The sequence below is a fragment of the Nonomuraea sp. NPDC049378 genome, assembly GCF_055586745.1.
Genome location: NZ_JBVJHP010000022.1, coordinates 112,603 through 165,081, shown reverse-complemented (window position 1 = coordinate 165,081; position 52,479 = coordinate 112,603). Strand labels below are relative to the sequence as shown.

Sequence of the window (52,479 nt, the reverse complement as noted above, 5' to 3'; positions counted from 1 at the left end):
GTGACTACCAACCCCAGGCAAACCCCAACACGACGAAACCCCCGAACCCGTAGGTTCGAGGGTTTCCGATGTCCTGAGACATCACACTGTCGGGGCGACAGGATTTGAACCTGCGACTTCTTGCTCCCAAAGCAAGCGCGCTGCCAAGCTGCGCCACGCCCCGTCTCGCCGAGTGCGCATGCGGTCCGCGACTCCGGTACGCTTACGCCCTGACGACCGGATGAAGTCTAGACCAGACTTCGACCGGTTCGCGCGGACGTAGCTCAATGGTAGAGCCCTAGTCTTCCAAACTAGCTACGCGGGTTCGATTCCCGTCGTCCGCTCACGTGAGGAGAAGGCCAGGTCATCCCGCCTCGGGGGCCTGGCCTTCGTCGTGCCGCGCACTGGTGCTCAACCGTTGCCGAGCAGGTCGTAGCCGACGAACGTGAACATGCGCTCTCCCGTGACCAGGGGTTGCGGGGTGCCGGTGAAGCGGTGCGCGCCGACGCCGTAGCCGGCGTCCGGTTCCGACAGCCATTCGAGGTGGAAGCCGCGCTCCTCGAACCAGCGGCAGATCTGCGGCACCAGGTCTGGCGGCCTGCGGTGGCGCGTCCAGACGACCGTGCCTCCTGCGCGGCACAGCTGGGCGAACGTGGCGATCGTACGCTCGACGTCCTCGCCCGCGATGTTGCCGAACACGCCGCAGGCGAGCACGATGTCGGCGGGGACCATGCCCTGGTAGTGGTCGGTGAGCGCGGCGTCGGCGGTGATCACCTCGACCTGGACCAGGCCTGCCTCGCCGGCCTTCTCCTCGGCCTTCGCGGTGTTGCCCGGGTCGAGCTCCACGAGACGGCCCAGCACGTCGTCGCGGCGGGGATGGCCGTCGAGCACCTCCAGCAAATCACGGCCCTGGCCGGCGCAGAGGCTCACGAGCCTCAGCGGACCTGGCGGGCAGGCGTCGAGTGCCAGCCGGATCCGCTGCTGCACGACCCGCAATCGTCGCGCCAGGCGCGAACCGGGGTCGTCGTACTCGTCGTGCCACGCCTGCCAGTCCATGGACGGATCTTATGATCGAGTGCACTTCCGCGACCGCGGTGCGGCGGGCAGGCCGGGTGGGGGGCGCTCGTAAGCTGGTTCCGATGCGTGCGCGACCGATCTCCCGTGACGTTCTCGTCGACGAGCTGGCCGAGCGGGTCTCCCAGTGGCCACGCGGGCGTCGGGTGCGGGTGGTCGTCGACGGGGCGCCTGCCGGACGGCCGGAAACGCTGGCCGACGACCTCGTCGCGCCGCTCCGGCTGCGCGGCCGGCCTGTGCTGCGGGTCTCCGCGGGTGACTTCCTGCGGTCCTCGTCTCTGCGGCTGGAGCACGGCAGGGCCGATCCTGACGCCTTCTACGAGGACTGGCTCGACGTCAAGGCGCTGCGCAGGGAGGTGCTGGATCCCCTGGACGATGGCGGCTCGGGGCGCGTGCTGCCGGCTCTGTGGGACAGCCGGATCGACCGGGCGTACCGGCTGCCCTATGAGGAGCTTCCGCCGGGCGGGGTGGTGATCGTGGACGGGACGCTGCTGCTGGGACGGGGGCTGGCGTTCGAGCTGAGCGTGCATGTGTGGTTGTCCGCGGCGGCGCTGGGGCGCCGCACGTCCGAGGAGGAGCGGTGGCGCCTGCCCGCCTATGAGCGGTACGAGCGCGAGGTGCGGCCCCAGGAGGCGGCCGACGTCGTGATCAGGGCCGATCATCCCGACCGGCCCGCGCTCCTCCTGTGACCCGGCGCCGGATCGGCCGTCCGCGACCGCCGTGCGAACGGCAGGAAACGGGCTGCCCTCTCGGGCGCCGAGCTGCCGGGATGAGGGTGGCCGCCGGCGGGCGGCCACCTGTCAGCGTGCTGTCGGGCGCTTGCCGTGGTTCGCCTTCTTCTTCTTCTTGCGTGCCTTGCCCTTGCGTGCTCGCCTGGCCATAAGCTCGCCTCCGGAGTCGGTGTCCTCCCAACGTCTCTCGCCCGTGCTGACCAGCGCAAGCCATCCGTAGCGAACTAACATTCCCCAACAGCGTCGTGTCATAATTTGGTGGAATCTGTTGGAAGGAGCGGGCGTGCTCGCACAGCAGCGTCAGCAGACGATCCTCGAACGCGTGCGCAGCAACGGCGGTGTCCGGGTCGCCGACCTCGTACGCGAACTCGGCGTCTCCGACATGACCATCCGCCGCGACCTCGAGGTGCTGGCCGAACGCGGTCTGCTGGAGAAGGTGCACGGTGGCGCGACCGCGCTCGGCCCCGGATCGACCGAGGAGCCGGGCTTCACCGCGAAGTCCGCCCGCCAGCAGCAGGAGAAGGAGGCCATCGCGCGGCACGCGGCCAGGCTGGTACGCCCCGGCACCGCCGTGGCGCTGTCGGCGGGCACCACCACGTGGGCGCTGGCCCACCACCTCATCGGCGTTCCCGAGCTGACCGTGATCACCAATTCGATCCCCGTCGCCGAGGTCTTCCATCGCAACCCGCGCGCCGACCGCACCGTCGTGCTGACCGGCGGCGTGCGCACGCCGTCCGACGCGCTGGTCGGCCCGGTGGCCGTGGCCGCGATCCGCCGCCTGCACGTGGACACGCTCTTCCTCGGCGTGCACGGGATGAGCGTGCGGGCCGGCTTCACCACGCCCAACCTGCTGGAGTCGGAGACCGACAGGGAGCTTGTGACGGCCGCGCACCGGCTGGTCGTCCCTGCCGACCACACCAAGTGGAACACGGTGGGCATCAGCACCATCGCCGAGCTGAGCGAGGCCGACGTGGTCATCAGCGACGCGGGGCTGCCCGAGGACGCACGCACCGAACTGGCCGAGCGGGCCGGAGAACTGATCATCGCGGAGGACACGCATTGAAGCGCACCGTCACCCATCTGGCCGACGGCCGAGAGCTGATCTACTTCGACCGGCGCGACGACGCCGACCGGAGCGCGATCGACCGGCGCCCGCTTGAGCCCCGGCCGGTGGCGTCCGAGCTGCGCTACGATCCGCTGACCGAGGAGTGGATCGCGATGGCCGGGCACCGGCAGACGCGGACGTTCCTGCCGACGGGCACGTCCGCCGAGTGCCCGTTGTGCCCGTCGTCGGACACCCGGGCGACGGAGATCCCTGCGTACGACTACGACGTGGCGGTGTTCGAGAACCGCTTCCCCTCCTTCTCCACGAATTTTGGGACTTATCAAGATGTGGGTGGGCTGAGTGAGGTTCGTCCGGGAGTGGGGCGGTGCGAGGTGGTGTGCTTTACCTCGGATCACTCGTCATCCTTCTCGAAGCTCTCCGACGCCCAGGTGCGGCTGGTCATGGAGGCGTGGGCCGACCGTACGGCCGAATTGTCCGGGATCGAGGGCGTGGAGCAGGTGTTCTGCTTCGAGAACCGGGGCGAGGAGATCGGCATCACGCTGGCGCATCCGCATGGCCAGATCTACGCCTACCCGTACGTCACGCCCAGAACGAAACTCCAGCTCGGCGCCGCGGCCCGCTACCAGGGCCCGGGCAACCTGTTCGCCGACGTGCTGGCCGCCGAACGTGCCGCCGGGACACGGGTGGTGGCCGGCAACGAGCTGTGGACGGCGTTCGTGCCCGCGGCCGCGCGCTGGCCGTACGAGGTGCACGTGTATCCGCACCGGCAGGTGCCGGACCTGGCGGCGCTCACGGAGGAGGAGCGTGCGGCGTTCGCCCCGCTCTACACCTCGGTGCTGCGGGCCTTCGACGGGCTGTTCGGGGTCGTGATGCCGTACATCTCGGCCTGGCACCAGGCCCCGGTGCGGCGGGACCGCGAGCTCGCGTACCTGCATCTGGAGCTCTTCAGCATCCGGCGGGCGCCCAACAAGCTCAAGTATCTGGCGGGCTCGGAGTCCGCGATGGGCGCGTTCGTCAACGACGTGCTGCCGGAAGAGGCCGCGCGCATGCTCCGATCACAAGTAGATCAAGAATAGATTTCTACTTAAGGTCGCATGTCTCGTGATCTACCACTAATATCCCCTTATGCATCGGCCGTAACAGCCGTTGCACCGCCTAATCCTGGGCGAGTTGCCCGGGAGCCGGGGACCCATCGCACCTGGGGTGAATCCACATCCGTGGTAGGGATACGCAGCTCCCATACCCGAACCCGTCAGCTAACCCGGCCGGCAGAGGGAGAGGAACACCTACGTGGCGGCTTCGTCCCCCGCGAGTCTTGCCATCGGTCTCATCGCCGCCGCCGCCGCCGTCGTCGTTTCGGCGGCCCCGGCGTCCGCGGCGTCCACGGCCCCCAAACCCAAGGAGTCGGAGCTGCGCGCGCAGCTCAAGCAGCTCAACAAGAAGGTCGACAAGCTGATCGAGGCCTACAACCTCAAGCGCGTCGAGCTGGCCAAGGCGCAGAAGTCCGCCAAGGCGGCCAAGGCCCGGCTGGCCACCGCCGAAGAGGCGCTGACGACGGCCGAGAAGCGGGTCGCCGAGATAGCCCGCCTGCGCTACCAGAACGGCAACCCCGGAGTGCCCGTATTCATGTTGCCGGAGAACAGCGGCGGCGCCGCGGTGCTCAATCAGGTCACCGCCGAGCAGCAGGCGTTCGTGCAGGGCGTGGCCAGGGCGCGCGACGAGAAGAAGAAGGCCTCCGCGCAGGCCGTCGAGCTCGCCGACAGGATCCGCAAGGACGCGGCCGAGGTGGCCGGTCAGCGCGACGAGGCCGAGGACGTCATCGACGACATCGAGAAGAAGCTCCAGGACCTGGTGCCGTTCGGCACCAACCGCAGGTCAGACGGCGGCTGGGCACCCGAACTCCCGTCCGGCTCCGACAACATCACGCCGCGCACGCGGCTGATGAAGGAGCAGATCGGCAAGAACTTCGCGCTGCCCTTCACCGTCGGCTGCTTCCGCTCGGGCTCCAGCGGCGAACACCCCCTGGGCCGGGCCTGCGACTTCATGATGAGCACGGGCGGCTCGATGCCCTCCGCCGCCAACGCCGCCCTGGGCGACCGCATCGCGGAGTGGGCCATCAAGAACAAGAGCAGGCTGGGCGTCAAGTACGTCATCTGGAAGCAGCGCATCAACCACGGCTCGGGTTGGAGCACGATGTCCAACCGGGGCAGCATCACCGAGAACCACTACGACCACGTGCACATCTCGATGAACTGAAAAAGGGACGAATAGCATCTGATGAGCTATTCGCCCATTTGAAGAATGCGTTTGAGCTGTTCATCGACCTACAGGAGCGACATTCGCCAAGATCATCGCACGTGTTGATGTGCGGCTATCTGCCTGCGACTTTCCGGGTTCGCCGGAAGGGATCTCGCATCAGATGCGAGCATGTCGCATCCGATGCGAGGTGGTGTTGGGGTGAAACGGGTCTCCGTGGAGGGCGCCGCACATCGCCATGGGAGTGGCTGCCTGGGGATGTAGAGGACTAGGCGACGGAGTTACTGTCGGCGCCGGGGTCGCGGGCGCGCTCGACCGTTCGGAACTACCTGAACCAGATTGCGATGTTCTGCGACTACCTCACCGACGCCCGCTACGGGTGGGCGGAGCAGTGTGTGGAACATTTCGGGACGCATCCGGCACAGACCTGCCACGAGGACAACATGCCGTCGCACTCCTCGCCCTATGAGGGACGGCCTGAAGTGCGGGCGCTGACCCGTCGGGAGTTGCAGGACTTCTTCGACTACGCCGACGAGCAGGTGCTTAGGACGCGGGCCTCAGGCCGGAAGAGGTGGTTGCCGGCGTTCCGGGACGCGACCTCGTAGCTTCTGGTCTTGGGCCATCAAGTCCAGAAGCCTGCCGCCCTTGGAAATCCCCGCCAGGATCAACACCGAGCCGTCCCAGTTCACCCCGGCCGACCACCGATGGGCGCAAGCACGACGCCTGCTGACCGAAGTCACGCTCCCGACCGGCGATCGGGTCGCCGGCCTCTTGGTCCTGCTGTTCGCTCAGCAGGTTAGCCGGATCGCCCTACTCACCCGCAGTCACATCCACCATCGCGACGACGGACGCACCGAACTCAGCCTCGGTGCCACGAACGTCGTACTCCCTGGCCCACTCGCCGACCTGATCATCCAACTCCCCACGCCGCGCAGCGATGGCACCGCTCGCCACCTCCACGACGGAACCTGGCTATTCCCCGGCCGTCGCCCCGGCCAGCCCCTCCACCCCACCAGCTTGTCCCGCCGCCTAACCCAGCTCGGCATCGATGCCCGTCCAATCCGTCTGATGACGCAGGTGCCCGTCTCGGCCGGGGGCGTGCAGTGCGAACGGCACCGCCTAGCCGCCGCCCAGCACGGTGCCATCGGCGTCGAGGGCGAGATCCACCGCAACGGCCTCGTGGCCGCTTACGAGCTCCGCGCCACTCATTCGCCGGAACCGCACCCCAGTGATTCCGGCGCACCGCTGTGAGTTTCATCGACATGCCTCATGATCGACGAGGCAGGACAATTCTGGCGCGACCCTACCGCGATCGAGTTCTTCGCCTTCCAGCGGCATTTCGTGTTCGGCTTGTGGCGGCACGTGCCCGGGCAAAGGACGCCCGAGACCTCATGCGTACGGCTGCGACCACACCGGCCGCGACCGTACGCGAAGATCTGCGCATCCAGGATTCCTCGGATGAAGGGTCTGCCGACCGGTTCTCAGCGGCTCACGGCGGTCTGCTGTTCGATCCGCGACAACTTCTCGGGATTGCGCACATGGTAGACGCCGGTGACGTAGCCGTTCTCCACTCGCACCGCCACCACGCCGTCGATCTCGCCGTTGACTCGGACGAGCAGCCCCGGGCCGCCATTGATCTGCACCAGCTCAACCGACCTTTCCGCATCGCGCTTCCACCAGCCGACGGCCAGCAGGCTAGCAACGTTGTCAGCTCCCACAATGGGCCGCAGCAGGGCATGCTTGACTCCGCCGCCGTCGCTCAGGGCGACGACGTCCGGCGCGAGGATGTCGAGCAGGCTCTGCAGCTCGCCGGTTTCGACCGCTCGCTTGAAAGCCCGGAGGGCAGCCCGGTGCTCGGCCGGGGAGCCGGTGCCGCGTGGCCGGCGCGCGGCGACGTGTGCCCGTGCCCGATAGGCGAGCTGACGGACCGCGGACGAGCTCTTGTCGACGGCCTCGGCGATCTCTTCGTAATCCAGATCGAACACCTCGCGCAGCACGAACACCGCCCGCTCGATCGGCTGGAGCGTCTCCAGCACCAGCAGCATCGCCATCGAGACGCTGTCGGCCAGCTCCACGTCCTCGGCCACATCGGGCACGGTCAGCAACGGCTCGGGCAGCCACGGTCCGACGTAGGACTCCTTACGCCGGCCGAGCGCACGCAGCCGGTCCAGCGCCTGCCGGGTGACGATCCGCACCAGGTAGGCACGCTCCTCCCGCACGCTGTCGAGGTCGACGCCCACCCAACGCAGCCATGCCTCCTGCAGGACGTCTTCGGCGTCGGCGGCCGAGCCGAGCATCTCGTAGGCGACGGTGAACAACAGGTTGCGATGGGCGACGAACGCCTCGGTGGCGGAGTCCACGCAGTCGGCATGATCGGACGGCCCCGGTGTGTCCGTCGTTCGCTCGCCGCGCTCACTCATGCCTGGCCCCTGCCTGTCCGCACTCAGCTTTATCACACGCACAAGACGCCGCTGCCGATTGCTTCGTAACACCTGCGATCCGTGGCCCACGTCACACACCAGCGCTGTTACGGGGGGCGGGTGACCGGCGTCTCGTGGTCGTCAGGACGCCGCGCGAACGATCCGTACGGCACGCGACACCACGAGCCCGCATTCGAGAAGGGAACCCTTCGCCATGTCCGCACCCACGACCGACCTCCGGTCGCGCATGCCCAGCCCTCTCCCGTTCGTCCCCGAGATGGCAGAAGCCGCCGGAGCCTTGCACAAGGTCATCAAGAACGGCGCGATTCCGCAGGTCACCGTCCACCTGCTGCAGCTGCGCGCCGGGCAACTGCTCGGCAGCACGTACTTCACCATCAGGGAAACCGGCAACCTCCGCCAGGCCGGGGAGTCAGAGAAGCGCATCACCGCCGTGGCGACCTGGCGGGACGCCACCTGCTTCACCGACGCCGAACGGATCGCGCTGGAACTGGTAGAGGCGGTCCTCACCCCGAACCCGTCCGGGGAACGCGTCCCCGACGAGCTGTACGCCAAGGCGTCCGCGCACTACGACGACAAAGCGCTCTGGACGCTCATCATGGCGATCGCCCACATCGGCTTCTTCACCCCCGCCGCTCTCATCGCCAAGCCGATCCCCGGCATGCCCCCCGGCCAGAACTACAGCGCGTAAGAAAGGCACCCAGCATGAGCATCACCACGTTCGCGGTGGCAGGAGCGACCGGGCGGCTGGGCCGCCACGTCGTCGACGTCCTCACCGAACGGGGGCACGAGGTCGTGCCGATGTCACGAGCCACCGGCGTGGACATCATCACCGGTGAGGGCCTGGCCGAGGCGCTCACCGAGGTGGATGTCATCATCGACGTCGCCTCGTGGCACGCCTCCGACCAGGAGGCGGCGACGGAGTTCTTCCGCACCTCGGCCCGCAATCTGCACGAGTACGGTCAGAAGGCGGGGGTCGCCCAGATCTCCGTGGCGTCCATCATCGGCGTTGACAAGGCCACCGCCGGTTTCCTCGCCGCCAAGAAGGTGCACGAGGAACTCCTCCTGTCCGGCCCGCTTCCTGTCCGCATCCTGCGGGCCGCCCAGTTCCACGAGTTCGTCGGTCAGCTTCTGGACTGGCAGGAGGGCGACGTCGCCTACATCCCGGCCCTGCCCACCCAGCTCGTGGCCTGCCGCACCGTGGCCGAGGAACTGGTCGGCCTGGCCCTCAACCCTGGCGAGCCCGCTCCAAGAACGCCGATCCCCGAGATCGCCGGACCCCGCAAGGAGACCTTGGCGGAGGCGGCCCGGCTCCTCGGCGCCCGCCGAAGCATCAAGGTCGTGGGCGTCGACGGCTCGGGCATGCCCGATGCCGAGATCGCCGCTGAGGGCGGGTTGCTGCCGAGCCCGCACGCCAAGCTCGCCGGCCCAACCTTCCAGGAGTGGCTCGACACCCAACCCTGAGCCGGCCGTATGACCGCGGCCTGGCCTTGTTCTCGGAGCTCCACGACCCGGAGCTCCGGGAACAAGGCTTCCTCCGAGCTCGCTCGCCGGCGGCGTTCGGGGGGTCAGTTTGACGCCTGGACTCATCACCGCATCCCGGAAAGGGGCTCACTCATGCCCGTCTCCGCTATCGACACCACAACCGCACTCGTCCTCATCGACCTGCAGAACGCCGTCGTCGGCCGCCCCGCAACGCCCTTTACCGGCGCCGAGGTGGTGGCCCGTGCGGTCGAACTGGCCGACGCCTTTCGCGACCACAGCGCTCCGGTTGTCCTGGTTCGGGTCACGGCCCGCGCGGACGGATCGGATGCTGCTCCAGGACGCACCAAGATCAAGATTCCGCGCCCGCCTGGCCCCCTTCCCGCGGGCTGGGACGCCATCGTCGATGACCTGGCCGGCCACCCCGGCGACATCACCGTGACCAAGCGCACCTGGGGCGCCTTCTACGGCACCGACCTCGATCTGCAACTGCGCCGCCGCGGCGTCACACAGGTCGTCCTGGCCGGGATCGCCACCAGCATCGGCGTGGAGTCCACCGCCCGCGCCGCCTACGAACACGGCTACAACGTCACGCTGGTGACCGACGCCATGACCGATCTGGACGCGCAGGCACATCGCCACAGCCTTGAACGGATCTTCCCGCTCCTTGGCGAGAGCGCTACCACCGCCGAGGTCATCGACCTGCTGGCCAAGACCCGCGCCTGACGAGCTCACACGATCACCAGATGAATGGACACATGATGACGCAAACGCCGGAATTGCCGCTGCAGATGCGGCGGAACGGGTTCGACCCGGTCGAGGAGCTGGCCCGGACCCGCGACGACGAGGGTGGTGCGGGTGGAGACGCCGTTCGGCCTGCCCGCGTACCTGGTCTGCCGCCATGAGGATGTTCGCCAGGTGCTGTCGGATCCGGCCCGGTTCAGCAGTGCCCTGACGCCGTTCCCGGGATCCGGGCAGATGGACGCCGAGGAGCTGGCCAGGATGCGGGCCGGGCAGCTGATCGGGTTCGACCCGCCTGAGCACACGCGATTGCGGCGGATGCTCACCCCGGAGTTCACGGTACGGCGGATGCGCAGGCTGGAGCCACAGATCACCGAGATCGTCCAGACGGCTCTGGACGACCTGGAGCGGGCCGGTAGGCCGGCCGACCTGGTCGCGCACTTCCCTGCTGCGCAGCGGTCCCCCGCCGAGCAGACGCGCCTTGATCTGGCTCGCCGTCCTTCTCGGCTGGCTCGCCCTGGGCGCGGCCTTCGGCCCTGTCGTGGCACCGTTCACGCAGGGCTGAGACAGCCCGGCCGTCAGCCCGTCAGCCGCAGCGGGTTGACCAGGTCGGCGTAGATGAGCAGGCCCGCCATGATCATCATGACGATGGCGATCGCGTAGGTCAGGGGCAGCACCTTCGCGATGTCCACGTAGCCGGGCTCGGGCCTGCGCAGGATCTTGGCGTAGGCCCGCTTGATGCCCTCCCACAGGCCACCGGCGATGTGCCCGCCGTCGAGCGGCAGCAGCGGGATGAGGTTGAACATGCCGATCGCCAGGTTGAACCCGGCCAGCAGGTTGACGAAGATGGCGATCTTCTTCTCGTTGGACAGGTCGGAGGCGAGGATCTCGCCGCCCATGCGGCCCGCGCCGACGACGCCGACCGGGCCTTCGGGGTCGCGCTCCTCGCCGGAGAAGGCGGCGTGCCAGACACCGACCATCTTCTCCGGCAGGTTGAGCAGCGAGCTCGCGACCCTGCCCGTCAGCTCGCCCATGTAGCCGATGACCTGGCCCATGCTCTGCTGCTGCATGACCTCGGTGGGCAGCACGCCGAGGAAGCCGACGTTTCTGTCGATCTTCTCGGGGTCTTCGAGGTTGGGCCGGTCCTGGGCGATGAGCGTGACGGTGAGCGTCATCGGCTTGCCGTCGCGGACGATGCCGAGCTGCACGGCGCCCGCCCCGTGGGAGCGGATCAGGTCGGTGGCGACGACCCAGTCGTCGATCTTCTTGCCGTCGAAGGAGACCAGGTGGTCGCCCGGCTTGAGGCCCGCCTGCACGGCCGGGGTGAGCCGGTCACCGGGCTTGCAGACGTTGCGCTGCTCGGAGATGGGGATCACGCAGGTGTTGGTCTCGGGCGAGACGATCGGGGCCCACGTCGGCAGGCCGATGCCGACCAGCAGGATGCTGAAGAAGACGAAGGCCAGCACGAAGTTCATCGCCGGGCCGCCGGACATGATGATGACCTTCTGCCACCACTTCTTGCGGTAGAAGACGCGGTCTTCGTCGCCCGGCCGCACCTCTTCCAGGGCGGCGTCGCGGGCGGACTCGATGAGCCCCTGGAACGGGCCCGTCGCGGTGCTCCTGGCCTTGGAGGGGTCGTCACCCGGGCGGGGCGGCAGCATGCCGATCATGCGGATGTAGCCGCCGAGCGGGATCCACTTGATGCCGTATTCGGTCTCGCCCTTCCGCCGCGACCAGGCCGTCGAGCCGAAACCCACCATGTACTGGGTCACCCGCACGCCGAAGATCTTGGCGGGCACCAGGTGACCGAGCTCATGCAGCGCGATGGAGAACATCAGCCCGAGGAGGAAAAGGATGATCCCCACGAGATAGAGCCAGTTCATCGAGTCGCGCTCCACGGCAGACGGCAGGACCGGCGAAGAAACCGCCAACCCAAGGGTAGTCGAATCTGCCGCCCGGTACGGCTTGCCCGCCTTTTGCAACGCATTGACAGTACGCGATCAAACGATCACCCTAAGAGACGATGGAGGGGGAGTCCTTGATCCGCATACTGATCGCAGAGCACCTGCCCTTGGTGCGTCGTGGCCTGCTGGCCATCCTTGGAGCCGAGCCCGATCTGCGGGTCGTGGCGCAGGCGGGATGCGCGGACGACGCGGTGCGGGCGGCCGTCGAGAGCTGCCCCGACGTGGCTGTGGTCGACGCGGGCCTGCCGGGGAGCTCCGTTCTGGCCGGGCTCTCCGAGCAGGCGCCGCGCTGCAGGGTGCTGATGTTGTCGGCCGATCCCCATCCAGGGCAGGTGCGCAGGGCGCTGGCCGAGCGCGCGCTGGGATTCATGAGCCTGTGCGTGCCGCCGGAGCGGCTGGCCGAGGGGGTGCGCCTGGTGGCGGCGGGCCGCCGGGCCATCGAATCCGAGCTGGCCGCGGCTGCGCTCCAGTGCGAGACGAATCCGCTCACCAGGAGGGAGCTCGACGTGCTGCGCGTCGCGGCGGGCGGGGCCCGCTCGACCGAGATCGCCGACCAGCTCTTCCTGTCGGTGGGCACCGTGCGCAACCATCTGTCGCGCATCATGTGCAAGACCGGGGCCCGCAACCGGCTCGACGCCGTGCGCATCGCCAGCGACCAGGGCTGGCTGTGACGGGACCCGGTGGAGCCGCGCCGCTCCGCCGGGGCCCGAACCTCTAGAGGATCTCAGCAGCGTCGAGCCCGCTGCCAGTGACTGCCAACACGACCTGAACCATGTGGTTCGTCATCAGGGGCGCCAGATCAGCACCAATGCGCAGTCGTCGTTGTGGCCGGAGGCCATGGCGTTGACCAGCGGGCGCGCACCGTCGCGGAATCCGGACGGCAGCAGCCGCTCCGCCTCGCCGAGCAGCCGGTCGAGCCCGGCGTCGATGTCGCGCCCCGGCTGCTCGATGAGGCCGTCGGTGAAGAGCAACAGCGCATCGCCCTTGCGCAGGGTGCCGCTGTCGGGCTCGCAGTGCAGGTCGGGCACCACGCCGAGCACCACACCCTTGGCCGAGGCCACCTGCCAGTTGCCGGTGCCCGCGTCGAACTTCACCACCGGCGGATGTCCGGCCGAGGTGATCGTGTAGTCGCCCGTGTCGAGGTCGAGCCGCACGTGCACCGCGGTCACGAACCCCTCGTCGCCTCGCTGGCGGTGCAGATAGGTGTTGCAGGCGGGCAGGAAGTCGTCGACCGATCCGAGCAGCCCGCCGAACGTGCCGGACAGCAGCAGCGCCCTGGTGCCCGCGTCGACGCCCTTGCCGGACACGTCGACCAGGGCGATCTCGACGGAGTTGCCGTCGCGCATGGACACCAGGAAGTCGCCGCCGAACGACGACCCGCCGGCCTGCTTGAGCACCACCTTGCCGCCCCAGTCCTTGGGCAGCGGGGGCAGCTCGCCCTGGCTCTTGAGGCGGTCGCGCAACTCCAGCAGCATGGCGTCGCCGCGCAGCCCCTGCACGCCGAGCTTCCCCCTGGTGCGGGCCATGAGCACGGCGAGCACCGTGGTGAACACGATCGTCACGGTCAGTCCGACGCCGATCCGTGCGGGGCCCAGCGCGATCGCGATGTAGCCGAGCGCGACGCCCACGCCCACGAGGAGCTTGACCAGGCTGCGCAGCCGGAGCTGGAGCCCGCCGATCAGGGTGACGAGGATGAGCAGGGAGGGTGAGAACCACTCGGTCGAGGCCTCGACCGCGAGGAACCCGATGACGAGCGCGAGAACGGTCAGCGTGAGGAGCAGGTTGCGGTCGCGGGCCAGCGGCCCTCGCCGGATGAACCGGACGGCCGCCACCAGCCCCGGCACCCGCACCAGGACGGCACGGACCCGTGGCGGGATCAGCGGCGCCGGTCGGGAACTCATGATGGGCCTGACTGTATCGGTCTGACCGGTGTTTGGGCAGCCCACTTGACCAAGGCCTTGATCATTAAGCACGTATATTCGGTGGCCCTCCCGCTTTGCCCGCTCCTACCGTGGACAGATGACGTATCCGATCCGCCCGATTGACGAGTCCGAGTGGCCGGCGTTCGCGCTGGTGCTCGAAGAGGCGTTCGGCTGGCGGCCGAATCCCGCGCAGAACGAGCGCTACAAGGCCGAGACGGAGTTCGACCGCACGCTCGCGGCCTTCGACGGAGACCTCATCGCGGGCGTCACCTCCATCTACAGCCTCACCATGACCGTCCCCGGCGGGCAACTCCCCGTCGCGGGCGTGACGGCCGTCAGCGTGCTGCCCTCCCATCGCCGCCGCGGCGTTCTGTCGTCGCTGATGCGCAGGCAGCTCTCCGACATCCGGGAGCGTGGGGAGAGCGTCGCCGCTCTCTACGCGTCCGAGGCTCCCATCTACGGCAGGTACGGCTACGGCAGGGCGTCGAGCGAGCTGTCGTTCCACCTCAGGAAGCAGGGTTCGGCGTTCGTCGGCAACGCTCCGTCGGACCCGTCGCTCAGGCTCAGGGTCGCCAGGCCCGCCGACGTACGCGCCGACCTGGAGAAGGTGTTCGCCTCCGTCGTGGCCCGGCGTCCCGGCCGCTACGAGCGCAACGCGCGGTTCTGGGACGCCGTGCTGGCCGACGAGGAGGCCGACCAGGGCGGGGCCGGCCCGTTGCGCTCGGTGCTGGCCGAGGACGACGGCGGCGTGCGCGGCTACGCCCTGTTCCGGATCAAGTCGTCGTGGGACGCCAGCGGCCTCCCCGACGGGGAGCTGAAGCTGCTGGAGCTGGAGGCGGCCGACCCGGCGGCGTACGCGCTGCTGTGGCGCAGCGTGCTCGACCGCGATCTGGTCTCACGGATCGACGCCCGCCCCAGGCCGGTGGACGACCCCCTGCTCACGCTGCTTGCCGACCCGCGGCAGGTGCGCGCGAGCTGGAACGACGAGTTGTGGGTACGCGTGGTCGAGGTGGAAAAAGCTCTCGTCTCCCGGTCGTACTCCGCGCCTGTGGACGTGGTGATCGAGGTCGAGGACGACGTGTGCCCGTGGAACGCCCGGCGCTGGCGGCTGGCCGCCGGCCCCGCGGGCGCGGCGTGCACGCCCGTCGAGGACCAGCCTGACGTGACGCTGCCGGTGGCCTCGCTCGGCTCGGCGTTCCTCGGTGACGGCCTGCTCATGCAGCAGCTGGCGGCGGGGCTGGTGCACGAGCACTCCACCGGCGCGCTGCGTTCGCTGGCCACCGCCATGTCGTGGAACCCGAAGCCATGGGCAGGGCTGACGTTCTGACGTAGGGTCGGGGACATGGCCCTGCAAAGCCTGCAGATCACCGCGACCGTCGCCATGCGTGCCCGCGACGTGTCGAGACCGTCGAAAGAGCAGCAGGAGGCCGCCGACCGGCGGCCTCTGCGTGACGAGATGCCCAGGCGCGAGCCCAAGCGCAAGGGTTAGGGCAGGGAGGGCAGCTGGCCGATCGTCTCGTAGGTGTCGAGCTGGGCGATCCGCCTGCTGTGGCGCTCGCTGCCGGAGAACGACGTGGTCAGGAAGACCTCCACGAACCTGGTCGCCTCGTCGAGGGCGTGCATGCGCGCGCCGACGCTGACGACGTTGGCGTTGTTGTGCTCGCGGGCCAGGGCGGCCGTCTCCTCGCTCCAGGCCAGTGCCGCGCGGATGCCGCGCACCTTGTTGGCGGCGATCTGCTCGCCGTTGCCCGAGCCTCCGATGACCACCCCCAGACTGCCGGGGTCGCCCGAGACGCCTTCGGCCGCGCGCAGGACGAACGCGGGATAGTCGTCCTCCGCGTCGTAGACGAAGGGACCGCAGTCGATCACGTCGTGACCGTGGTCCTTGAGCCAGGACACGAGGTGGTTCTTCAGCTCATAGCCGGCATGGTCGGCACCGATGTAGACACGCACATGACCAGTCTTCCACAGCCCTCGCCGATCAGGCCCTCTTGTAGAGTAAGGACCTATCCCGCTATCCAGTCCTTACGAAAGCAGAAATCGTATGCGCGAGATCCGCATCATCGGCGATCCGGTGCTGCGCACGACCGCCGATCCCGTCACCGACTTCGACCGCGACCTGCGCCGGCTGATCGACGAGATGTTCCAGGCGATGTACGCGGTCAACGGCGTCGGCCTGGCGGGCCCCCAGATCGGCGTGTCACGGAGGTTGTTCGTCTACGACATCAGCGGGCGCAAGGGTCACGTGGTCAATCCGCGGCTGACCGTCGACGACCCGGAGGAGGCGCTCGACGAGGAGGGCTGCCTGTCGGTGCCCGACCGCCGCACGGGCCAGCCGATCTACGCCCCTGTCGCGCGGGCCGCGGGCGTCACCGTCGAGGGCGTCGACCGGCTGCAGCGGCCCGTGCGCGTCAAGGCGCGCGGATCGCTGGCGCGCTGCTTCCAGCACGAGACCGAGCATCTGGACGGCAAGCTGTACGTCGACCGCCTCCCCAGAAACGAAGCCCGCGAGATCATGCTCAGGGCGTAGGTTGGCCGCATGAGCGTACTTTCAGGAAAAGGCGCACTGGTCACCGGCGGCTCCAGAGGCATCGGCCGGGCCGTCGTGGAGCGGTTGACGGGCGACGGGGCGCAGGTCGTCTTCTGCTACGAGCGCTCCGAAGAGGCGGCGCTGCAGGTGGCCAAGGAGACGGGGGCACACGCCGTACGCGCCGATCTGGGCGACGAGGACGATCTCGAGCGGTTGTTCGCCGAGGCGGAGGCGCGGCTGCCCGGGCTTGACATCCTCGTCAACAACGCCGCGCTGAGCCTGAGCAAGCCGCTGGCCGACATCACCGGCGACGACTACGAGCGGGTCTTCGCGGTGAACACCCGGGCGGTGTTCCTGGCCACGCAGTGGGCGGGCCGCGTCATGCGCGACGGCGGGCGGATCATCACCATCTCGACGCTCAACACCCAGGTGCCCGCGCCCGGTCTGATGCTCTATTGCGGCAGCAAGGGGGCGGTCGAGCAGTTCGCCAAGGTGGCGTCGCGCGAGCTGGGCGGGCGGGGCATCACCGTGAACGTCGTCTCGTCCGGCGCGACCGACACCGACATGCTGCACGGCGCCAACCCGCCGGAGGCGCTGGAGCAGACGGAGGCGTTGACCGCGCTGCGGCGTCTCGGCAGGCCAGACGACCTCGCCGCCGTGGTCGCCTTCCTGGCGGGGCCGGACGGGCGCTGGGTCACCGGCCACAACGTGCACGCCACCGGCGGGCTGCTCGTCTGACCCGCCGGCGCGGCACCTCAGGCGGCTACAGCTGCAGCGCCTTGATCTCCAGGAACTCCTCGAGCCCGTACTCGCCGAGTTCCCGGCCCACGCCCGACTGCTTGTAGCCGCCGAACGGCGCCATCGGGTTGAACCGGCCGCCGTTGACGGCCACCTGGCCCGTGCGGAGCCTGCGGGCGACCGACACGGCGTGTTCCTCGGTGCCCGCCCAGACGGCTCCGGCCAGGCCGTACTTCGTGCCGTTGGCGATCTCGACGGCCATGTCCTCGGTCGTGTACGGGATCAGCGTCAACACGGGGCCGAAGATCTCTTCCTGCTCGATCGTCATGCCCGGCTCCACACCCGCGAACACGGTCGGCTCGACGTAGTGGCCCCGTTCGTGAGGCTGCTCGGTGCCGCCGGCGACCAGTCTGGCGCCTTCCTCCTGGCCCCTGTTGATGTAGCGGACGACGCGCTGTCGCTGGGTCGCCGACACCAGCGGGCCGATTCTGGTCGACTCGTCGAAGGGGTCGCCGACGGTGTAGCCGCGCGCCGTCTCGACGGCCAGCCGCACGGCCTCGTCGTACTGGTCGCGGTGGACGATCATGCGGGTCAACGCCGAGCAGGTCTGGCCGGCGTTGACGAAGCAGTTGGCCACGCCCACCTTGACAGCCAGGGGCAGGTCGGCATCGGGAAGGATGATATTTGCTGACTTGCCGCCCAGCTCGAGGGCAACGCGCTTGACCGACTCGGCCGCGAGCGAGGCCACCCGCCGGCCCGCGCCGGTCGAGCCGGTGAACGACACCATGTCGACGTCAGGGTGGGCGGCCATGGCCTCCCCGACCACCGGTCCACGCCCGCTCACCAGGTTGAACACGCCCGCGGGCAGACCGACCTCGTCGAAGATCTCCGCCAGCGCGTACGCCGCGAGCGGCGCCACCTCGCTCGGCTTCAGCACCACGGTGCAACCGGCGGCCAGCGCGGGACCCGCCTTGCAGATGATCTGGTGCAGCGGATAGTTCCACGGCGTGATCGCCGCCACCACCCCGACCGGCTCCTTGAGCACCAGCGAGTTGCCGGCCCGCGACTCGCGCGGATGGCTCTCCGCCAGGCGCGCGTAGGAGGACAGCACGGTCGCGGGCATGAGCGTCTGCACCTTGAGCGCGAAGCCGAGCGGCGCGCCCATGTCGGTGGCGATCGTCTTGGCGATCTCGTCAGATCGCTGTCTCAGCAGGTCAGCGGCGTCGCCGAGCAACTTCCCGCGCTCGGCGGCGGGGGTCTCCGCCCATCGAGGGAAGGCTCTTCTGGCCGCCTGCACGGCCGCATCCACGTCGCCGGGCGTGCCCGCGGGGACGCGGTCGATGATCTCTTCCGTGGCCGGGTTCGCAACCTCGATGGACTCGTCCGAAGTCGAGGCGGTCCAGGAGCCGCCGATATAGAGCTGACGCATGGCACCATCTTGACAGCGCTTGACACGGCAATGAAAGGGCTCATCCCTGGTCGGGATGAGCCTTCTCCACCACCGCCGGCTTTATTCCACCGCCAGCGTAAGACGACGCAAAGGGCATAGACGGAAACGTCAGTCGAATTGCGGGCGTTGGGTGCGCGTGCGCTTCAGCTCGAAGAAGTCCTCGTACGCGGTGACCGCCAGCACGCCGTCCCAGAGCTTGCCCGCGTCCTCACCTCGGAGGATGCGGGTGATCACGGGCCCGAAGAAGGCGTTGGCGCCGAGGCGGATGATGGGCGTGCCGACCTCCTGGCCGACGAGCGTGATGCCCTCGTCGTGGGAGGCGCGGATGGTCGGGTCCCACTCTTCGGAGTGCATGGCCTCGACGAGGCTCGTGTCGAGGCCGGCCCGCTCGAGCGCGGCCTCGACGGTCTCGCGCAGCCGCTCGGGCTCCTGGCTCCTGCCCTCGTTGTGCAGCAGCGTGCCGAGAGCGGTGTAGAGCTCGCCGACGGCCTGCTCGCCGTGCTTGGCGGCGGCGGCCGCCACCACCCTGACCGACCCCATGGCCCGGGCGGCGCGCTCGCGGTAGTCGTCGGAGACGTCTTTGTCCTCGTTGAGGATGTGAAGCGACATCATGCGCCAGCGCGGCTCGATGGGGCGAACCTTCGCCACCTCGATCAGCCACCGTGACGTCACCCACGCGAAGGGGCAGGATGGGTCGAACCACAGGTCCACGGGAATCTTTTCAGTCACGTGGGGCCATAACCTGAGGTGGTTCGGGTCCTATTCCCGCCGTGGCAGGATACCGACAAACTTCTACGAAGCGGTGAAAAGGAGCGCAACTTGGCAGGCAACCTGACCCGAGACGAGGCCCGTGAGCGCGCCCGGCTGCTGAAGGTCGAGTCTTACGAGGTCGCACTCGACCTGACGGAGGGGGACGAGCGCTTCGAGAGCGTCACGACGGTCCGCTTCGCCAGCACCAGCCCGGGCGCGTCCACCTTCATCGACCTGCACGGCGCCCGCGTGCGCAAGGTCGTGCTCAACGGCGAGGAGCTCGACGTGGCGAGCTACGACGCCGCCGCCGGGCGCTTCCCGCTGCCCTCGCTCGCCGAGGCCAACGAACTGCGCGTGGACGCCGACTGCTCCTACATGCGCACCGGCGAGGGGCTCCACCGCTTCGTCGACCCGGTCGACAAGAACGTCTACCTGCACAGCCAGTTCGAGACGGCCGACGCGCACCGCATGTACGCCTGCTTCGACCAGCCCGACCTCAAGGCCACCTTCCAACTCACCGTGCTGGCCCCGGCCAGCTGGGAGGTCATCTCCAACGCCACCGCCACCGGCGTGGAGGAGCTGCCCGAGCAGGCGGGCAAGCACGGCGCCGTGCCCGCCGCCAGGCGCTGGCAGTTCGCGCCCACCCCGGTCATCTCCACCTACATCACCGCGCTGGTGGCCGGCCCGTACCACAAGGTGACCTCCGAGCACGACGGCATCCCGCTGGGCGTCTACTGCCGGGCCTCGCTGTCCGGCCACCTCGACGCGGACAACATCTTCGAGGTCACCAAGCAGGGCTTCGACTTCTTCCACCGGGTGTTCGGGGTGCGCTACCCCTTCGGGAAGTACGATCAGCTCTTCGTGCCCGAGTTCAACGCCGGCGCCATGGAGAACGCCGCCTGCGTGACGCTCCTGGAGGACTACGTCTTCCGCTCCCGCGTCACCGACGCGGTCGTCGAGCGGCGCGCCGAGACGATCCTGCACGAGATGGCGCACATGTGGTTCGGCGACCTCGTCACCATGCGCTGGTGGGACGACCTGTGGCTGAACGAGTCGTTCGCCACCTACATGTCCGTGCTCGCCCAGGCCGAGGCCACGCGGTGGGGCAAGGGCGCGTGGACGACCTTCGCCAACGTGGAGAAGGCCTGGGCCTACCGCCAGGACCAGCTCCCCTCGACCCACCCGATCGCCGCGGACATCCCCGACATGCAGGCGGTCGAGGTCAACTTCGACGGCATCACCTACGCCAAGGGCGCCTCGGTGCTCAAGCAGCTCGTCGCCTACGTGGGCCTGGACAACTTCCTCGCCGGCGTGCGCGACTACTTCGCCGAGCACGCCTGGGGCAACACCGAGCTGAAGGACCTGCTCACCGCGCTGGAGCGCACGTCGGGCCGTGACCTGTCGTCCTGGTCGAAGGAGTGGCTGGAGACCTCGTGGGTCAACACGCTGCGGCCCTCGTTCGAGGTGTCAGGAGGCCGGTTCACCCGGTTCGAGGTGCTGCAGGAGGCGCCGGCCGACCACCCGACGCTGCGCTCCCACCGGGTCGCCATCGGCCTGTACTCCATGGCCGGCGGGGAGCTGACCCGTACGAAGCGGGTGGAGCTCGACGTGGTGGGCGCCCGTACGAACGTGGCCCAGCTCGTCGGCGAGGAGCAGCCCGACCTCGTGCTGATCAACGACGACGACCTGACCTACGCCAAGATCCGCCTCGACGAGCGCTCCTTGAAGACGCTGGTCGACGGCGGCATCGCCGCGTTCACCGAGTCGCTGCCGAGGGCCCTGTGCTGGTCCGCGGCCTGGGACATGACCCGCGACGGCGAGATGTCCACGCGCGACTACGTCAGGCTGGTCGTCTCGGGCGTGGAAACGGTCTCCGACATCACCGTCCTCCAGGCGGTGCTGCGGCAGGCGCGCATGGCCGTGCAGCAGTACGCCGACCCGGCGTGGCGGCAGGAGGGCCTTGAGCTGCTGGCCGGCAAGCTGCGCGCGCTGCTCGCCTCCGCCGAGCCGGGCTCCGACCACCAGCTCGCCTTCCTCCAGGCGTTCGCACCCGTGGCCGGCTCCGACGAGGACCTCGACCTGCTGCAGAGCATCCTCGACGGCTCGGCCGTCCCCGATGGCCTGACCGTCGACGCCGACCTGCGCTGGTCGCTCGTGCACGCGCTCGTCTCCTGCGGCCGCCTGACCGAGCCGGACATCGACGCCGAGCTGGAGCTCGACCCTACGGCGACGGGTGAGCGCTCGGCCGCGCACTGCCGGGCCGCGATCCCGACCGCCGAGGCCAAGGCCGCCGCGTGGGACCGGATCGTGGGCGGCGAGCTGGCCAACCACATCGCCCGTACGACCATCGGCGGCTTCCAGGACCCCCGCCACCCCGAGCTGCTCGACCCCTACCGCGAGAAATACTTCGCCGAGGTGGGACGGATCTACAAGGAGTGGACGTTCGACCAGGCGTCCACGTTCGCCGTGGGATGCTTCCCCGCGCTGCTCATCGAGCCGGCGACCGTCGAGGCGGCGGAGCGCTACCTCGCCGACGAGGAGCCGCCGCAGGCGTTGCGCCGGCTGATCCTCGAGGGCGCCGACGGCGTGAGCAGGGCCCTGCGCAACCGGAAGACGGACGCCGCCACCTGACGCGCCCGCCGCGGGCCCCCGCCGTCCCGGCGAGGGCCTGCGAGCTGCGCCGACTTGGCCATGGCGGCGCACCGGCGATGTTAGCCTCAAGTACGTGCTAGGCGCCGGGACCACGCTCAATGATCGCTACGTGCTGACCGGCCGTCTCGGCGGCGGCGGCATGGGCGAGGTCTGGCGTGCCGACGACACGGTTCTCGGGCGCGCGGTGGCGGTCAAGGTGCTCATGCCCGCGCTCACCGAGAACCCCTCCTTCACCCAGCGTTTCCAGAACGAGGCCAGGGCCATGGCCACGCTCCGGCATCCCGGTGTGGTCGACGTCTACGACTACGGCGTCAGCGAGGTCGACGGCCGCCAGGTGAGCTTCCTGGTCATGGAATACGTGGAGGGCGAGTCGCTCGACCACGTGCTGCGGCGCGGAGTGCTCGGCCCGGAGGTCACCATGCGGCTGGTCGCCGAGGTGAGCGACGCGCTGGCCGCCGCCCACGCGCAGGGCATCGTCCACCGCGACGTCAAGCCGGCCAACCTCATGATCAGGCCCGACGGCAGCGTGGCGCTCACCGACTTCGGCATCGCCCACTCCGCCTCCGCGGGGCATCTGACGGCCACGGGCACGATGCTCTGCTCGGCCGGCTACTGCGCCCCCGAGATGGCCACCAGCAGCGACGTGACCCCCGCGGTCGACGTATACGCCCTGGGCGTGGTGGCGTACGAGTGCCTGACCGGGCAGTTGCCGTTCCGGGGCGACACGCCCGTACAGATCATCTTCAAGCACCTCAACTCCCCCGTCCCGCGCCTGCCCACCGACGTGCCGGCCGGGCCGCGGCAGGTGGTGGAGCGGGCGCTGGAGAAGACGCCCGAGGTGCGCTGGCCGTCGGCCGCGCTGATGGCCGAGGCCGCGCGCAGGGCGCTGACCTCTCCCACCACGCTGCCCGTGCCGCGCCGCCGCCGCCCGGTGCGGGCGGTGCTCACCATCACCGCCGCCGTGGCGGTGTCTGCGGCGGTGGCGGGATTCATCTGGCTGCGTCCGGTGACGCCCACGACGGTGGGCCGGATGGAGCCGCCGACCGTCACCGCCACGGCCATGGCGACCTCGCCGTCGCCTTCGGCCACCACGAAGCAGCCGGTGCCGCCGGCCAAGCGCACCTCCAACCCCAGGCCCTCCCGCTCCACCACGGCGTTGCCGACGCCCACCCCGACGGTCACCGCCACCGAGACCGAGACCGAGACCCCGACCGTCTCGCCGACCACTCCCCAGCCCGAGCCGACCGAGGAGCCCACGACCGAGGTCCCCGAGGAGCCGACGTCTGAGCCCACGATCTCCCGGCCGCCGCCTCCGGGCGAGATCCAGTGCGTCCGGGCCCCGTGCCCGTGACAGGCCTGCAGCGCCGGCGTCCTTAGCGGCTCGCCGAACGTGAGAAAGTCTTCGCGTGGACTCGACTCGTGACCTTTTTGTCGCCCTTGCCCGCCGTTATGCCTTCGCCGACCTCGGTGCGCTGGCACCCGCAGCCGACATCGCCGAGGTGTGCGAGTTCGGTCAACGGCTGCTCTCGCTCGACGCCGAGGACTTCGCGGCCGAGGCCCGGGTGGTGCCCGCCGACCTGCGGCGGCGCGCGCGAGCCTGTCACATGCCGCAGACCCCGCGCGAGCAGCCGCGCGGAGCGCTGGAGTCCCTGCGGCCCGCGTACGAGCTGCTGCTCGAGGTGATCTCCGTACGGTGGCACAGGCGCGAGCTGAGCCCGATGATCGCCGCGGTGCACATCGCCAGCGAATACCTGCCGCTGCTGGCCTTCGAGCCGCAGCTCGGCCACGCGGGCGATCCCGCGCGCTGGCCCGAGGCGCTGAGCGTGGCGGGCAGCAGGTTCGGCGTGATCGGCGACCGGGAGTGCGACCACACGAAGTCCGAGCAGTCGGCCACCAACCGGACCCTGCGGGTGTCGGCCGAGCCGGGCGAGGGCTGGCGAGCCTACTTCGACCGCCAGCACAGCCAGGTCGCCGGCGCGCTCGCCGTGTGCGTCGCCACCTGCCGCAACCCGTGCACGGCCATGGACTGGATCGAGCCGGAGCCGCGGGCCGAGCTCCAGCTGCGCGCCCGCACGGCCCTGGCCTTCGCCGAGACCCCGCTCGTCCGGCTGCGCCACGCGGCGCCGGTGGGGCACGGATTCGGGGTGCCGTCGCCGGAGGAGGTGCTCGACGCGTGGGAGCGCAGCCGGGCCGGGCTCGACAAGAACGCCATCGGGTCGGCGGCGCTGAAGGACGACGGGTTCCCGCTGCCGGGGCTGCCCGCGCTGTTCTCGGCCGTCGCCGACGCCCCGATCGAGCCGGCGACCCTGCTCGACGGGGTCAGCCGGCACATCGTCAGCCTCCTCGAACGCGGCTGAAGCCCCGGGCGGGGATCAGCGGCGGGCCGCGGCCTGCTCCGCGAGGGCGGCTATGCCGTACAACAGGCCGCCCACCAGGTCGCCCGCGCTGAAAGAGGTGGCCATCGACATCGCGGTCAGCCGGCAGGCGCTGTCGGGCAGCCGGAGCCGGGCGGTGTCGCCGGTGACGATCTCCAGCGCCCGCCCCACGGGATCCACGAAGATCACCACGGCGCCGGCGGCCTCGTCGCCCAGGGCGGCGTGCAGGCGTTCGGCGAAGTGCCGCCTCGAGCCCTCCGGCCGGCCGATGAACAACCCGAACCGCAGGCCGCTTCGTTGCTCGGCGGCCTGCACGGCCTTCCTGATGTCGTCGGCCTGTGGGGCGGTCAGTCCGCGCATCGTCACCTCACCACCCCGCGGACGCGCCGCCGACGCGCCTGCCCGGCTCGGCCGTCTCGGCGGCGGCCACCCAGTCGTGCTCGGGAACGTCCGCCCAGTGCGCCACCCGGTCGGCCAGCACCAGCGCGGACGTGCTCACCCCGCGCTCGCTCCTTGACGGCCCGCCGACCCACACCGGCCACGATCCCTCCCGGCGCCGTGGCGCCCGGCCCGGCACCATGACCAGCAGGCTGATCAGCACGAACAGCCCCATGGACACCCCGATGAGCAAGAGCAGAATCTCCGCCGCGCTGTTCACACCCTGACCGTAAACCGCTGCGGCGGGTCCGGCCAGACCCGTCACGGGGTGTCCGGCACACAACACATGATCAGTAGGCCCCACGCCACGTTAGGATCTTCAACAGGCCCCTGGGCATCTCTAGAGAAGAACGTAAGACATACCCGGAAAACACGCGTGGAACACGATGAGCTGGGCCATAAAACTATGGACACGGCAACACTAGGAATCGATCGAACCCCCGGGCTACGGTGAGTTACGTGGACTCCGACATCCAGCGAGAAGACGGTCACAACGCGTCACCCATCTGGGTGAGCGACAAGCCAGAAAGCGAGCAGACCGCCGCCGCGAAGCCTTCGGCGCCCACCTCCACATACGCGCCGGTCAAGCGCGTGTCCGTGCGCAGCCTGCTGCAGCAGCCGCGGGTCCGCCGCCTGCGCAACCGCGCGATCCTGGCGGTGGTCGTCGGCCTCGTCGCGGGCTTCCTCGTGGGCGACTGGCGGGCCGGCGTGACCGCGGGCGTGCTCGCGGCCATCGCGGAGGCGATCTATCGGGCGCGATCCAACTCCTCCGTGCCCGCGTGGCGGCGCACGTCCGTGGCCGAGCGTCGCACCGAGGCGCAGCTGCGCAAGCTCGAGCGCAACGGCTACCGCACGCTGCACGCCAGGGCGATCCCGGACAGCGAGGCCCAGATCGACCACCTCGTCGTGGGCCCGACGGGCGTCTACGCGGTCGACTCCGAGAAGTGGGACAAGCGGCTGCCCGTGCGCGTGCAGATGGGCAAGAAGCTCTTCCACGGGCCGTTCGACATGAAGCCCCGCATCAACGAGGCCAAGTGGGAGGCGTCGCAGGCGAGCGAGCTGATCAGCAAGCTGTTCGGCCGCGAGGTCTCGGTCGTGCCCTCCCTTGCCATCTACGGGCCGCAGGTGCCCTGGAAGATCATGACGATCCGCGGCGTGGACGTCTACCAGGGTGACCGCGCCCGCAAGTGGATCACCAAGCGCGAGCGGGCGCTGACCGAGGGCGAGATCGACCGGATCTACGACATCGCCGCCCAGGTGCTCCCGGCCCGCTACGGCGAAGACTGAGCCACTTGGCGGCTTCGCGTTCGGCCGGCGGCCTCTCTCCCATCGCCGCAGGCTGAACGCCCTTCGGAGCGGCCTCTTCGTGCGCCCCGCCCGCTCCTCGTCGTGACGCGGGCGGCCGGCGGCAGTCCGATGCATGGACAGACGTCTCAGTTGCCGGGCGGGTGGCCGTAACATGTGAAGACTTGCTAGCGATGGGAGAAGCGCAATGCCGGCCCTCAGGTCACGTACAGTCACCCATGGCAGGAACATGGTCGGTGCCCGGGCCCTGCTCCGGGCGACCGGCGTAGCCGGGGGCGATTTCGGCAAGCCCATCATCGCGGTGGCCAACAGCTTCACGCAGTTCGTTCCCGGCCATGTGCATCTGCGCGAGGTCGGCGACGTCGTGGCGTCGGCCGTCAGGGAGGCCGGCGGCATCCCCCGCGAGTTCAACACGATCGCGGTCGACGACGGCATCGCGATGGGCCACGGCGGCATGCTCTACTCCCTGCCCTCGCGCGAGCTGATCGCAGACGCCGTCGAATACATGGTCAACGCCCACTGCGCCGACGCGCTGATCTGCGTGTCCAACTGCGACAAGATCACGCCGGGCATGTTGCTGGCGGCGTTCCGGCTGAACATCCCGACGATCTTCGTCTCCGGCGGGCCCATGGAGGCCGGCAAGACGCCGGGCAGGAAGCTCGACCTGATCGACCCGATGATCGCCGCCGCCGACGAGTCCGTCTCCGACGCCGACCTGCTGAAGATGGAAGAGGCCGCCTGCCCGACGTGCGGCTCCTGCTCCGGCATGTTCACCGCCAACTCGATGAACTGCCTGGCCGAGGCGATCGGCCTCGCGCTGCCCGGCAACGGCACGATCCTGGCCACGCACAAGGCCCGCAAGAAGCTGTTCGAGGACGCCGGCCGGCAGCTGGTGGAGATCAGCCGCCGCTACTACGAGGAAGACGACGAGTCGGTGCTGCCGCGCTCGATCGCGACCCGCGAGGCGTTCGAGAACGCCATGACCCTCGACGTGGCGATGGGCGGCTCGACCAACACGATCCTGCACATCCTGGCCGCGGCCCGCGAGGCCGAGGTCGACTTCGGCCTCAAGGAGATCAACGAGCTGTCGCTGCGGGTGCCGTGCCTGTGCAAGGTCGCCCCTGCCACCAGCAAGTTCCACGTCGAGGACGTGCACCGCGCCGGCGGCATCCCGGCCATCCTGGGCGAGCTCGACCGGGCCGGTCTGCTGCACCGCGACGTGTCCACGGTCAACGGCGGCACGCTCGCCGACGTGCTGGCCCGCTGGGATGTGCGCTCGCCGTCGGTCCTGCCGGAGGCCGTGGAGTTGTGGCACGCGGCGCCCGGCAACGTGCGCACGGTCAAGGCCTACTCGCAGGACAACCGCTGGGACTCCCTCGACCTCGACCGGGCCGAGGGGTGCATCCGCGACATGGAGCACTCCTACACCGCCGACGGGGGGCTTGCCGTCCTCTACGGCAACATCTCGCGTGACGGCGCGGTCGTGAAGACCGCAGGGGTCGACGAGTCGATCTGGAAGTTCAGCGGGCCCGCGGTGGTGTTCGAGTCGCAGGAGCAGGCCGTCGAGGGCATCCTGGGCGGGCGCGTCAAGGAGGGCGACGTGGTGGTCATCCGCTATGAAGGCCCCAAGGGCGGGCCCGGCATGCAGGAGATGCTCTACCCGACCTCCTTCCTCAAGGGCAGGGGCCTGGGCAAGGCCTGCGCCCTCGTCACCGACGGGCGCTTCTCCGGCGGCACCTCGGGGTTGTCGATCGGCCACGCCTCGCCAGAGGCGGCCGAGGGCGGCACGATCGCGCTGGTCGAAGACGGCGACATCATCGACATCGACATCCCCAACCGGTCGATGGAGTTGCGGGTGGCCGAGGCCGAGCTGGCGGCCCGGCGCGAGCGGCTGCTGGCCGAGCTGGGTCGCTTCCGCCCGCGCGACCGCGACCGTCCGGTCAGCGTGGCGCTGCAGGCCTACGCGGCGATGACGACGTCCGCGTCCACGGGCGCCTCGCGCGACCTGTCGCAGCTGTCGCGATAAGCGCTGCCCCTGTACGGCAGGCGACCGGGTTCTCGCCTGCCGTACAGGCTCTTCCCTCGCCGCACAGATTTTCGAAAATTGTCAGTGGTCGTCCGTATTCTTGGGGTATGACGACAGTCGTGAAGCACGATACTCGCCCGCTGACGACCGCCGAGATCGCCGCCCTCGCCCTCTCCCTCGCCCACCTCGGAGCGGGCCCGCAGGCCGTCACCGCCAGGCGTGGCCTGCAGCACGCACTCGAGCACCTGGAGCTCGACGACGACGTCATCTCCACCACCCTCGCGACCCTCACCGAGCCGCTGCCCATCGACGTCGCCTCCCGGGCCAGGCTCATGGCCGACGCCATCACCAGCCGCCTCATGATCCGCCTCCACTACCGCGACGCCTACGGCACCGTCACCGCGCGCGACGTCGAGCCGGTGACCTGCCTGGTCCACCGCGAATACTGGTATCTGGTCGGCGTGTGCAGGATGCGCCGGGCCATCAGGGCGTTCAGGTTCGACCGGATCATCGCGGTCGAGCCCACGCTCACGCCGTCCCGACCGCATCTCGCCGACCGGTTCCTGCCGTTCCAGCGCCGCAAGCGCGCCAGGGCCGCGTAGGAACCTCACCACCGGTTCGACCTGCCGCCCCCGGCCGCCGGGCCGGTGGCGGCAGGCCCCGGAGGATCTCGCCGTCCTGCTGTCATGGGCATCCGGGATGCCGGCCGGGCGGCCCGCCACGCGCGCCCGGCCGGGCGCGACCGTCGACGCCACCGGGGCGTGACGCTCAGGAGGAGCAGCAGCCTCCGCCGCAACAACCGCCGCCGCCCTGGGGTGCGGCCGCGCCGCCCGTCATGGACACCGTGGACAGCAGCTTCACCGTGTCGTCGTGGCCCTCGGGGCAGGCGGCCGGGTCGTTGGCGGCCGACATGGAGCGGGAGACCTCGAACGTGGAGCCGCAGGCGCGGCAGCGGAAGTCGTATCGCGGCATGCGCCGAGTCTACCTCCGGCCGCCGTGCGGCCACCAAGGGCCGCCGCGCCCGGCCGTCAGTAGGTGAGATGCGCGTAGTCGGACACCGGCTCGTAGCCGATGGCCTGGTAGATGGCGTTGCTCGTCGGGTTGTCGAGGTCGGTGAAGAGCACGACATGGTCGCACCGCTCGGCCAGGCCCGTCTGGCTGGCGAACGCCGTGACGGCGGCGCCGTAGCCGCGCCTGCGGCACGAAGGCGGTGTGTAGACGGGCCCGATGCGGCAGACCCCGCCGGCCGCCGGTGACAGCCCGGCGAACGAGACCGGCGCCCCGTCCATCTCCCACACGAACAGCTCGCGGCGCGCCAGCCGCTGCGCCGCCCGCTCGGCCAGGTCGGCCGCGGGCATCGCCACCTCGTCGTGGAACGCGTGATACCAGCTCACCAGCAGCGGGAAGTCGCCCGGGACGGCGACCCTGCCCCGGCCCGGCACGTCGGGCACGGTGAGCGCGCCGAGGCGGTAGAGCCGCTCCGACACCGCCCTGCCGGGCTTCCCGAGCAGCCGGATGGCCTCGGAGGTCAGCTCGACGGGGCCCACGAGCGCGGGCAGCTCGCGGTCGAGCGCCTCGACCAGGGGCGCGACGGCCTCGACGGGCATCGAGAACAGGCCGATGGGATGCGGCGGGGTGCGGAAGACCGCGCCGCGAACCTCGCCGTCCACCGTCCACCAGCCGAAGAGCGGGTCCTTGGCGGGCATGCCCGCACGCAGGTTGGCGAGGACGGTCAGCGGGACGGTGTTGCGCACCGGGTCGCCGAGCAGGAAGGGCTCGGCGACCGCGGCGTATTCCTCAACCTCTGAGGTGAAGGTCCACATGCCTGCTCATGGTGTCAGGACGCGAACCTCCGCATCAAAACCTTTCAGGCCGCGGCCTCGAGGTAGGGCGCCCACTGCGGGTCTCCGACGAGCGAGGCGCCGATGAGCCTCCAGTGGGCGCCCCGTGGCACCGCCGGGCTGACGCGGAGCGTCCACCCCAGCTCCTCCAGGTATTTGTCGGCCTTCCTGTGGTTGCAGGTCGTGCAGGAGGCGACGCAGTTCTCCCAGGTGTGCGTGCCTCCCCTGGACCGCGGGATGACGTGGTCGATGGTCTCGGCCCGCTGCCCGCAGTAGGCGCAGCGGTAGTCGTCGCGTCGCATGAGAGCGGCCCTGGTCAGAGGGATGCGCGACCGGTAGGGAATGCGGACATATCTGCGGAGCCTGATCACCGAAGGCACGTCGAGCGTACGGCTCGCGGAACGCAGCACCGCGCCCCGGCCGTCGCGGTGCACGACGTCGGCCTTCTCCCGCAGCACCAGCACGATGGCCCGGTGCAGCGAGAGGGTGGTCAGCGGCTCGTAGGTGGCGTTGAGCAGCAGGACTTGGCGCATCATCGGGCCTCTCCCTGCTGCGCGCGTATCAAAGGGGACATGCCGCGGCATGTCCCGCCTGTCGGGCCCTCCTGGGGCACTCGTGCTTCCGTCACGTGGACCTCCGCCGGACGGCCCAGCGGATGGTCACCACGGCACCGTCCTGTCACCAAGTCTGGCGTTTGTACCGTGGTCCCCGCCACCCCAAAAGCATCCGGCGGACTGACTAAAGGGACGCACGGTACGTTTTATGCCCGCTCGACCAGCGCTTTACGCATCCCCGTTGGCATAGGGTTCCTGGCATGACGCGAGAGCCGTACCCGACCGCACGACGCGAAGAAACCAGTGACATCCTGCACGGAACACCCGTGCCCGACCCCTATCGGTGGCTCGAGGACCCCGACGGTCCCGAGACCAAGGGATGGCTGCTCGCGCAGGCCGAGCTGTTCGGCCGGGAGCGCGGTCCGCAGCGTTTCAAGAGCCGCATCGCCGAGTTGCTCAGGTCGGGCTCGGTGGGCGTGCCGGCCTGGCGCGGCGGGCGCCACTTCTTCTCGCGCCGCACCCCCGACCAGGAGCACGCCGTCTACTACGTCGTCGAGCCCGACGGCACCGAGCGGGCGCTGATCGACCCCATCGAGATCGACCCCTCCGGTCTGACCACGCTCGACGCGGTGCAGCCCGACAAGGAGGGCCGCCTGCTCGCCTACCAGATCTCGGTGGGGGGCAACGAGGAGTCGGTCCTCTACATCATGGACGTCGCGACGGGAGAGCGCGTCGAGGGGCCCATCGACCGCTGCCGCTACTCCCCCGTCGCCTGGCTGCCCGGCGGGGAGGCGTTCTACTACGTGCGCCGGCTGCCGAGCACCGAGGTGCCGGAGAACGAGACGCAGTTCCACCGCCGCGTCTACCTCCACCGCGTCGGCACCTCCACCGAGGACGACGTGATGATCTTCGGGCAGGGCCTGAAGCTGACCAACTACTACGGCGTCTCCGTCTCGCGTGACGGGCGCTGGCTGCAGGTCTCGGCGCACGAGGGCACCGCGCCGCGCAACGACATCTGGGTGGCCGACCTGACGGAGTCCCCCGCCGACCGGCCCGAGCTGCGGGTGGTGCAGGAGGGCGTGGACGCGCAGTCGGCGCTGGTGTTCGGCCGCGACGGCCGCCTCTACGTCCACACCGACCGCGACGCGCCGCGGGGCAGGGTGTGCCTCGCCGACCCGGCCGCGCCGGGGTTCGAGACCTGGCGCGACCTCGTCCCCGAGGATCCCGAGGCGGTGCTGAGCGACTTCGCGATCCTCGACGACCTCGAGCGCCCGGTCATGCTGGTGGGCTGGACCCGCCACGCCATCAGCGAGATCACCGTGCACGACCTCGAGACCGGCGAGCGCGTGGGCGAGGTGCCCGCGCCCGGCCTCGGTTCCATCGGCGGCATCGCCGAGCGTCCCGAGGGCGGCCACGAGGCGTGGTTCGGCTACACCGACAACACCACGCCGCCCACCATCCAGCGCTACGACGCCCGCACGGGCGAGACCACCCTCTGGGCCGCCTCTCCCGGCGCGGTCGAGGTGCCGGAGGTGCGCACCTCGCAGGTCGTCTACCGGTCTCACGACGGCACCGACGTCCGCATGCTGGTCATCTCCCCGGCCGGCGACGCCTCCGGCCCCCGCCCCACGATCCTCTACGGCTACGGCGGCTTCGGCCTGTCCATGACGCCCGGCTACTCCGCCTCGATCCTGGCCTGGGTGGAGGCGGGCGGCGTCTACGCCATCGCCAACCTGCGGGGCGGCGGTGAGGAGGGCGAAGAGTGGCACCGCGCGGGCATGCTGGCCAACAAGCAGAACGTGTTCGACGACTTCCACGCGGCCGCCGAGCACCTCATCGCCACCGGCGTCACCACGAAGGAGCAGCTCGGCATCTCCGGCGGCTCCAACGGCGGCCTGCTCGTGGGCGCCGCGCTGACGCAGCGGCCCGACCTCTACTCCGCCGTCGTCTGCTCCGCGCCGCTCCTCGACATGATCAGGTACGAGAAGTTCGGGCTCGGCGCCACCTGGAACGTCGAATACGGTTCCGCCGACGACCCCGAGCAGTTCGCCTGGTTGCGGGCCTACTCGCCCTACCACCACGTCGACGAGGGGCTCGCCTATCCCGCGACGCTCTTCACCGTCTTCCAGTCCGACACGCGCGTGCACCCGATGCACGCGTGGAAGATGTGCGCGGCGCTCCAGCACGCCACGACGGGCGGGCGTCCCGTGCTGCTGCGCAACGAGACGGAGGTGGGCCACGGCGCCCGCTCGGTGAGCAGGACGGTCGACCTGTCGGCCGACACGCTCACCTTCCTGGCACGGCACACCGGCTTGTAACCTCGGCGGCATGAACGCGTTGGGGCTGGCCATGCTCGAGGCCGCCCCCAGTGCCCTCCTGCGCCCCTACGTGACGCGTCTGTGCGCCTACAGCGAGCGATACGCCGAGCCGGTGACCAGGTCCGAGACGGCGATGCCGGGGGCCGTGCTGATCCTCGCCTTCGGCACGCCGATGGAGGTGCAGGGGCAGCGGGTCTCTGCGTTCGCGGGCGGGCTCGGCGACCGCTTCACCGTCACGCGCACGATGGGGCCGACGGAGGGTGTGGAGGTGTTCCTCACGCCGTTCGGGGCGCGCCGGCTCTTCGGCCTGCCGATGCGGCATCTGACCAACCGGGTCGTGCCGGTCGGCGACCTGCCAGGGGCGTGGGAGGACACGGTGGTCGGCAGGCTGGCCGGGACGCCGTCATGGCGTGCCCGGCTGGCGCTGGCCGACCGGCTCCTGTGCGAGCGCATCCTGTCCGGCCCTGAGGTCGGTCCTGAGCTGCCGTGGGCGTGGGCCCGGCTGCTGGAGTCGGGAGGCCGCCTGAGCGCGTCGTCGCTGGCCGAGTCGCTCGGCTGGAGCCATCGCCATCTCGTCGCCCGTTTCCACGACCAGATCGGGCTCACGCCGAAGACGGCCGCGCGGGTGATCAGGTTCGGCAGGGCGGCGCGGCTGGTGCGGGCGGGCATCCCCATCGCGCTGGCGGCGGCGGAGTGCGGCTATTACGACCAGGCCCACATGAACCGTGAGTTCCGGGTGCTGGGCGACACGACGCCCGGTCAGATTCGTCCAAGACCCGAGCCGCCGGAGCGGGCACGCTCAGACGCATGAGCAGAACCGTCTACGCACTGGCCAGATACCACGACTGCCAGGCCGCGCTCGACTTCCTGATCACCGCGTTCGGGTTCAGGGTGCACGAGGTGGCCAAGAACGACGAGGGCGCCGTCAACCACGCCGAACTGATCGTCGGGGACGACATCATCATGATCGGCCAAGGTGAGCCCGGCGGGCCGGGGATCTACGTCGCGGCCGACGACGTCGACGCCCACCACGACCGCGCGAGGGCCGCGGGGGCCCGCATCACGATGGACCTCGTGGACCAGCCGTACGGGTCACGTGAGTACGGCTGCGCGGACCCGGAGGGCAACGCCTGGTACTTCGGGACGTACCGGCCCTGACGGGTTCATGCCGGGCTCCTGTCGGGTTTCTGACGGGTTTCTGTCGGTGGCGCCTGCCACGATCCGGGGGCATGACCAACGATCCGCTCGCCCCCTACCGCTGGCTCCAGGCCGCCGACGGCGACCCGGGCAACCCCCTGGGCGACATCTTCTGCGTGTCCTTCTTCCGCGGCCTCGGCCCCGCCGAGGTGCTGCGCCGCTTCGGCCCGGCCGAGCCGCCGGGCAGGGAGATGGGCTTCGCCGAGCTGGACGAGGAGGTCCACGCGTTCGTCGAGGAGACCGCCGGGGGTGACGGCGGCGGTCACGTCGGCGTGGTCCCGCTCGGCGAGTGGTCCGTCGCGATCGAGTTGTGGGGCTGGACGGCGACGTCGCCGGAGGTCATCGAGCCGCTCTCGCGGGGTTGTGAGGTGGTGACCGTCAGCAGGCACGACTACGCGGAGGACGATTTCAGCTACGCGATCGACGGCGCCGTCGTCACCACCTTCCGGCCCATCATGCCCAGCGAGCGGCACGGCGATGACAAGGACCGGCTCAACGAGCTGATGCGCGAGGTGGGGCTGACCCCCGAGGAGGATGACGACGGGTGGGAGGCGCGGTGGGAGGACATGTCGGCCAACGGCCTGGCCCGGGCGTTCCTGCTGGCGGCCCGGATCACCGGGGTGGAGTTCACCGCCGGCCTGTTGTCGGGCCCGCTGCTCGTCGGCGCCATCGGCGAGCCCTAGAAGAGCTCAGCGGGGGAAGACGACCGTCTTGTGCCCGTCGAGCAGCACGCGCTGCTCCGCGTGCCACGTGACGGCCCTGGCCAGCGCCACGCACTCCACGTCACGCCCGATGGCCGCGAGGTCCTCGGGCGAGTGACTGTGGTTGACCCTGGCCACCTCCTGCTCGATGATCGGCCCCTCGTCGAGGTCGGAGGTCACGTAGTGGGCGGTCGCGCCGATCAGCTTGACCCCGCGGTCGTGGGCCTGGCGATAGGGCCTGGCGCCCTTGAACGACGGCAGGAACGAGTGGTGGATGTTGATGGCCCGGCCCGCGAGCTTCTCGCAGAGCTCCTCCGACAACACCTGCATGTAGCGGGCCAGCACCACCATGTCGACCTGATAGTGCTCGACCAGCGCCAGCACCTCGGCCTCCTGCCTGGCCTTGGTCTCGGGCGTGATCGGCAGGTGGTGATAGTCGATGCCGTGCGCCTGGGTGAGCGGGCGCAGGTCGGGATGGTTGGAGGCCACCGCGACGATCTCGATGTCGAGCGACTTGGCCCGCACCCGGTAGAGCAGGTCGTTCAGGCAGTGGTCGAACTTGCTGACCATGATCAGCACCCGCGGCCTCACCGCCACGTCGCGCAGCCTGAACTCCATGCCGAAGTCGGGCGCGAGCTCGGCGAAGGCGCTGGTGATCTCGTCCTCCCCCAGCGGGCCCGCGAACTGCACGCGCATGAAGAACCGCTGGGCGGCCCTGTCCCCGAACTGCTGGCTCTCGATGATGGTGCAACCGCGCCCGGCCAGCAGGCCGGAGACGGCGGCCACCACACCGGGCCGGTCGGGACACGACAATGTCAGGATGTATTCGGCGGGATCGGTCATGCTTCACTCTCGCGGGCGTGGGGTCAGCGGGCGCCTTGCGGTCGGTGCAGGCAGCGTACAACCGTGGCGACCACGTCCGAGAGTACCTGCCGCCGATGTGCGGTCGGGGGCGGCGAAGTGTCCGGTCACAGGCAGGTGAGCAGGGGTTGACCCCACAACCTTCAGCCGGGGCGAACACCCTGATAACTGGATCTTCATCCATCTTCCACACGAACACGGGTAGTTCGTCGTCATCAGGAAAGACTGTATCCGGGGGTCACGGGGCAGTCGTCTTTCCGCCATGAGTGCCGTGAGTGGATCGAGGTGGCCCCGCCCGGGCAGGGCGGGCCGGGATGGAGCGCTTGCCGTTGGACGCCGTCGTGCTGATCGTGGTCGCCGGTCTGTTCGCCGTCGTCTCCGGCGTCAACGACGGCGGCGCCGTCCTGGCGACGGGCCTCAAACTGCCCACGGTGCGCCCCGCGACCGGTGTTCTCGTGCTGGTGCTGATGGTGGCGCTGGTTCCGCTGGTCACGCACAAGGTGGCGCTCACGTTCGTGACCAGGCTGGCCACCTTCGACGAGCCGGGCGGGCGCCTCGCGATGACGTGCGCGGTGGTCTCGGCGCTCATCGTGGTGACCGTGCTCAGCGCGAAGGGCCGGCCGACCAGCCTCACACTCGCCGTCGTGGGCGGTCTCACCGGCGCGGGGCTGGGCTGGGGGCTGCCGGTCTCGGCGGGGTCGGTGGGGCTGGTGCTGGCGTTCGGGCTGGCGGCTCCCTTCGTGGGGGGCCTGCTGGCCTGGGCGCTCATCCGGGTCCTGGTCTCGGTGACCACGGCGCGCGCGCTGCCGCGCTGGCACTGGGCGGGCTTCCTGCTCCAGACCCTCGCGTACGCGGCCAACGACGGCCAGAAGATGCTGGCCGTGTTCATGATCGCGATGGGCTTCACGGACGCGCCGCCGGCGTACACGTCGCTGGTGGCCGTCCTGTTCGGCCTCGGCACCCTGTACGGCCTGCCGAAGGCGGGCCGTACGCTCGGCCGCGAGATCATCGCCTCCCGGCCCCCGCACGGAGTCGTGGCCGAGCTGGCCGCCGGCACGGCGGTGATCGCCTCCGCGGGCGTCGGCATGCCGGTGAGCATGACCCAGTCCATCGCCGGCGGGCTCATCGGCGCGGGCGTCGCGCAGGGCGGCGGCCGGGTCCGCTGGTACGCCGCCGTCAAGATCGTTGTGGCCTGGGTGCTGACCCTGCCGGCGAGCGGACTGCTCGGCTGGGCACTGGCGTCGATGGTGAAGGGGATCGCGAGCGTGGACCTGTCATGAAAGGGAGGACGAGCGGTGGAGCGCCGTTGCGCATCGAAGGCGGCCGGGTCGTGAAGCGGCTGCGGCGGATCCGGGACCTCATGACCGGCCGTATGGACAGCGCGCTCACGGAGGCGCTGCTCGGGCAGCTCGAAGCCACCAAGGAGGGCGCGTGGCTGGCCATGGCCATGATCGGCGGTGAGGTGGGCAGGACGGGCGCGCATGAGCAGATGCGCTCGATCGAGCACCTCGGCGACGAGGAACGGGCCCGGCTCGTCGACGAGCTCAAGACGGCCCTGGTCACGCCCATCGACCGCGAGGACCTGTTCAGGCTGTCGCGCTCGATCGACGACGTGCTCGACTCGCTGCGGGACTTCGTGCGCGAGTCCCATCTCTACCGGGTGCCCGACCAGATCCGCTTCACCCCCCTGCTCGACCAGGTCATCGTCGGCATCGACGCCCTGGAGAACGCCGTCCGCGACCTCGCCTCCCGGCCCTCCGCGGTGGTGCAGGACGCGCTGGAGGCGAAGAAGGCGGGTGGGGCCATCCGGCGCATGTACCAGTACGAGATCTCGCGGATCTTCTCGGGGGAGCTCACCGCGGACGCGATGAAGCAGCGCGAGCTGGTGCGCCGCCTTGAGATCGTGGGCGTGTCCATCGGCGACGCCGCCGACGCGATCGCCGACGGCGCGATGAAGCGCTGAAGCGCCGCCCTTGGCGAAGACCGGCATTGATCTTCCCGCGGTTGGTTGCCCGGCCCGGCGCCGCCGGGCTCCACTGTGAACATGCCCGCCGTACGGCCTCGCGTGGCGGTCGACCGTCTTCCGGCGGACGACCGCCTCCTTGCCGGCGTGCTCGGACCGTACGTCGAGTGGGTGCCCAGCCGGACGGCCGGGGAGATCGGCGTGGACGGCCGCGTCACCGGCAGCGGCGACCTGGGCGGCGGCCCGGGAGGCGGCCCGGGAGGCGGCAGGGCGCTGCCGCTGCTCGTGGCCGGCGACGACGCGCGGGCGCTGGCGGCCTTCGCGGAGCGGATCTTCGCGCACGCCAGGCTGCGTACGTTGCTGGGCGGTGACTGGGGGCCGCGCGACCTGGTCGAGTTCCACACCCGGCACAAGATGCAGGTGCTCGCCCACGACCCCGCGCGATACCGCCAGGCCGGGCGCGTGGTGGCCGGGGCCGGCGCCCGCCCGCTCGGCGAGGTGGCCGGCGAGTACGCCGAAGCGTTCCGGCGGGCACTCGCCACCCCCGCCACGGTCGGCAAGAACGTCAACGTGCTGCAGCACTGTCTCGGCATGCTCGGTCTCGACCCGGCCAGGCGGGACGAGGCGCTGGCCGCCATCGAGGCCTACCAGGCGGGCCGGGCGCCGTTGAGCCACCCCGCGACGCTGTTGCGCCGGCGGGCCACCGGTTACGTGCGCGGCCAGACGTACTTCGCGCCCTACCCCGACGGCCTGCGGGACGCCCTGGGTAGTCTCTCTCCGGATGAATGCCCCACAGGAGAGCGTGAGTGACCGTCCCGCGGCGCGTGTCGTCTGTCTCGACCGTGACGGCCGGGTGCTGCTCATGCACTGGTACGACCCGGTCGGCCGGGTGGACGTCTGGGAGCCGCCGGGCGGCGGCATCGACCCCGGAGAGACGGCGCTGGAGGCGGCCAGGCGCGAGCTGACCGAGGAGACCGGGCTGCCGGCCTCGGCCGTGTCCGGCAGGTGCGTCGAGGTCGGACGCGACTTCTCGTGGCTCGGAGTCCGGTACGTGAAGACGGAGCCGTTCTTCCTGGCGGTGTTCGACGAGGTCTGTCCCGTGGTGGTCCCCAAGGCGCTGACGGAGGAGGAGCACCACGTCTTCCGCGGCTACGCCTGGGCCGAGGAGTTGCCCGCGGGGGTCGAGCCTCCCCTGCTGGCCGAGGTCGTGGCGGCGCTCACGGCAGATCCACGGTGACGCCCGCGGACGCGACCTCGATCGGGCCGTCGTAGGACGTGGCGGCCGCCTCCAGCGCGGGCTCGGGCGGGGTGTCGGGCCACAGGTGAGTGAGCAGCAGCCGGGCCGCGCCGGCCGACGCCGCGGTGCGGCCCGCGTCGAGGGCGCTGGACAGGTACGGCGCATCCTCATCCGGCACCTGTTCCGGATATGTCGCCTCTGCCACGAGCAGGTCCGCATCCTTCGCCAACGCCACCAAGGAGCCGGACGGACCCGTGTCGCCGGTGCAGGCGATCACCCGGTCGCCGCCGCTCAGCCGCAGCCCCGCGTTGGGCACGTGGTGCGGCAGGTCGAATGAGTCGAGACGGAAGGGTCCGAGGCGCCGCGGAACGCCGGGCGCCAGCTCGTGCACCACGAAGCTGCCGGCCAGCATGCGCCCGCCGTCCAGCGCCAGAACGGCGTCGAGCGCGCCCGGCGGAGCGTGGACGGGCAGCGGGGGAACGGGCCGCCCGGCGAGCGCGCGGGCGCGCAGCAGCGGGTTGAGGTCGGCGCAGTGGTCGGGGTGGCCGTGCGTGATCAGCACCGCGTCGACCTCGCCGGCCTGCCGGCGCTCAAGCAGCCTGGGCAGCGTGGCGTAGCCGGGGTCGACGTAGATCAGGAAGCCCTCCTCCTCGACGACGTACCCGCTGCACGCCTGACCCGCCGCCGGCCAGGCGCCGCAGCCGCCGAGAACCGTGAACCTCACGCGCCGCCACCCGACGAGTGGCCCAGCTCCGCCAGCGTCGCCGCCAGCAGCCCGCGCAGCCGCATGCCGGCCACCTTCTCGTGCTCGGCTTCCACGGACAGCCCCTGGTTGACCTGCTCCTGGTAGACCGCGCGCTCGCGCGGACCGGTGTAGGGCAGCGCGGTCAGCGCCACGGCAACGGTGGTGCGCGTGCCGCCCCTGGGCAGGACGGTCACGGCGTGCGTGCGCAGGCAGGCCTCGTCGGGGGCGCCGTACCAGCCGCACTTGACCGCGGCCTCCGGCGAGCGCGTCGCCTCGCGCGCTCCGAACGTCTGCGGGCCCTCCACCTGCCGCATCCACTCCATGACGGTCCCGGCGGCCGGATCGCCGGCCGCCCCGGCCTGGGCGAGCACCGCGTACGCGGTCGCGACCTCGTCGGCGGCGACCTCGACCGAGCCGAACCTTGACGGGTCTCCGTTCGGCGGTGACCAGGCAACGCCCGTGCGCCGGCGGATGTCGTCGAGGATGACCTCGGGGCCGACGGCCAGCCACAGGTTGAGCGTGTCGGCGTTCGACGAGATGACCACGGCGGGCTCGGCGTGGCGGCGCCACCGCTCGGCGTCGGTGACGCGGCCCGCGCTCACCCACGCGTACAGCGGCTTGAGCAGGGAGGCGCAGCGCAGGCGGGCCATGCCCGACCGGATGCTCACCTGGCGGGCGGGCGGCCCGCCGTAGCCGCGTCTGATGCCCGCGGCCTGGACGCTGGCGCCGGCATCGAGGTCACGGAGCAACTCGTTGAACGACACGCACCCCACCGTAGACCTACGGCGCGCTCCCCCATCGACCTTCGTACCACTCGACGCTCGGCGGGTCTCCTGGCAGCTCGGTGGCGCCGGGCGCGCGCAGGCCGTCGAGCGCGATGGCCAGCAGGCGGTCCCTGACCTTGCGATGCTCGTCGTCGGGCGGGCCTGGAGCCGGGCGGCTGAACTGCTCCATGAGCAGCGAGACGTCCAGCGCCGTCACGTCGCTCCTGAGCACGCCCGCCTCGTGCGCCCTGGCGACGAGCCGGTCCGCGGTCTCCTCCGCCAGCCTGGCCACCCGCCACATCTCGGCGGTCACCTCGATGGTGCCCGCGACCGGGGCCAGCGCGCCGGAGCGGAACTCCACGCACGTGCGCACGTACAGGACCAGGCCGTCCCACGGGTCGGCCTCGGCCAGCCCGTCCTGCGCGGCCGCCACGGCACGCTCCATGGCGATCAGGCACAGGCGCTGGAGCAGCTCCTCCTTGGTGCGGTAGCGGCGGTAGAGGCTGCCCATGCCCACGCCCGCCTGCTTGGCGATGGCCGACACCGGCGCGTCGAACCCCTGTGTGGTGAACACCTCGTGCGCCGCCCGCAACAGGCGCAGATCGTTGCGCGCCGCCTCGGCCTGCCGGCCGCGTCTGCTCATGGCGTCCAGGATATTCCGGAGCGCGCCACTCCGTTACACTTGTCGGAGCGAATCGCTCCGATCAAGGGAGGTTGTGGCATGCGCGCGGTGGTGGTGCGGCGGTGCGGAGGGCCGGAGACACTGGTCCTGGAGGAAATGCCCGACCCTGTCGCCGGGCCGGGACAGGTGCTGATCAAGGTCATGGTGGCGGGCATCACGTTCGTGGAGACGCAGGTGCGGGGCGGTCGCGGGCCGCGGGCGGCCGAGCTGCCCGCGATCCTGGGCAACGGCGTGGCGGGCACCGTGCAGGCCACGGGCGAGGGCGTCGACCCCGCGCTGGCCGGCACGCGGGTGGTGAGCACGCTCGGCGGTTACGGAGGCTACGCGGAGCTGGCGGTGGCCCGGGCCGGCGACCTCATCCCCATCCCGGAGGGCCTGTCGCCCGAGGCGGCGGTGGCGCTGCTCGCCGACGGGCGCACCGCGGTGGGCCTGGCGACCGCCGCGGCGCCCCGCCCCGGCGAGTGGGTGCTGGTGGAGGCCGCGGGCGGTGGCGTGGGGAGCCTGCTCGTGCAGCTCGCCCGCGATGCCGGAGCCCGCGTCGTCGGCGCCGCGAGCAGCGCCGCCAAGCGCGACCTCGCGGCCGGCCTGGGGGCCGAGCTGACCGTCGACTACACCGACCCGGGCTGGACGGAGCTGGTCCGAGCGGCCACCGGCGGGCTGGACGTGGTCTTCGACGGCGTCGGCGGCGAGACCGGCGCGGCCGCGCAGAGGCTGCTCAAGGACGGTGGCAGGATCAGCGTGTACGGCATGGCGGGCGGCCCGATGACGAAGCCCGACCCCCGCGTGACGGCGGTCGCCTGGCCCGCGACGGACATGCGCGAGCTGGCCCGGCAGGCGCTCGCGCTGGCCGCCGCCGGGCGCCTGCGGCCCACCATCGGTGCGACGTTCCCCCTGGAGTCGGCCGCCGCGGCGCACGCCGCCATCGAGGCGCGCGGCGTAACCGGCAAGACCCTGCTCCGCATCTGAGCGCCACCGGCCCCGACCCCCGCACGCGGCCGCGGGACGGGTCACGCGCCGGACCGCACCACCGCCACGGCCAGCGCCACGGGCACGAGGGCGACCACCGCCAGCACGGCGGCCACCCGCCACCGCCGTGCCACCCCCCTCTCCGTCACGAACGCCCCCACGGCCCCCGCCCCGCCGAAGGCCAGCGCGGCCGCCACGACGTGCGCGAACGACGACGTCCACGAGGGCAGCGACTCTCCGGCCAGCCGGAAGGCCACCAGCACCCCGGCCGCCGCCAGCGCCACCCGGCGCCCGGGCCGCACGCCGACCCGCTCAAGCGCGCGGGCCGACCAGGCGAGCAGGCCCAGCGAGATCAGGACGACGACCCCGATGGCCGGCACCAGGCACCCCCAGTCGTCACAGCCGACACCCGCCCACGCCAGGCGTACGGTGGCCCACCACAACACCCCGAGCGCGGCGCACACCGCGGCAGCCCGCCCCACACGCCCCGTCATGAGTGCATCGTCCCATCAGGACGGCCGGACGGCCCTGCGCTCGTCCGCCTCCGCTTCGGTGTCGCGCCCCAGAGCCCGCAGGGCGACGGCCCGGTTGGCGTACAGGTCGGGCTGCGGCTGGAGCTCGATGGCCCGCGTCAGGTCCTCGGCCGCGCCCTCCACGTCTCCGTCGGTGAAGCGCAGCACCCCCCGGTTGCCCCAGGCGGCCGCCAGCCGGGGAGCCCGCTCGACGGCCAGGTTTAGCACCACCCTGGCCTCTGCGAGCCGCCCCGCAGCCGTCTCCAGCTGGCCCAGCACCGTGAGCAGGTGCGGGTTGCCCGGCGCCAGCGCGAGGCCGGCCTCGACGTCTCCCCTGGCCTCGTCGTCGCGGCCGGCGGCGGCCAGCAGCCCGGCCCTGTTGATGTAGGCGTCCACATACGCGGGGTCGAGCTCGATCACCCGGCCCAGGTCGGCCAGCGCCCCCTCGACGTCGCCCCGCACGGTACGCAGCTCGGCCCGGTTGTAGTGCGCCTCGGGCAGCGGCGGCCCGGCCCGCATGGCCTGCTCGAAGTCGGCCAGCGCCTCCTCGTGCCGGCCGAGCCCGAACAGCAGGTTCCCCCGCTCCAGGTAGTAGTCGGGGAAGGCCGGGTCCACGGCGATCGCGGCGGCGTAGTCCTCCAGCGCCTCCTTGGCACGCCCGAGCGAGGCCAGCAGCTGGGCCCGGTTGGCCAGCAGCACCATCCGGTGCAGCGGGTGCCGCTCCCCCAGCTCGCCCGCCAGCTCGATGGCCGACTCGACCAGTGACAGCGCGACGTGGGGCCGGCCGTGCCGCAGCTCGATCAGCGCCAGGCCGTTGCGGTCGAAGCCGAGCTTGAACGCCCGCTCCAGGGGGTCGGGCAGGAGCGTGGAGATGGCGATCGCCTCGTTGACCCACCTCCTGGCCCTGACCAGGTCGCGGCGGGCGGGGTCACGGTGGCGGGCGTCGAGCATGGCGGTGCCGTACGCGCCGGCGGCGTGCATCGCCGGATCCTGGCTGACCTCGCGAACCCGCTCCCACACCGCGAGGGCGTCGGCGGCGCGGTCGAGCCCGGCCAGGGCGGTCGCCGTACGCTGGGCGAAGCGCCACCAGAGCGCGCTGCCCGGCTCGGTGCGGGACATGCCGAGCTCGCCCAGCTCGGCGACGGCGTGCAGGAAGCCCTCCCGCACGCACCGGTCCACCACGGCCCGCAGCTCGTCGGCGTCGCGGTCGTCGGGCGGGTGCGGCGGCCCGCCGGAGAACACCGTGATCTCCAGCAGGGCCGGCGAGATCCGCCGCATCATGACCTCGAGCAGCTCGACGTCCGTGGCATCGGCTTCGGCGGCGTTGCTCACCACGAGCGCCCGCCCGGGAGGCACGGCGGTGCGGAAGAACTCCGTGAGCCCGTTGGCCAGCCGCAGCGTGCGCCGGGGCGCGGGCACGAGGATCCGTTCCTCCTCGGACAGCTCCGCGTCGATCGTCACTCGCACGGCCGGCACGATCCCGGCCAGCTCGGGCGCGGCCGCCCTGATCTCGATGTCGTACGCCGCCACGAGGTCGCTGGAGCGTTCCAGAACGGCCGGCACCAGGTGCCGCAACAACGCGGCGGCGACGGTGTACGGGCCACGCGGCCGCCGGTGCCCGTCGATCACCGGCATCAGCAGTCGCGTGAGCCCAGTCCGGACATAGGGTTCGCCCGGAATCCTGTGGTGGGACCTCGCGTCGGTCACCCCTTGTGAATGACGCTGGAGGTCCCCGCGAGCCTCACGGTGCCAGGCTTGCGGACGATGATGCGCTTCATGATTGCACCTCTCCACTCGGGGATAATCCCCCATTATTAGGGCACGCCACCGAATATCAAGGTTCAGGCAGAATTAGTGGTGGATTAATGGATAACAAGCACTTGCCTTTTGAATGGTATTTGTAACCTATCGGGAGCGAAACCAGCGGTGCAATCCGGTGGCACGAGTCCGTTCGGACTGCTCCATCAAGTCGCACAGGCATCTGCCGAGCAGCGTGACCGACTGGCAGCAGCCGGGCCGGGGCAGGTTGCGCGCCCTGACGATGAGGGTGGCCCGCTCGATCAGCCGCTCCAGGCTCGGTTCGCCCCCTCCCTTGAGCGAGCGGGTGTGCCAGGGACACGACCCGACGTCCTCGCAGGCGGTCTTGGCGATGACCGGCGACGGGGCGCCGTCCAGCCGCAGCCGATCGACCCGTTTGACTCTCAGGTCGGCGAGCCTTCTGGCGGCGGCCCTGGTGGCGCCCGCGAGGTGATCGCGCTGACCACGCCCGCGGCGCAGGGCGGCGGACCTGCCCGGCAGCGCGAGCAACATCGCCCCGGCCATCAACCCGCCCCCGACGACCATGCTCACGCCCATCGCCTCGTCGAACCAGATCACCGCGATCGCGGCCACCCAGACGGGTTGCGACGACATGAGGATCGCGCTGGGCACGGCGGGCACGTGCGCCTGGCCGTACGAGCGCGCCAGGAAGCCCAGCGCGCACGAGACCACCGACAGGTGCGCCAGCACCGACCAGTCGTGCAGGCCGGCCGGCAGCACGATGCCGTCGCGCACGGCGTAGCCGCCGGTGAGCAGCCCGATGGTGAACAGCTGGATCACGGTCAGCGCGTACGCGTGGAAGCCCACCCCCCGGTTGGACAGCTGCGCGAGCAGGAGCGTGTGGCCGGAGTAGAGGGCGGCGGCGGCCAGCGTGACGCCGAGCGCGAGCACCGAGACCTCGTGCTCCTCCATCTCCTGCAGCAGCGTGAACACCGTCATGCCGGCCAGCGCGAGCACGACCCCGGCCCAGATGCGCCGCGGCACCTTCGTCTTGTGCAGGAGGAGCGCCAGGATCGGCGTGATCACCACGCCGCAGCCCACGGCGAACCCGGACACCGCCGACGGCAGCCCGTGCAGGGCGACCGCCTGCCCGACCTGCCCGACCCCGAACATGACCCCGAGGATGATTCCGTAGACCCACGTCACCCGTGGAAGACCCCCGAGGCAGCCCGGCCTGATGGCGAGCAGCGTCAGCGCCGCGAGGACGTAACGCTCGGCGAGCAGATCCTCGACCGGTATACGACCGATGAGATCCTTCATCAGCGGGAAGGCCGACCCCCAGGCGGCGCTGACGAACAACAGAAGCACAGCTCCCAGGAGGGGGCGGGGAGCGGGCAAGACTGCCATGCCCAGAAGCATCTCATTACAATTCGCATCCGTAGCTGTACAGTCAGCAGCCGGTGATAGTCCTCTACAACTCGGTGTTAAGAGCCTCACCCGCGGGTTCGTACATCCTTATCCGCGACAGCGGGAGCCGGTCGTTGCTGACAGATTCGCCAGGCTGATCATCCGCGATCGTCCGCTTCACGAGACTGCCGCTCGTCACTCTGCGTGACGATGGGGGGTAGGCGGGAAGGTCACACCGGAAGTGCGGGGAGTGCGGGGAATGGTCACCCGAGGAGGGGTACGGCCCCGGAGGGGGTGGGTGGGGCCGCCGGACGAGCGGAGTCGCTAGCGGTCGAGAGGCACGCCCGGGGTCAGCAGTTTCTCGACGTTGACCACGACGAGCGCGCCCACCTTGTGCCGGGAGAGCTCGCGCCACCCCTGGCGCGCGTAGAGCGCCAGAGCGGCCTCCTGGTTGAGCGTGGTGTCGCCTCTGACGCGCTCGAAGCCGAGCTCCACGGCCCGCTGCTGCAGGGTGACGAGCATGGCCTCACCGAAGCCACGCCGCTGGACATCGGGATGGACACGCAGCCGGCAGATCTCGGCCGTGCACGTGTCGACGGGTTTCAGCCCGCCCATGGCCACCACCCGGGAGTCGATCTCGCCGACGAGGAAGTCGCCGCCGCAGGCCAGATAGATCTCCTGGATGCGGGGGAAGTCGTCGTCGTAGTAGACGCCGTCACCGGGCACCAGGCCCACCTGCGCCAGGCAGATCTGGTGGAGGGTGAGGACGGTGTCGAGATCGGACCATCGATAGCGCCGGATCTTCAGTTTCATGCGCCCCCTTTCAGCTGGGCCCGTGCTCGCCGCAACTCGGCGCGGTAGCCCTCGAGCCCTGGGGCGTCGGCGTCACGGGACGCGATCGCCTGCTCGAGCGCCAGCGCCGGCCGCACGATGAAGTCGGTGAGATATTCGTCGCCCACCAGGCGCAGCGCCTGGGTGCCGATCGCCAGCGCCTCATGGACGTCGCCGTCGATCAGCCGGCACTGAGCCTGGTCGAGCCTGATCAGCGTCTGGTCGAGGATGTGGTCCTGGTATTTGGTGAGCGCCTGGCCGAGCACCACCTCCGCCTCGATCGTCTGACCGAGCTTGGTGAGCACGTCGCCCTGGTAGAAGTAGAGCTGCTTCTCGGTGTAGCCGAAGGCGACGTCCTCCTGGTCCTCGCTCTTCAGGTGGGAGAAGGCGCTGCGTGCCCTCGACAGCGCGCGTTTGGCCTGGTCGACGACCTCCTTCTTGCTGTCGCCCCCTGACATCATGGCCAGTGCCCTGGCCTCGACGACCGGTGCCATGGCCTGCGCGGCGCACGGCATCGAGCCGGCCAGGTCGCGGCTCTTCTTGGCGAGGTTGAGCGCCTCGCGCGCGTCGCCGAAATAGAGGGGGACGAGCGACTCGCGAGCGGTGATCCAGGCGCGCAACGCGCGGTCACCGGTCTCGTCGGCCGCGGTGCGCCCGGTGCGGAAGAACGAGCGGGCCAGGCGGTGGTCACCGAGGTTGATCATGATCATGCCGCTCAGCCCGGACAGCTGTGCGGCCATCCTGCACAATCGTTCCTGCAGGTCGATCGGCTGGCGGCGGGACATCGCCGTACGGACCGCGCTCAACTCGAGCAGCACGTCGCACAGCAGTCTCAGGGGGCCCGTGGTCGTGTACTGGCGGCCGAAGCTGAGCGTCGCCTCTTCCCACTGGTCGAGCATGGCGGCGGACACCGTGGCCGAGACGAGGGTTTCGTCCATACGCCGCCTGATGCCCTCGCACGCTCCGAGCACGACCCCGTCGAGGGCCGTGTTGAGGTTCGTGTCGGTGTGGAGCAGGTTTAACATCGTGCGCCGGAGGATGTTCTCGTCCTCCTGCGCCGCCGGCTCGGTGACCATGGGCTGGATGTTGAGCTCACGCTCCGTGGGCAGCAGCGGCGGCGGATCCTTGGACTCCGAGCCGCCGAGTGCCCCCGCCGGCCGGTGCGCGTGGCCGTGACCGCAGATGCAGGGCCCGTCGTAGCCGAGGGCGGCCGGCTCGACGCGGTAGACCGTGCACAAGTAGTGGAGATATTCGGGCCCCGGGCGTTTCAGCCCGCTCTCGTACGCCGAGAGCAGGGTCTCGCCGATGCCCGGCGTCGGTTTGGAGTCGCGCTCGAACAGGGCCCTGACCTGCTCGATGACATCGGCCAAGGCGATCCCGTAGGACAACCGGTGCGCCTTGATGCGGGTCGTGCTGAACTGCGAAGCGCAAGCCTCGTGGATCTCATCCGCGATCTGGGCCGAGGTGCGCCCGGCGGCCAGGCCCTTGGCCCTGATCCGCCGGGCGATCTCCGTTTCCCTGTGCTGTCTGCCGGACATCCCGGCCCCTTCCAAACACGTCTCGACCGGTCCGCAACTGGTGACTCAGCGTAGCTCTCAGATCGCTGTCCGCCTACCCATGACTATGAACCAGGGACTGCGGGTTTGAAAACGCCTTCAGCCGACCCACGGTTAAGGATCGTCCACCCCGGGACTGTTTCTTCCATCCTTCGGGAGAAGAGCAACTCCCTGTAGCCGCACAAGCTCGTTGCGTTCGCCGTTGACATGAGACATGTTTGGCCCACCAGCGGCGATTGCTAGGGAGGACCAACGGTGGGGGACGACGACTTCGAGCACTTGGAGCGACTCGTGTCCGAACTGGGCGCTCACGGGTTGCTCGCACGAGTGGTCCAGAGCCAGAGCGGTCGCAGGTTCGTACGGGTCATCAACCCGAACGCGACCAGCCTGACCGAGAACGTCACTTGCAGGCCGGCCACTGTGTCCGATATGCCGGATTGGTGGTATTGCTGGTCCTGGGGCGAACGGATGCACACGGCCGACGACCCGGCCGGTGCCGCGACGAAAGTCGCCCGCGTGCTGGCCGCCGTGGCGGAATGATCGACGTGGTGGGCCGGGTGGAGCGCAGCCACCGCGGCGCGCCGCATCCACGGCGGCATCACAGGGCCGGCGGAGTGACCGGTGCGGAGGGTCCCGCACCTGTGGGGTCCTGGTCACTCCGCCGGTTCTGGCCTCACATCTGACTGCGGCCGGTACGGCCCGCACGCCGTACCCGCGAAGCCACCCTCCCGGTCCGCCGGGCGGGTGTTGGGGGGGATCCCTCCCGGAACCGGTACGGGACATGCTTCCGGGTGCCTGTCCCTTGCCGAGCCGTCCGTCATCGGAGCGTCGCTCTCTCCCTCCGCGGCCCAGAGAGCCGACGACCCCGTCTTCCCCGGCGTGATGTGACGGCGGGCGGTTCGGTCGGCGGTATTTTGGATCGCAACGGTCCAAAAGCCCGACCGAACCGCTTCTGGAGGGGGATCCACCTTTGTTACTGCTGGTGACACCGTCGCCGCCGCCCGCCTCACCGTCGAGCGGGCTTCCGGACCCCGAGAAGGTCGTCCAGGACATGGCCGGGATCTGTACCAAGGATCCTGTTTGCTCTACCCTCGTCGGGATGTTCGACAATGCGGTCTGGGCACCCATGGCGGCCAGCGCGATCGTCATCGTGCTGATCATCGTGCTGGGGTTCGTGCTCCGGAAGATCTCGCACCGGATGATCACGAGGGTGGTCCACCGCGCGGCCGCGAAGAGCTCCATCACCAGCCGCTTCCGCAAGGGCGCCGCCACCGACAGCATCGACGCGCTGCTCCGCGAACGCAGGAAGCAGCGGGCCGAGACCATGGGCTCGGTGCTCAAGCACGTCGCCTCGATCGTCATCCTGGGCACCGCGGTGCTGACCGTGCTCGACCGGCTGACGATCCCGATCGCCCCCCTGCTGACCAGCGTCGGCATCCTCGGCGTGGCCATCGGCTTCGGCGCGCAGGAGCTGGTGAAAGACTTCATCGCCGGCATGTTCATGCTGCTCGAGGACCAGTACGGCGTGGGCGACGTGGTCGACGTGGGGGCCGCGGTCGGCACCGTCGAGACCGTCACCCTGCGCGTCACCCGGCTGCGCGACGCCGACGGGCGCGTCTGGTATGTCCGCAACGGCACGATCACCAGGGTCGGCAACGAGTCGCAGGGCTGGTCGCGGGCCTACGTCGACGTGCCCGTGGCCTACGACGCCGACATCGTCAGCGTGCGCGTGCTGCTCGAGCACCTGGCCGAGGAGGTCTGGGCCGACCCCGAGCTGCGCGAGAGCAAGATCGTGGAGCAGCCGCAGGTGTTCGGCGTGGAGCAGCTGTCCGACAGCTCGGTGGTGTTCCGCATCACCGCGAAGACGCTGCCCAACGAGCAGGCCGAGGTGGCCAGGGAGATGCGCATCAGGGTCAAGACGGCCCTCGACGACGCGGGCATCACCATGGTCGCGGTGTGAGCGCGATGCACCACCACACGAGGCACACCCTAGGCTGGTGAGCGTGACTGAGACCTCCTTCTACGACGCCGTCGGGGGCGAAGAGACCTTCCGGCGCCTCGTTCAGCGCTTCTACGAGGGGGTCGCGGACGACCCGGTGCTGCGGCCGCTCTATCCCGAGCCCGACCTGACGGGGGCGGAAGATCGGCTGCGGGGCTTCCTGATCCAATACTGGGGCGGCCCCAAGACCTACAGCGAGCAGCGGGGTCACCCCCGCCTGCGCATGCGTCACATGCCGTTCGTGATCGGTGAGACCGAGCGCGACGCCTGGCTGCGGCACATGCGCGACGCGGTCGACTCGCTCGACCTGCCGGAGGAGCTGGAGACCCGGCTCTGGGACTATCTGGTCTACGCGGCCCACAGCCTGGTGAACTCACCCACGTAACGGGGCATGACACGCCACATGGATATCCCCTGGTGGCGTGATGCCGTCGTCTACGAGATCTACGTTCGCAGCTTCGCCGACGCCTCGGGTGACGGCGTCGGTGATCTGGCCGGAGTGCGCGAGCGCCTGCCGTACCTGCGCGATCTGGGGGTGGACGCCCTCTGGCTGACGCCGTTCTACCCCTCGCCCATGGCCGACGGCGGCTATGACGTCGCCGACTACCGCGGCGTCGACCCGCTGTTCGGCACGCTGTCCGACTTCGACGCGCTGGTCGCCGGCGCGCACGACCACGGGCTGCGGGTGGTCGTGGACATCGTGCCCAACCACAGCTCCTCCGCCCATCCCTGGTTCCAGGCGGCGCTGCGCGGCGAGGGCCGCGAGCGCTACGTCTTCCGCGACCGGACCAACAACTGGCAGTCCACCTTCGGAGGGCCCGCCTGGACGCAGGTCGAGGACGGCCGGCACTACCTGCACCTGTTCGCGCCGGAGCAGCCCGACTTCAACTGGCGCAACCCCGAGGTGCACAGGGAGTTCCTCGACATCCTGCGGTTCTGGCTGGACCGCGGGGTCGACGGGTTCCGCATCGACGTGGCGATGGGGCTCTACAAGGCGGAAGGGCTGCCCGACGTCGGCGACCAGTCGTTCAAGGGAACCTCCCCGATATGGGGCCGGCCCGAGGTGCACGACGTCTACCGCGACTGGCGCAAGGTGCTGGACGGCTATCCGGGCGAGCGCATGGCCGTCGGCGAGGTGTGGACCGACAGCTCCGAGGACCTCGCACTCTACGTGCGGCCCGACGAGCTGCACCAGAGCTTCAACTTCGCCTGGTTGCAGGCGCCCTGGTCGGCGGCGGCGTTCCGGAAGGTGATCGACGACACGCTGTCCGCCGTCCCGTTCGCGACGTGGGTGCTGTCCAACCACGACGTCGTACGCCACCGCACCCGCTACGCGCCCGACGACCCCGTCACCGGGCTGCAGCGGGCGAAGGCGGCGCTGCTCACGATGCTGGCGCTGCCCGGCTCGGCCTACCTCTACCAGGGCGAGGAGCTGGGACTGCCCGAGGTGAGCGACCTGCCCGACGCGGCCAGGCAGGACCCGATCTTCTTCCAGTCGAAGGGCGAGCTGCCCGGGCGTGACGGGTGCCGGGTGCCGATCCCGTGGACGGTCGATCCGCCCTCCCACGGGTTCGCGCCCGGCGGAGTGCGGCCGTGGTTGCCGCAGCCGGTCACGTTCGCGGAGCTGAGCGTCGAGAAGCAGGCAGGGGACGCCGGATCCACGCTCGAGTTCTACCGCCGGGCCCTGGCCTGCCGCCGTGACCTGGCGCGATCCATTCCTTATACGTTGGAGTGGCTGGAATCTCCCGAAGGAGTGCTTTTCTTCACCCGCGGGCCGCTGATCTGCGCGCTCAACTGCGGCACCCGGCCGGTGCACCTGCCGGAGCACGACGCGGTCCTGCTGGCGAGCGGGCCGCTGAGGGGCGACCTGCTGCCGCCCGACACGGCCGTGTGGCTGCGCCGCACGTCATAACCGCTCGCCGTCCTCGCCGCGAAAAGGGATGACGGGCAGTGAGAGCAGCGCGCCTCCCAGCCCCGCGGCGAAGGCGGCCCAATAGCCGACGTTCGTGATCAGCACGCCGGCCATCGGCGTGACGACGAAGGAGACGGCGTTCTGGACGGTGTTGTGGGTGCCGAGCACCCGGCCCGCCCACCCTGGCCCGGCCAGCTCGCCCGCCGTCAGGTAGGCGAGCCCGTTGCCTGCCACGGTCATCACCGCGGCCACCGCGAGCGCGACGGGCCCGAGCCAGGCGCCCGAGAGCGTAGCGGTCACCAGCAGCGCCATCACGCCCAGATTGCAGACCGTGATCAGGAGCAGGGGCCGCATGCGCAGGCCGACCCTGTCGGACCAGCGACCTGCCGCGATGCGCACCCCTGCCCCGGCGATCGCCGCCACGCCGAACAGCTGTCCGGCCGCCACCTCGTCCCAGCCGTACAGGCGTACGAGGCAGGTCACACCGTACGTGCTGACCACGATCTGCGGCAGCACGTGCAGGGCACTGGTGGCGTGCACCCGCCACAACGCCCGCTGCCGGTACGGCGAGCCCTGCGGCGCCGCGCCTGACCCGGAGATCGCGCGCGCCGGCTCGGCCAGGAAGATCGCGGCCAGCACGGCGGCCAGCAGGCTCGTGCCGGCGCACACGAACAGCACGCCGGCCAGGCCGTGCGCCTGCGCGATGGGCGGCAGCACGAACGCTCCGGCGGCCATGCCGAGGGTGAAGGAGACCTGGC

Annotated in this window: 56 protein-coding genes, 2 tRNA genes, 1 pseudogene and 1 riboswitch (1 of these 60 only partly in view); of the genes and pseudogenes, 35 read left to right on the top strand and 24 right to left on the bottom strand. The window is 70.4% G+C overall.

The window, feature by feature from the left end; translation table 11 throughout:
* Positions 1-89: 89 nt before the first annotated feature.
* Positions 90-163 (bottom strand) — tRNA-Pro (locus ACZ6SA_RS39055).
* Between the two features lie 89 nt (positions 164-252).
* On the opposite strand from ACZ6SA_RS39055, the gene ACZ6SA_RS39050 reads away from it, so the two are divergent.
* Positions 253-323, top strand: a tRNA-Gly gene (locus ACZ6SA_RS39050).
* A 67-nt stretch (positions 324-390) separates the two neighbouring features.
* On the opposite strand, the gene ACZ6SA_RS39045 is transcribed toward ACZ6SA_RS39050, so the two are convergent.
* Complete coding sequence (locus tag ACZ6SA_RS39045; protein ID WP_465833906.1) at positions 391-1,035, bottom strand: SAM-dependent methyltransferase; 645 nt, start codon at positions 1,033-1,035, stop codon at positions 391-393.
* Between the two features lie 83 nt (positions 1,036-1,118).
* Between ACZ6SA_RS39045 and ACZ6SA_RS39040 the strand changes: the two genes are divergently transcribed.
* Positions 1,119-1,742 carry a nucleoside/nucleotide kinase family protein gene (locus ACZ6SA_RS39040; protein WP_465833904.1) on the top strand — a complete coding sequence of 208 codons (624 nt, stop codon included), beginning with the start codon at positions 1,119-1,121 and terminating at the stop codon, positions 1,740-1,742.
* Between the two features lie 111 nt (positions 1,743-1,853).
* On the opposite strand, the gene ACZ6SA_RS39035 is transcribed toward ACZ6SA_RS39040, so the two are convergent.
* Entirely contained in the window at positions 1,854-1,934 is an 81-nt protein-coding gene (locus tag ACZ6SA_RS39035) for a 50S ribosomal protein bL37 (RefSeq protein ID WP_465833913.1), read from the bottom strand.
* Between the two features lie 133 nt (positions 1,935-2,067).
* Between ACZ6SA_RS39035 and ACZ6SA_RS39030 the strand changes: the two genes are divergently transcribed.
* The 5 genes from ACZ6SA_RS39030 to ACZ6SA_RS39010 all read left to right on the top strand — a co-directional run bounded on the left by ACZ6SA_RS39030 (position 2,068) and on the right by ACZ6SA_RS39010 (position 6,357).
* Entirely contained in the window at positions 2,068-2,847 is a 780-nt protein-coding gene (locus ACZ6SA_RS39030; protein WP_347779365.1) for a DeoR/GlpR family DNA-binding transcription regulator, read from the top strand.
* Positions 2,844-3,926: a galactose-1-phosphate uridylyltransferase gene (gene galT, locus ACZ6SA_RS39025; protein WP_465833902.1), complete on the top strand. Its 1,083-nt coding sequence runs from the start codon at positions 2,844-2,846 to the stop codon at positions 3,924-3,926. The genes ACZ6SA_RS39030 and galT overlap by 4 nt, the downstream gene beginning before the upstream one ends.
* A 66-nt stretch (positions 3,927-3,992) precedes the next feature.
* A riboswitch (cyclic di-AMP (ydaO/yuaA leader) is annotated at positions 3,993-4,135 on the top strand.
* Between the two features lie 5 nt (positions 4,136-4,140).
* On the top strand, positions 4,141-5,106 hold the full coding sequence (locus tag ACZ6SA_RS39020) for a coiled-coil domain-containing protein (RefSeq protein ID WP_465833900.1): 966 nt from the start codon (positions 4,141-4,143) through the stop codon (positions 5,104-5,106).
* Between the two features lie 344 nt (positions 5,107-5,450).
* Positions 5,451-5,711 (top strand): hypothetical protein, encoded by a 261-nt coding sequence (locus ACZ6SA_RS39015; RefSeq protein WP_465833898.1) that lies wholly within the window; start codon positions 5,451-5,453, stop codon positions 5,709-5,711.
* 40 nt (positions 5,712-5,751) lie between these two features.
* The gene (locus tag ACZ6SA_RS39010; protein ID WP_465833896.1) at positions 5,752-6,357 is read left to right on the top strand and encodes a hypothetical protein; all 606 of its coding nucleotides are present in this window, start codon (positions 5,752-5,754) and stop codon (positions 6,355-6,357) included.
* Between the two features lie 230 nt (positions 6,358-6,587).
* Here ACZ6SA_RS39010 and ACZ6SA_RS39005 read toward each other — a convergent pair whose 3' ends face one another.
* Positions 6,588-7,526, bottom strand: a complete 939-nt coding sequence (locus ACZ6SA_RS39005) for an RNA polymerase sigma-70 factor (RefSeq protein ID WP_465833894.1) — start codon at positions 7,524-7,526, stop codon at positions 6,588-6,590.
* A 214-nt stretch (positions 7,527-7,740) separates the two neighbouring features.
* Between ACZ6SA_RS39005 and ACZ6SA_RS39000 the strand changes: the two genes are divergently transcribed.
* The 4 genes from ACZ6SA_RS39000 (at position 7,741) to ACZ6SA_RS38985 (ending at position 10,385) form a co-directional block, all read left to right on the top strand.
* On the top strand, positions 7,741-8,235 hold the full coding sequence (locus ACZ6SA_RS39000; protein ID WP_465833892.1) for a carboxymuconolactone decarboxylase family protein: 495 nt from the start codon (positions 7,741-7,743) through the stop codon (positions 8,233-8,235).
* A gap of 14 nt (positions 8,236-8,249) precedes the next feature.
* Entirely contained in the window at positions 8,250-9,008 is a 759-nt protein-coding gene (locus ACZ6SA_RS38995; RefSeq protein ID WP_465833890.1) for an SDR family oxidoreductase, read from the top strand.
* 153 nt (positions 9,009-9,161) lie between these two features.
* The gene (locus tag ACZ6SA_RS38990; protein WP_465833887.1) at positions 9,162-9,752 is read left to right on the top strand and encodes an isochorismatase family protein; all 591 of its coding nucleotides are present in this window, start codon (positions 9,162-9,164) and stop codon (positions 9,750-9,752) included.
* Between the two features lie 132 nt (positions 9,753-9,884).
* Complete coding sequence (locus ACZ6SA_RS38985) at positions 9,885-10,385, top strand: hypothetical protein (RefSeq protein WP_465833885.1); 501 nt, start codon at positions 9,885-9,887, stop codon at positions 10,383-10,385.
* Here ACZ6SA_RS38985 and ACZ6SA_RS38980 read toward each other — a convergent pair.
* Complete coding sequence (locus tag ACZ6SA_RS38980; RefSeq protein ID WP_347649002.1) at positions 10,346-11,650, bottom strand: M50 family metallopeptidase; 1,305 nt, start codon at positions 11,648-11,650, stop codon at positions 10,346-10,348. The genes ACZ6SA_RS38985 and ACZ6SA_RS38980 overlap by 40 nt on opposite strands.
* Positions 11,651-11,805: 155 nt before the next feature.
* Here ACZ6SA_RS38980 and ACZ6SA_RS38975 point away from each other — a divergent pair, with 155 nt between their 5' ends.
* Positions 11,806-12,402 (top strand): response regulator transcription factor, encoded by a 597-nt coding sequence (locus tag ACZ6SA_RS38975; protein ID WP_347649003.1) that lies wholly within the window; start codon positions 11,806-11,808, stop codon positions 12,400-12,402.
* 114 nt (positions 12,403-12,516) lie between these two features.
* Here ACZ6SA_RS38975 and ACZ6SA_RS38970 read toward each other — a convergent pair whose 3' ends face one another.
* The gene (locus ACZ6SA_RS38970; RefSeq protein ID WP_347649004.1) at positions 12,517-13,632 is read right to left on the bottom strand and encodes a PP2C family protein-serine/threonine phosphatase; all 1,116 of its coding nucleotides are present in this window, start codon (positions 13,630-13,632) and stop codon (positions 12,517-12,519) included.
* A 118-nt stretch (positions 13,633-13,750) separates the two neighbouring features.
* Here ACZ6SA_RS38970 and ACZ6SA_RS38965 point away from each other — a divergent pair, with 118 nt between their 5' ends.
* Together ACZ6SA_RS38965 and ACZ6SA_RS38960 are read left to right on the top strand one after the other, a co-directional pair.
* On the top strand, positions 13,751-14,980 hold the full coding sequence (locus ACZ6SA_RS38965) for a GNAT family N-acetyltransferase (protein ID WP_465833882.1): 1,230 nt from the start codon (positions 13,751-13,753) through the stop codon (positions 14,978-14,980).
* Between the two features lie 15 nt (positions 14,981-14,995).
* Complete coding sequence (locus ACZ6SA_RS38960; protein ID WP_347623940.1) at positions 14,996-15,142, top strand: hypothetical protein; 147 nt, start codon at positions 14,996-14,998, stop codon at positions 15,140-15,142.
* On the opposite strand, the gene ACZ6SA_RS38955 is transcribed toward ACZ6SA_RS38960, so the two are convergent.
* Complete coding sequence (locus ACZ6SA_RS38955) at positions 15,139-15,606, bottom strand: ribose-5-phosphate isomerase (protein ID WP_443156153.1); 468 nt, start codon at positions 15,604-15,606, stop codon at positions 15,139-15,141. The genes ACZ6SA_RS38960 and ACZ6SA_RS38955 overlap by 4 nt on opposite strands.
* 91 nt (positions 15,607-15,697) lie before the next feature.
* Here ACZ6SA_RS38955 and def point away from each other — a divergent pair, with 91 nt between their 5' ends.
* On the top strand, positions 15,698-16,183 hold the full coding sequence (gene def, locus ACZ6SA_RS38950; protein WP_347649007.1) for a peptide deformylase: 486 nt from the start codon (positions 15,698-15,700) through the stop codon (positions 16,181-16,183).
* A gap of 9 nt (positions 16,184-16,192) precedes the next feature.
* On the top strand, positions 16,193-16,921 hold the full coding sequence (locus tag ACZ6SA_RS38945; protein WP_347649008.1) for an SDR family oxidoreductase: 729 nt from the start codon (positions 16,193-16,195) through the stop codon (positions 16,919-16,921).
* Between the two features lie 25 nt (positions 16,922-16,946).
* Here the strand turns inward: ACZ6SA_RS38945 and ACZ6SA_RS38940 are convergent, their stop codons facing one another.
* Both ACZ6SA_RS38940 and ACZ6SA_RS38935 read right to left on the bottom strand, forming a co-directional pair.
* Entirely contained in the window at positions 16,947-18,350 is a 1,404-nt protein-coding gene (locus tag ACZ6SA_RS38940) for an aldehyde dehydrogenase family protein (protein ID WP_347649009.1), read from the bottom strand.
* Between the two features lie 129 nt (positions 18,351-18,479).
* Positions 18,480-19,100, bottom strand: coding sequence for a mycothiol-dependent nitroreductase Rv2466c family protein (locus tag ACZ6SA_RS38935; protein ID WP_465833878.1), 621 nt, complete (start codon positions 19,098-19,100; stop codon positions 18,480-18,482).
* Positions 19,101-19,190: 90 nt separating this feature from the next.
* On the opposite strand from ACZ6SA_RS38935, the gene pepN reads away from it, so the two are divergent.
* The 3 genes from pepN (at position 19,191) to ACZ6SA_RS38920 (ending at position 24,130) form a co-directional block, all read left to right on the top strand.
* On the top strand, positions 19,191-21,752 hold the full coding sequence (gene pepN, locus ACZ6SA_RS38930; RefSeq protein WP_347649011.1) for an aminopeptidase N: 2,562 nt from the start codon (positions 19,191-19,193) through the stop codon (positions 21,750-21,752).
* A 94-nt stretch (positions 21,753-21,846) separates the two neighbouring features.
* Entirely contained in the window at positions 21,847-23,124 is a 1,278-nt protein-coding gene (locus tag ACZ6SA_RS38925) for a serine/threonine-protein kinase (protein ID WP_465833875.1), read from the top strand.
* A 55-nt stretch (positions 23,125-23,179) separates the two neighbouring features.
* Complete coding sequence (locus ACZ6SA_RS38920) at positions 23,180-24,130, top strand: hypothetical protein (protein WP_443156149.1); 951 nt, start codon at positions 23,180-23,182, stop codon at positions 24,128-24,130.
* Positions 24,131-24,145: 15 nt separating this feature from the next.
* Here ACZ6SA_RS38920 and ACZ6SA_RS38915 read toward each other — a convergent pair whose 3' ends face one another.
* Positions 24,146-24,508 carry a DUF5130 family protein gene (locus tag ACZ6SA_RS38915; protein WP_347649142.1) on the bottom strand — a complete coding sequence of 121 codons (363 nt, stop codon included), beginning with the start codon at positions 24,506-24,508 and terminating at the stop codon, positions 24,146-24,148.
* Between the two features lie 7 nt (positions 24,509-24,515).
* Entirely contained in the window at positions 24,516-24,806 is a 291-nt protein-coding gene (locus ACZ6SA_RS38910; protein ID WP_443156148.1) for a hypothetical protein, read from the bottom strand.
* A gap of 239 nt (positions 24,807-25,045) precedes the next feature.
* On the opposite strand from ACZ6SA_RS38910, the gene ACZ6SA_RS38905 reads away from it, so the two are divergent.
* The 3 genes from ACZ6SA_RS38905 to ACZ6SA_RS38895 all read left to right on the top strand — a co-directional run bounded on the left by ACZ6SA_RS38905 (position 25,046) and on the right by ACZ6SA_RS38895 (position 28,519).
* Positions 25,046-25,873 carry a nuclease-related domain-containing protein gene (locus tag ACZ6SA_RS38905; RefSeq protein ID WP_347649015.1) on the top strand — a complete coding sequence of 276 codons (828 nt, stop codon included), beginning with the start codon at positions 25,046-25,048 and terminating at the stop codon, positions 25,871-25,873.
* A gap of 205 nt (positions 25,874-26,078) precedes the next feature.
* Entirely contained in the window at positions 26,079-27,917 is a 1,839-nt protein-coding gene (ilvD, locus tag ACZ6SA_RS38900) for a dihydroxy-acid dehydratase (RefSeq protein ID WP_347649016.1), read from the top strand.
* A gap of 107 nt (positions 27,918-28,024) precedes the next feature.
* Entirely contained in the window at positions 28,025-28,519 is a 495-nt protein-coding gene (locus ACZ6SA_RS38895) for a helix-turn-helix transcriptional regulator (protein ID WP_465833872.1), read from the top strand.
* 166 nt (positions 28,520-28,685) lie between these two features.
* On the opposite strand, the gene ACZ6SA_RS38890 is transcribed toward ACZ6SA_RS38895, so the two are convergent.
* The 3 genes from ACZ6SA_RS38890 to ACZ6SA_RS38880 are packed head-to-tail and all read right to left on the bottom strand — an operon-like array spanning position 28,686 to position 30,291.
* On the bottom strand, positions 28,686-28,889 hold the full coding sequence (locus tag ACZ6SA_RS38890) for an FmdB family zinc ribbon protein (RefSeq protein WP_347649017.1): 204 nt from the start codon (positions 28,887-28,889) through the stop codon (positions 28,686-28,688).
* Positions 28,890-28,945: 56 nt separating this feature from the next.
* Positions 28,946-29,740 (bottom strand): GNAT family N-acetyltransferase, encoded by a 795-nt coding sequence (locus ACZ6SA_RS38885; protein WP_347649018.1) that lies wholly within the window; start codon positions 29,738-29,740, stop codon positions 28,946-28,948.
* Between the two features lie 44 nt (positions 29,741-29,784).
* A complete protein-coding gene (locus ACZ6SA_RS38880) occupies positions 29,785-30,291 on the bottom strand; it encodes an HNH endonuclease (RefSeq protein WP_347623960.1) in 507 nt (168 codons plus the stop codon).
* Between the two features lie 281 nt (positions 30,292-30,572).
* Between ACZ6SA_RS38880 and ACZ6SA_RS38875 the strand changes: the two genes are divergently transcribed.
* From ACZ6SA_RS38875 to ACZ6SA_RS38860, 4 genes are all read left to right on the top strand, one after another.
* Positions 30,573-32,630 (top strand): prolyl oligopeptidase family serine peptidase, encoded by a 2,058-nt coding sequence (locus ACZ6SA_RS38875; RefSeq protein WP_347649019.1) that lies wholly within the window; start codon positions 30,573-30,575, stop codon positions 32,628-32,630.
* A 10-nt stretch (positions 32,631-32,640) separates the two neighbouring features.
* Positions 32,641-33,441 carry a helix-turn-helix domain-containing protein gene (locus ACZ6SA_RS38870; RefSeq protein ID WP_347649020.1) on the top strand — a complete coding sequence of 267 codons (801 nt, stop codon included), beginning with the start codon at positions 32,641-32,643 and terminating at the stop codon, positions 33,439-33,441.
* Entirely contained in the window at positions 33,438-33,788 is a 351-nt protein-coding gene (locus tag ACZ6SA_RS38865) for a VOC family protein (protein ID WP_347649021.1), read from the top strand. The genes ACZ6SA_RS38870 and ACZ6SA_RS38865 overlap by 4 nt, the downstream gene beginning before the upstream one ends.
* Positions 33,789-33,859: 71 nt before the next feature.
* Entirely contained in the window at positions 33,860-34,510 is a 651-nt protein-coding gene (locus tag ACZ6SA_RS38860; RefSeq protein ID WP_347649022.1) for a DUF6461 domain-containing protein, read from the top strand.
* 6 nt (positions 34,511-34,516) lie between these two features.
* On the opposite strand, the gene purU is transcribed toward ACZ6SA_RS38860, so the two are convergent.
* Positions 34,517-35,371, bottom strand: coding sequence for a formyltetrahydrofolate deformylase (gene purU, locus ACZ6SA_RS38855; protein WP_347649023.1), 855 nt, complete (start codon positions 35,369-35,371; stop codon positions 34,517-34,519).
* A 341-nt stretch (positions 35,372-35,712) separates the two neighbouring features.
* Here purU and ACZ6SA_RS38850 point away from each other — a divergent pair, with 341 nt between their 5' ends.
* The 4 genes from ACZ6SA_RS38850 to ACZ6SA_RS38835 all read left to right on the top strand — a co-directional run bounded on the left by ACZ6SA_RS38850 (position 35,713) and on the right by ACZ6SA_RS38835 (position 38,589).
* Positions 35,713-36,669 carry an inorganic phosphate transporter gene (locus ACZ6SA_RS38850; protein ID WP_347649024.1) on the top strand — a complete coding sequence of 319 codons (957 nt, stop codon included), beginning with the start codon at positions 35,713-35,715 and terminating at the stop codon, positions 36,667-36,669.
* Between the two features lie 26 nt (positions 36,670-36,695).
* Positions 36,696-37,352, top strand: a complete 657-nt coding sequence (locus ACZ6SA_RS38845) for a DUF47 domain-containing protein (RefSeq protein WP_347649025.1) — start codon at positions 36,696-36,698, stop codon at positions 37,350-37,352.
* Between the two features lie 81 nt (positions 37,353-37,433).
* Positions 37,434-38,162, top strand: a complete 729-nt coding sequence (locus ACZ6SA_RS38840; RefSeq protein WP_465833866.1) for a YbgA family protein — start codon at positions 37,434-37,436, stop codon at positions 38,160-38,162.
* Positions 38,155-38,589: an NUDIX domain-containing protein gene (locus ACZ6SA_RS38835; protein ID WP_347649027.1), complete on the top strand. Its 435-nt coding sequence runs from the start codon at positions 38,155-38,157 to the stop codon at positions 38,587-38,589. The genes ACZ6SA_RS38840 and ACZ6SA_RS38835 overlap by 8 nt, the downstream gene beginning before the upstream one ends.
* Here the strand turns inward: ACZ6SA_RS38835 and ACZ6SA_RS38830 are convergent.
* Genes ACZ6SA_RS38830 through ACZ6SA_RS38820 form a run of 3 tightly spaced genes read right to left on the bottom strand, consistent with a single transcriptional unit; the run spans position 38,570 to position 40,741 of the window.
* Positions 38,570-39,313: an MBL fold metallo-hydrolase gene (locus ACZ6SA_RS38830; protein ID WP_347649028.1), complete on the bottom strand. Its 744-nt coding sequence runs from the start codon at positions 39,311-39,313 to the stop codon at positions 38,570-38,572. The two genes, ACZ6SA_RS38835 and ACZ6SA_RS38830, sit on opposite strands and share 20 nt — an antisense overlap.
* Positions 39,310-40,098 (bottom strand): hypothetical protein, encoded by a 789-nt coding sequence (locus ACZ6SA_RS38825; RefSeq protein ID WP_347649029.1) that lies wholly within the window; start codon positions 40,096-40,098, stop codon positions 39,310-39,312. Before ACZ6SA_RS38825 ends, ACZ6SA_RS38830 begins: the two co-directional genes overlap by 4 nt.
* 16 nt (positions 40,099-40,114) lie before the next feature.
* A complete protein-coding gene (locus ACZ6SA_RS38820; RefSeq protein WP_347649030.1) occupies positions 40,115-40,741 on the bottom strand; it encodes a TetR/AcrR family transcriptional regulator in 627 nt (208 codons plus the stop codon).
* Positions 40,742-40,819: 78 nt separating this feature from the next.
* Between ACZ6SA_RS38820 and ACZ6SA_RS38815 the strand changes: the two genes are divergently transcribed.
* Entirely contained in the window at positions 40,820-41,746 is a 927-nt protein-coding gene (locus tag ACZ6SA_RS38815; RefSeq protein WP_347649031.1) for a zinc-binding dehydrogenase, read from the top strand.
* Between the two features lie 41 nt (positions 41,747-41,787).
* Here ACZ6SA_RS38815 and ACZ6SA_RS38810 read toward each other — a convergent pair whose 3' ends face one another.
* The 5 genes from ACZ6SA_RS38810 to ACZ6SA_RS38790 form a co-directional block, all read right to left on the bottom strand.
* The gene (locus ACZ6SA_RS38810; protein WP_347649032.1) at positions 41,788-42,240 is read right to left on the bottom strand and encodes a hypothetical protein; all 453 of its coding nucleotides are present in this window, start codon (positions 42,238-42,240) and stop codon (positions 41,788-41,790) included.
* 15 nt (positions 42,241-42,255) lie between these two features.
* Positions 42,256-43,893 (bottom strand): tetratricopeptide repeat protein, encoded by a 1,638-nt coding sequence (locus ACZ6SA_RS38805; RefSeq protein WP_347649033.1) that lies wholly within the window; start codon positions 43,891-43,893, stop codon positions 42,256-42,258.
* 270 nt (positions 43,894-44,163) lie between these two features.
* A complete protein-coding gene (locus ACZ6SA_RS38800; protein ID WP_465833862.1) occupies positions 44,164-45,384 on the bottom strand; it encodes a DMT family transporter in 1,221 nt (406 codons plus the stop codon).
* Positions 45,385-45,747: 363 nt separating this feature from the next.
* Positions 45,748-46,236, bottom strand: coding sequence for a GNAT family N-acetyltransferase (locus tag ACZ6SA_RS38795; protein WP_347649035.1), 489 nt, complete (start codon positions 46,234-46,236; stop codon positions 45,748-45,750).
* Positions 46,233-47,792 carry an XRE family transcriptional regulator gene (locus ACZ6SA_RS38790; RefSeq protein WP_465833860.1) on the bottom strand — a complete coding sequence of 520 codons (1,560 nt, stop codon included), beginning with the start codon at positions 47,790-47,792 and terminating at the stop codon, positions 46,233-46,235. The genes ACZ6SA_RS38795 and ACZ6SA_RS38790 overlap by 4 nt, the downstream gene beginning before the upstream one ends.
* A gap of 273 nt (positions 47,793-48,065) precedes the next feature.
* On the opposite strand from ACZ6SA_RS38790, the gene ACZ6SA_RS38785 reads away from it, so the two are divergent.
* The 4 genes and pseudogenes from ACZ6SA_RS38785 (at position 48,066) to ACZ6SA_RS38770 (ending at position 51,721) form a co-directional block, all read left to right on the top strand.
* A complete protein-coding gene (locus ACZ6SA_RS38785; RefSeq protein ID WP_347649037.1) occupies positions 48,066-48,350 on the top strand; it encodes a hypothetical protein in 285 nt (94 codons plus the stop codon).
* A gap of 559 nt (positions 48,351-48,909) precedes the next feature.
* A complete protein-coding gene (locus tag ACZ6SA_RS38780) occupies positions 48,910-49,770 on the top strand; it encodes a mechanosensitive ion channel family protein (protein WP_347649038.1) in 861 nt (286 codons plus the stop codon).
* A 43-nt stretch (positions 49,771-49,813) separates the two neighbouring features.
* Positions 49,814-50,188: pseudogene (locus ACZ6SA_RS38775) on the top strand (globin); the annotation flags it as partial.
* Positions 50,189-50,212: 24 nt separating this feature from the next.
* Entirely contained in the window at positions 50,213-51,721 is a 1,509-nt protein-coding gene (locus ACZ6SA_RS38770; RefSeq protein WP_465833857.1) for a glycoside hydrolase family 13 protein, read from the top strand.
* Here the strand turns inward: ACZ6SA_RS38770 and ACZ6SA_RS38765 are convergent.
* Positions 51,716-52,479, bottom strand: partial view of an MFS transporter gene (locus ACZ6SA_RS38765; RefSeq protein WP_465833855.1) — the 3' portion only. The gene runs 400 nt beyond the window's last position; the window shows 764 of its 1,164 coding nt (coding positions 401-1,164); its start codon lies off the right edge, out of view; its stop codon occupies positions 51,716-51,718. The genes ACZ6SA_RS38770 and ACZ6SA_RS38765 overlap by 6 nt on opposite strands.

Excerpts from the sequence above, each read along its gene's own strand:
- ACZ6SA_RS39045 (WP_465833906.1), bottom strand. The coding sequence starts at position 1,035 with ATGGACTGGCAGGCGTGGCACGACGAGTACGACGACCCCGGTTCGCGC.
- ACZ6SA_RS39040 (WP_465833904.1), top strand. The coding sequence starts at position 1,119 with ATGCGTGCGCGACCGATCTCCCGTGACGTTCTCGTCGACGAGCTGGCC.
- ACZ6SA_RS39035 (WP_465833913.1), bottom strand. The coding sequence starts at position 1,934 with ATGGCCAGGCGAGCACGCAAGGGCAAGGCACGCAAGAAGAAGAAGAAG.
- ACZ6SA_RS39015 (WP_465833898.1), top strand. The coding sequence starts at position 5,451 with ATGTTCTGCGACTACCTCACCGACGCCCGCTACGGGTGGGCGGAGCAG.
- ACZ6SA_RS39005 (WP_465833894.1), bottom strand. The coding sequence starts at position 7,526 with ATGAGTGAGCGCGGCGAGCGAACGACGGACACACCGGGGCCGTCCGAT.
- ACZ6SA_RS39000 (WP_465833892.1), top strand. The coding sequence starts at position 7,741 with ATGTCCGCACCCACGACCGACCTCCGGTCGCGCATGCCCAGCCCTCTC.
- ACZ6SA_RS38995 (WP_465833890.1), top strand. The coding sequence starts at position 8,250 with ATGAGCATCACCACGTTCGCGGTGGCAGGAGCGACCGGGCGGCTGGGC.
- ACZ6SA_RS38990 (WP_465833887.1), top strand. The coding sequence starts at position 9,162 with ATGCCCGTCTCCGCTATCGACACCACAACCGCACTCGTCCTCATCGAC.
- ACZ6SA_RS38980 (WP_347649002.1), bottom strand. The coding sequence starts at position 11,650 with ATGAACTGGCTCTATCTCGTGGGGATCATCCTTTTCCTCCTCGGGCTG.
- ACZ6SA_RS38970 (WP_347649004.1), bottom strand. The coding sequence starts at position 13,632 with ATGAGTTCCCGACCGGCGCCGCTGATCCCGCCACGGGTCCGTGCCGTC.
- ACZ6SA_RS38965 (WP_465833882.1), top strand. The coding sequence starts at position 13,751 with ATGACGTATCCGATCCGCCCGATTGACGAGTCCGAGTGGCCGGCGTTC.
- ACZ6SA_RS38960 (WP_347623940.1), top strand. The coding sequence starts at position 14,996 with ATGGCCCTGCAAAGCCTGCAGATCACCGCGACCGTCGCCATGCGTGCC.
- def (WP_347649007.1), top strand. The coding sequence starts at position 15,698 with ATGCGCGAGATCCGCATCATCGGCGATCCGGTGCTGCGCACGACCGCC.
- ACZ6SA_RS38945 (WP_347649008.1), top strand. The coding sequence starts at position 16,193 with ATGAGCGTACTTTCAGGAAAAGGCGCACTGGTCACCGGCGGCTCCAGA.
- ACZ6SA_RS38940 (WP_347649009.1), bottom strand. The coding sequence starts at position 18,350 with ATGCGTCAGCTCTATATCGGCGGCTCCTGGACCGCCTCGACTTCGGAC.
- ACZ6SA_RS38915 (WP_347649142.1), bottom strand. The coding sequence starts at position 24,508 with ATGCGCGGACTGACCGCCCCACAGGCCGACGACATCAGGAAGGCCGTG.
- ilvD (WP_347649016.1), top strand. The coding sequence starts at position 26,079 with ATGCCGGCCCTCAGGTCACGTACAGTCACCCATGGCAGGAACATGGTC.
- ACZ6SA_RS38895 (WP_465833872.1), top strand. The coding sequence starts at position 28,025 with ATGACGACAGTCGTGAAGCACGATACTCGCCCGCTGACGACCGCCGAG.
- ACZ6SA_RS38890 (WP_347649017.1), bottom strand. The coding sequence starts at position 28,889 with ATGCCGCGATACGACTTCCGCTGCCGCGCCTGCGGCTCCACGTTCGAG.
- ACZ6SA_RS38885 (WP_347649018.1), bottom strand. The coding sequence starts at position 29,740 with ATGTGGACCTTCACCTCAGAGGTTGAGGAATACGCCGCGGTCGCCGAG.
- ACZ6SA_RS38880 (WP_347623960.1), bottom strand. The coding sequence starts at position 30,291 with ATGCGCCAAGTCCTGCTGCTCAACGCCACCTACGAGCCGCTGACCACC.
- ACZ6SA_RS38875 (WP_347649019.1), top strand. The coding sequence starts at position 30,573 with ATGACGCGAGAGCCGTACCCGACCGCACGACGCGAAGAAACCAGTGAC.
- ACZ6SA_RS38870 (WP_347649020.1), top strand. The coding sequence starts at position 32,641 with ATGAACGCGTTGGGGCTGGCCATGCTCGAGGCCGCCCCCAGTGCCCTC.
- ACZ6SA_RS38865 (WP_347649021.1), top strand. The coding sequence starts at position 33,438 with ATGAGCAGAACCGTCTACGCACTGGCCAGATACCACGACTGCCAGGCC.
- ACZ6SA_RS38860 (WP_347649022.1), top strand. The coding sequence starts at position 33,860 with ATGACCAACGATCCGCTCGCCCCCTACCGCTGGCTCCAGGCCGCCGAC.
- purU (WP_347649023.1), bottom strand. The coding sequence starts at position 35,371 with ATGACCGATCCCGCCGAATACATCCTGACATTGTCGTGTCCCGACCGG.
- ACZ6SA_RS38840 (WP_465833866.1), top strand. The coding sequence starts at position 37,434 with ATGCCCGCCGTACGGCCTCGCGTGGCGGTCGACCGTCTTCCGGCGGAC.
- ACZ6SA_RS38820 (WP_347649030.1), bottom strand. The coding sequence starts at position 40,741 with ATGAGCAGACGCGGCCGGCAGGCCGAGGCGGCGCGCAACGATCTGCGC.
- ACZ6SA_RS38815 (WP_347649031.1), top strand. The coding sequence starts at position 40,820 with ATGCGCGCGGTGGTGGTGCGGCGGTGCGGAGGGCCGGAGACACTGGTC.
- ACZ6SA_RS38810 (WP_347649032.1), bottom strand. The coding sequence starts at position 42,240 with ATGACGGGGCGTGTGGGGCGGGCTGCCGCGGTGTGCGCCGCGCTCGGG.
- ACZ6SA_RS38805 (WP_347649033.1), bottom strand. The coding sequence starts at position 43,893 with ATGCCGGTGATCGACGGGCACCGGCGGCCGCGTGGCCCGTACACCGTC.
- ACZ6SA_RS38795 (WP_347649035.1), bottom strand. The coding sequence starts at position 46,236 with ATGAAACTGAAGATCCGGCGCTATCGATGGTCCGATCTCGACACCGTC.
- ACZ6SA_RS38790 (WP_465833860.1), bottom strand. The coding sequence starts at position 47,792 with ATGTCCGGCAGACAGCACAGGGAAACGGAGATCGCCCGGCGGATCAGG.
- ACZ6SA_RS38780 (WP_347649038.1), top strand. The coding sequence starts at position 48,910 with ATGTTCGACAATGCGGTCTGGGCACCCATGGCGGCCAGCGCGATCGTC.
- ACZ6SA_RS38770 (WP_465833857.1), top strand. The coding sequence starts at position 50,213 with ATGGATATCCCCTGGTGGCGTGATGCCGTCGTCTACGAGATCTACGTT.